Raw genomic sequence first — 57,671 nt, forward strand, 5'->3', positions numbered from 1 at the left:
TGAGATTGTGGTCCTTTTTTGTATATTACGTTCCAGAACCTTATATGTAATCTCTAATCTGTCTTTTTCCAAGCGGGTTATTTTTTTATAAAAGAGTCGACTTTTTCTCTGGAAACGCTTAATTATAAAGGATGTCCTCCCTGCGAGTACACTTGTTTGTACAGGGAAATACTAAAAGTTATGGCTGCTGAGGAAGGCTTGACACCCCTATACCGCTTTGCTAAGATGGCAATAATATATTTTCAGAGAGCCTTGATTTGTCCATGTCGGACAGACAACAAGACCAATACAGACTAAACAATTTGAAGGAGGATCATCTTGGTGTGGGAAGATAAATTTGGTAAGGAAGGCCTTACCTTTGACGATGTTTTGCTGGTACCCCGCAAGTCGGTGGTTCTGCCGAAAGAAGTAAGTGTAGCGACCCGTTTGAGTGATAACGTAAAACTGAATATTCCTTTAATGAGCGCTGGTATGGATACTGTTACTGAGGCAGTTTTGGCAATTGCTATGGCTCGTGAAGGCGGTATCGGTATTATTCATAAGAATATGTCGATTGAACAGCAAGCAGTAGAGGTTGATAGAGTAAAACGTTCAGAGAGCGGTGTTATCACCAATCCATTTTCATTGACTCCAGATCACTTGGTATCCGATGCTGAAGCTGTTATGGGTAAATATCGTATTTCTGGCGTACCTGTTGTAAACGAAGAAAATAAGCTGGTGGGTATTATTACTAACCGAGATCTTCGTTTTATTCACGATTTTAATCTTAAAATTAGTGAAGTTATGACGAAGGAAAATCTGGTAACTGCACCTGTAGGTACGACCTTGCAGGAAGCGGAAGGCATTTTGCAAAAGCATAAAATTGAAAAGCTTCCTTTGGTCGATGATGAAAATTATCTCAAAGGGCTTATCACTATTAAAGATATTGAGAAGGCTATTCAATTTCCAAACGCAGCGAAGGATGCACAAGGGCGTCTTCTGGTCGGTGCGGCTGTAGGTATTTCCAAAGATACGTTTGATCGGACTGAAGCACTCGTAAATGCAGGTGTAGATCTGATTGTTGTGGATTCTGCTCACGGTCATCATATTAATATTATTGAAGCGGTTCGCAAATTGCGTGATGCTTATCCTGATCTGACAATTGTAGCAGGTAATGTAGCTACTGGTGACGGAACGCGTGAACTGATTGAAGCCGGGGCTTCGGTTGTAAAAGTCGGCATTGGTCCAGGCTCAATCTGTACAACACGCGTGATCGCCGGAATCGGTGTTCCGCAAGTAACAGCTATTTATGATTGTGCGACAGTAGCACGGGAATATAATATTCCGATTATTGCAGACGGTGGCATTAAATATTCCGGTGAAATTACGAAGGCCATTGCGGCGGGAGCTTCTGCGGTAATGCTGGGTAGTCTTTTTGCTGGTACGGAAGAAAGTCCAGGCGAATCCGAGATTTATCAAGGACGTCGTTTTAAAGTATATCGTGGTATGGGTTCCATGGCTGCGATGAAGCAGGGAAGTAAGGATCGTTATTTCCAAGATGATGATAAGAAATTGGTACCGGAAGGCATTGAAGGACGTGTCGCTTATAAAGGGCCACTTTCTGATACAGTTCATCAGCTGTTGGGTGGTCTTCGTTCTGGTATGGGATATTGCGGTACTGCTAATATTGAGGAGCTTCGCAATGATACGAGCTTTATCCGTATTACGGGTGCAGGTCTACGTGAAAGCCATCCGCATGATGTGCAAATTACGAAAGAAGCACCAAACTATTCATTATAAAGTTCAACTGTAACAGACTTGACGACAGGCAGGGCGTATTTCGCTCTGCCTGTCTTTTTTTAGAGATACCCCTGTGATAGAATAGACAAGTATCGTTGATGATTGGCTCCAACTGAGGAAACAAAACGGAAATTTAATACATTAATTATATTAGCCTAGTAAAGGCTTTATCCACCGTTTCGTTATATATAGCGGATCGGGTTGAGGTACGAGAGGAGTTTGTATTCATTTGAAAGCGAACAATCATAAACAAAATAAGAAACGCAGCATGATGAAAAAGAGCGTAACAGCATTCATGGTGCTTAATATGATGTATATGTCAGCGTTACCAGTTGTGGGCAATTTTGATCCGACTGTAGCTACGTTTGCCGCCGGAGCGACAACAGAGGCGGTCAATATTACGGGGACAGGCTCTATTAAGCCACCTAGTCTGGCGCTGCGCTCGGCTATCTTGATTGAGCCTTCCACAGGGCAAGTATTGCTGTCTATGAACCCGGATGAGCCGCTCCCACCAGCAAGTATGACCAAAATGATGACAGAGTACCTCGTAGCGGAGCAGGTCAAGCAAGGGAAACTCAAATGGACGGATAAGGTTACGGTTCAAGAGAATGCTGCTAAGAGCATCGGATCACGTATTTTTCTAGCTCAAGGTGATCAACATACGGTAGAAGAGCTGTATATTGCCATGGCGGTAGGCTCTGCTAATGATGCAACGGTAGCTCTTGCCGAGCGTGTGTCTGGAACCGAGCAGGACTTTGTAAAATTGATGAATGAAACTGCTCAGAAAATGGGTATGAAAAATACGTATTTTATTAACTCTACAGGGTTAGACCGTGGCGATATGCCCAAAGGGTTTCAACCAGATGCTGATCGTGAAACCGTAATGACAGCGAGAGATGCGGCTATACTAGCTGGGAACATTATTAAGGATCACCCAGACTATACACGGTTTACGACGATTCAATCGTACAAGTTCCGCCCGACGGACAAGGCGCCGATTATTAACTACAACTGGATGTTGGAAGCAAACAAGAATATAACCAACTTTAAAAAATTTGCTTATCCTGGTCTGGATGGAATGAAAACAGGTCATACGGCTAATGCAGGCAACTGCTTTACTGGAACAGCCGAACGCAACGGAATGCGTCTCATTAGTGTAGTTATGGGGGCTGACTCGAATGCACACCGTTTTACAGAGACTGCTAAAGTATTAAACTATGGTTTTGATAATTTTGAAGTGAAGCAGGTTGTGGCTCCAAAGACGGTAGTTAAGGGGGCCGAAAATGTGCCTGTATCCAAAGGCACAGAAACAGAAGTATCTGTCGTGACTAAGGATGCGGTAAGCTTTGTCGTACCTAAAGGCGCAGCCAACCCTAAAGTGACGTTTACAACCAATATTACACCGGAAAGCTCACTCGTAGCGCCTTTGAAGCAAGGGGCAAAAGTCGGAACGATTAGTTATACGTACAAAACGGATGGTGTGGAAAAAGGTCAGGTGAAAACCGTTGACCTGGTAACTACAACGGCTGTAGAAGAGGCTGGCTGGTTCCGTATGCTTTTCCGGGCAATTGGTAACTTCTTCGGTGATTTGTTTCAGGGCATTAAAAACCTGTTCTAATCGTCTGATTACCAAACAGATAGAGCCGAGGATTCTTGCTCTGACTTACGTATTTTGCTGATTGAAATGATTGTGTATTTGGCGTCTGTGCGGTAAAATATTAAGTTAGAATCTAAACCTAACCCTTACAGGAGGAAACGAGATGGAAACGGGAACTTCACGTGTAAAAAGAGGTATGGCAGAGATGCAAAAAGGCGGCGTAATCATGGATGTCATGAACGCTGAACAGGCTAAAATTGCAGAGGCGGCAGGAGCTACAGCGGTAATGGCTCTTGAACGGGTGCCTTCAGATATCCGTGCAGCTGGTGGAGTTGCCCGTATGGCTGACCCAACGATTGTGGAAGAGGTCATGAAGGTGGTCTCTATTCCCGTTATGGCTAAGGCTCGTATCGGCCATTTTGTGGAGGCGAAGGTGCTGGAATCTCTGGGTGTTGACTATCTCGACGAGAGCGAAGTGCTGACGCCTGCGGATGAAGTTTTCCATATCGATAAGCGAGAGTTTACCGTTCCATTCGTTTGCGGAGCCAAGGATCTGGGAGAAGCATTGCGTCGCATCGGCGAAGGAGCATCCATGATTCGTACAAAGGGTGAGCCTGGAACCGGAAATATTGTCGAAGCTGTTCGCCATATGCGTTTTATCAATGGCCAAATTCGCAAGGTGCAAAACCTTTCGAAGGACGAGCTGTATGCAGAAGCGAAAAACCTTGGCGTTGCTTACGAATTGTTGCTGGAAGTGCATGAGCACGGCAAGCTGCCAGTGGTCAACTTTGCTGCGGGCGGTGTAGCAACACCTGCCGATGCGGCATTGATGATGCATTTGGGCGCTGATGGTGTCTTCGTCGGTTCTGGTATTTTCAAATCCGATAGCCCTGAGAAATTTGCACGTGCCATCGTGGAAGCGACTACTCATTATACGGACTACAAGCTGATTGCAGAAGTGTCCAAGAATCTGGGCGCTCCAATGAAGGGCATTGAAATTTCCAAGCTGGCACCGCATGAACGCATGCAGGATCGTGGTTGGTAAGAAGGAAGGGACAGGCATGAAAATAGGAGTTCTGTCGCTGCAAGGTGCTGTGGCTGAGCATATACGAAGCGTTGAACGTGCGGGTGCAGAGTGTGTGGCGGTGAAAAAGATCGAGCAGCTTGATGAGCTGTCCGGTCTTATCATTCCCGGCGGTGAAAGTACGACGATTGGCAAGCTGATGCGCAAGTATGACTTTATTGATGCTATACGCCAGTTTTCCGATCAAGGCAAGCCTATTTTCGGCACTTGTGCGGGGTTGATTGTGCTGGCCAAAACGGTTCAAGGACAGGAAGAAGCGCATCTGGGACTGATGGATATTACGGTGTCACGTAATGCTTTTGGTCGCCAGCGGGAAAGCTTTGAAACAGACTTGGACATTAAAGGGATTGAGGAACTGGTTCGTGCTGTGTTTATACGCGCGCCATTAATACAGTCTGTTGGAACGGGAGTAGACGTGCTGTCTGAGTATAACGGCGAGATTGTGGCGGCCCGTCAGGGTCATTTGCTGGCTTCATCCTTCCATCCGGAATTAACGGACGATTACCGATTGCATCAGTATTTTGTGGATATGGTCCGCGAATAGAGGAAAGTCAGGTTTGTAGTGTAGGAGGGATTACCTGTGTTAGATATAAAGATTTTACGTAATGAGCTTGGTCGGGTTGAAAAAGCTTTGCAAAATAGGGGCAAATCTCTGGATCTGATAAATGGCTTTACGGATCTGGATGTGCGTCGTCGTGAGTTGCTCCAGGAAAGTGAAGCGCTCAAAAATCGCCGAAATGTCGTATCCGGTGAAGTAGCCAAGTTGAAGAAGAATAAAGAAAATGCGGATGACCTTATTGCTGAGATGCGTCAGGTTTCCGACCGTATTAAAGAATTGGATGAGCAAGTGCGCGAGCTGGAGGTCCAGATCGACGAGCTGGTGATGTCCATTCCGAATATCCCTAATGAGTCGGTGCCTGTAGGTGCTTCGGAGGAGGATAATGTAGAGATTCGTCGCTGGTCGGAGCCACGCGAGTTTTCTTTTACGCCAAAAGCACATTGGGAGCTGGCACAGGAGCTGGAAATTCTCGATTTTGAGGCGGCAGCAAAGGTGACGGGTTCCCGTTTTACGTTCTACAAAGGACTGGGGGCACGTCTGGAGCGTGCGCTGATTAACTTTATGATGGATCTGCATAGCAGTGAGCATGGTTATGAGGAAATGCTGCCTCCATACATTGTGAATCGGGATAGCCTGTATGGCACGGGACAGCTTCCGAAGTTTGAAGAGGATTTGTTCAAGCTGCGTGATACCGAGTATTATCTCATTCCTACGGCTGAAGTTCCGGTAACGAACTATCACCGCGAAGAGATTATGAACGCGGATCAGCTTCCAAAAAATTATGTGGCATACAGCTCTTGCTTCCGCTCTGAGGCAGGATCGGCAGGAAGGGATACACGTGGCTTGATCCGTCAGCATCAGTTCAATAAGGTAGAGATGCTTAAGCTTGTCCACCCGGACACCTCCTATGAGGAACTGGAGAAAATGACGAACAATGCAGAGCGTGTTTTGCAACTGCTCGGACTTCCATATCGTGTGCTGGCACTGTGCACCGGGGATATGGGCTTCACGTCTGCCAAAACGTATGATCTGGAAGTGTGGCTGCCTGAAAGTGGCATGTACCGTGAGATTTCTTCTTGTTCCAATACAGAGGACTTCCAGGCGCGTCGTGCTAACATCCGGTTTCGACCGGAGCCGAAAGCAAAGCCTGAATTTGTACATACACTGAACGGTTCAGGATTGGCTGTAGGACGCACAGTGGCTGCTATTTTGGAGAATTATCAGCAGGAGGACGGAAGCGTTGTAATTCCGGAAGTGCTGCGTTCATACATGCGAGGCGCAGAAGTTATTGCTCCCAAACAGTAAGCATTGCATTCGTTTAAAGTCTGTGGTAAAATAATTTTGTTGCGCCTGAGTTTATTTTAAATGGGGAGCAACTTTATCCAATTACCACCTGGAGAGGTACCGAAGCGGTCATAACGGGGCGGTCTTGAAAACCGTTAGAGTGCAAGCTCACATGGGTTCGAATCCCATCCTCTCCGCCATTATTATAAATGAGCCAAGCCATTCGAATACGATAGCTGATTCATTAGCCTTTATGTGCTGATGATTAGAGATCGTAAAGAATGGCTTTTTTGTTGTATAAAAAGCCTGTTTTTTTCACACGTTATCATATGTGGAGGTGCTGGCATGAATCGAGAAATGACAGTAGATCAGCAAAAGCTGGTAGAAGCCTGGCAGGAACAATTGCCGAGACTTTTGAATTCAGGGGATAAATCACAGGTACAAGCAGATGAAGCAGACAACCGGACTATAAGAATCCATATCGAGGTAGAGGGCCGACAAATGTACTCTTTTGATTTTGCATGTGCTTATGTAGATTCTAGGGAAGTGCAGGTTAGCTTGGTCGATGTAGAACGGGACGGACAGTCTGTGGATGAACGAACAGATATCATTCAGCAGCTGGTGTCTGATTACACTCGACATATTCACCAGTGTGCTCAGACGTTACAGTCATTGACGCATTCGTAGTCATGAAGGAATGAGGGGGAAGCTACATGACAAAAGCCAAAAACGGACTGGATAAAAACCTGTCTAACATTGTGGATGATTTGGAGCAGCGTCCGGGTAACAGTCATCAGGCACAGCAAGTGCAGCAGGATCGTAATGACCGCCGTCATCAGGATGCACTTAACCATGATAAAACAGAAGACCTGCACCATCAATAGTCCTGCTTTAAATGGTAATAAACGGATTTACTTAGGTATTTAAAAATAGTCTGAGAACGGAGGATGCATAAATGAGCAAGCCTAAAGCCGTTCCTGTTCCCGAGGCACAGGACGCCGGTGAAGGAAACGAAAAGCGTGAGCGTAATCATCAACAGGAGCCACTATCTGGTTCCAAAAAGGTGAAGCAGCGGAATCACGTAGACCATCACAACAGAGAAGGATCATAAGCAGTTAGACTTTTTGCCTAAAAATATAGTGAAGTACAGGACACCCTGGTTAAAGAACCAGGGTGTCCTTGTGCTTATTGTAAGAAAATTTTCCAATAAGTGTTTCATTGAATGTGAGTATGCGGTAAAATAGGGGGTGTCTATTTTTTTGTTAGTATTATAAAAGGGGTTAATTACGAGAGGAGAGAATCTACACAATGAGTAAAAAGTTATCCGTCTTGGTACTCACTATGGTGTTGCTTTTGACGGTAGCCCTAGTAGGTTGTAGCAAGAAGTTAGAACCGAAGGAAGCTGTTACGAACGGTACGGCTAATGCAATGAAATTGACTTCTTATGAATCCAAAAGTCAATTTACGGTTAAAGATCTGACAATCACATCTGCTTCCGTCCCAAGCGAGCAAAGTGCAATGGTGACGAGCATGCTGAAAAATGCGGACATTACGCTGGATGGTGTATACCAAAAAGAACCTTTACAATCTGAAATGACGCTGGGCATTCATTTGAAAGGTGATCTTTCCACCAGCTTCACGATTCCAATGGTTATGACCAAGGATAAATTGTACGTTAAAATTCCGAACATTCCATTTTACCCGCTTCCACAGGACGTTGTAGGCAAATTCCTGATCATTGATCCGCAGGAGCTGGCTAAACAGTCCGGACAAGAATTTAACCCTGCATCAATGGATCAGGAAAAATCGCAGAAATTTGCGAATGAAATCATTGCTGCTATTTTGGGTGAGTATGATCAAGCAACGTATTTCTTTGATATTGCTCCTAAGGATGCTAAATTGCCACAAGGCCTTAAAGCTAAGCAAGTCGTACAATTTAAAGTGACAAACGACAACGTGAAGCAAGCTGTCGATACTTTTGTTACTAAGGCCATTCCTAAAGCGATTGATGTGATGTCAAAAGACGAGTACATCAGCTTGTTCCAATTGAAGAAAGAATATCTTACCGCAGCAAAACTTGCAGTAGAAACAAACACCAGTGATTTCAAGAAAAAGCTGGATGAGTTGAAAAGCTATTTGACAGTGAAGCAGTTTGACATTAACACAGCCTTGAACAAGGATGATATTCCTGTGTATCAAGACCTGAATGCAAATGTAGAGATCAATGATCCGTCCACAAAAGATAACGTAAAATTGTCTGTGACTGGCTACACGCAATACAGCAAAATCAATGAAAAAGCAACATTTAAAGTGGGTATTCCAACAGGAGACCAAGTCCTGACGATCGAACAAGTTCAACAAAAAATGCAAACCGTTGCTCCTTAAATAAAGGAATGACGTGATTGTAAAGGCATTATTTATATCATATGATGTAATGCGAAAAGAACCGCTTGGCTTAGAGCCAGGCGGTTTTTTGTCATATATGGCTCTGAGCAGATGCTGTAGCAGTCCAGGTCTGCCATACGTTATCCTCTGCTAAAAGCCCGAATATCCGATGATCCTGCCATGTCCCTTGAATTTGTACCAGCTTGCGAGCAATACCTTCAGGCTGAAAGCCGCACTTTTGCAGTACACGCTGTGAGCGCTCGTTATGTAGCAGGGTACCGGCCTGAAGACGGTGAAGCGATAGGGCGCGGAAGGCGAATTGTATGGCCAGCTTCAAAGCTGCGGTCATATGTCCTTTGCCTTGTTCGTGCTGATCCATCATGTAGCCGATATCGGCGAATTGTCCCACGCCGCGCACAAGATTAGAAATAGAGATATACCCGACGAGACACTCGTCCTCCAAGAGAAAGATACCGAACGAATATCCCCGATCCTCCTCTGCTTGACGCAATTTCTGACGGATATATTCCTGCTGTTCTTCCAGCGTGAAAAATGAGTCGCCGTGAAGTGGCTCGTACGGCGCATGAGACTCCCTATTTGTAAGCCTAAGGGCAAGTAGAGCTTCACTATCGGCCAGGCTAAATGGTCGCAACAAGATACCTTGAGGCGTGTTATACAAGCTCATAGGCATGGGCTGATCTCCTTCCATGGGAAATTAGCAATGAGACGTAAATAACGGCTGCACCACGGGTTGTGTATAAGTAAGCGATCTAGCTCCCATCCTCAGGATGAAGACGGTGGGGAAAACAACTTGGCAGCGGCTCTTTTTTGCCGGAGCTGACGGAAAAAATCCGTCAGCAGCGAGGCGCATTCCTCTTGAAGAATGCCGCTGATCACCTCAGTACAATGATTGAATCGAGGCTCCTGTAGGAGATTCATCAGCGTGCCCGCACAGCCTGCTTTCGGATCGGTGGTGCCGTAGATTAAATAGGGAACCCGTGATTGTACAATGGCTCCGGCGCACATGGGACACGGCTCCAGAGTGACATACAGCCTGCAATCCAGCAGGCGCCAGGCCCCCAGATGCTCGCTGGCCTGACGAATGGCAACCATTTCGGCATGTGCGGTCGGGTCAGCGTTCGTCTCACGCAAGTTGTAACCGCGTCCTATGATTTCATTATCTTTTACGATGACAGCTCCGATGGGCACTTCACCCAACGCTTCTGCCTTATACGCTTCTTGAATAGCTTCTTTCATCCAATAAGCGTGATCTATCGTGGTCACTGGTAAAAATACTCCTTTCAAATGCGAATTATCCAACGAACAAATATTCCGTTGTTAACATGATGTGAATAATTTTGTGGATAACACGTCACTTATCCACAGGTTTATCCACAGTTCATAATAAAAGCTGTGTATTTGTGGACGACTTGTGGATGATTATCTTATTATATTGTAGGCAAACGTTCGCATATTGACAACTGTATACAAGCTGTGTGTATTTATGTTTATCCGGGAAATGTAAATGCTGGTATCACAGGCGGTATTACGGTATCATTGAGTTAGCAATTGCCAGTAATCGCCAGCATACGGCAAGAGGTGAGAAATCAGTGTGTCGATAAAAATCAAAATTACGATCATTTTGTCGGGGTCCGTTCTGTTCATCCTTTTGTTAAATATTGCACTCAACTATTACACGACCCACGAAAATTTAAGAAGTGACAGCGAAACGAAAATGGTTCTGACGGCCAAGACTATTGGAGGTGCCATTGAACAAGCTCAACAAAGCTGGGAGGCTGTCGACAAGCAGCTTGGATATAATTTGTGGCTTTCTGCCACACTGGCTGCCAGCAAGCTAGATTCTGATATCAATCATATTACGCAGGAACAACTCGAACAGATGACCAAGCGCAGCGGGGATATTGATATTTCCTTGATGGTGCGTGATGGAAAGGGGTATAAGGTCGCCAAATCGTCGAATCCAAAAGGAATCATTTCTGACGATCCGCTGACGAGCTATTGGAAAAATGCAGTTGATCAATTATATGAGCAAGGACAGGCTGGATTGGTGCATGGTCAACATCTGGAACATTTTTGGACTGGAGCATTTGACTATACAGGCTCAGATGCCACCCATATTAACAAGTGGGGATTTTATTATGACCAGAAGCGCAACTATATGATCCGAATCTCCTTTCAGGACAGTGAAGTGCAAAATTTTATACCGATTCTCAACCCCGATGAAATCGTAAAGCAAACCCAACAAGTGGATTACCGCATCATGGAGATAACAGGAATTAACCCCACAACCTTTGGTGGCGCTACGATGGACAACCATGGAAACGACCGAAAATATTATTACATGTACAATAAGCCTATCCGATTCGGCACTTATCAACTAGCGAGGGTGCAGGAGGATCGTTTGGCTGTTTCCAAGGCGATTTTCTCCGGGGAGAGTATTGTACAGGACTGCTATATTAAAGGCCAACGGGTACTCGTCAGTTACATACCATTTTATCCGGCTAACCGTGATGCCTATGTCATTCGAATTGTTATGAATTATGATATGATCTCTTCCGTTATTTATAAGCAATTAATCAGTCTGGTTGCCATTTCTATTGTTTTACTAGAGGTTGTGATCATTGGCAGTTATGTGCTGGCAAGCCTGTTTGTCCGTCCAATTCAGTCGATATTGGGAAAAGTGAACGAGATGGCCGACGGCCATTTTGACACACGGCTACAGGTTAAGGGTGGTCATGAACTTGCACAACTAGGTGAGCGCATCAATGCGATGGCCTATAATCTCGGAATGTATACACGGAGACTCGAACAGATGTATGAGGAAAACCGTTCTGTAAAAGAGCATTTAGAGTCTGTCATTAATCAGACCGCTGATGCGATTCATGTGACCGATCAGGAGGAGCGTATCATCCGGGTCAATCATGCCTTTGAAGCCCTGTACGGCTGGACCAAAAAGGAATTGGTCGGACGTAAGCTCCAGTTTGTACCGCCACAGCAAGAGGAAGAGTACGAATTTCAGAAGGAAAGATTGCTTCAGGGAGAGAGTATGGTGTCTATTGAGTCCATTCGAATGCGTAAGGATGGAAGTACGATAGAGATTAGTATGAGTACATCGCCCATTCTGGATGAAGAAGGCCAAATTCTGGGATTTATCAGCGTCTCGCGGGATATTACAGGCCGCAACCGGATGGAGGAATTGCTGCGCAGATCAGAGAAGCTGACGACGGTAGGACAACTGGCGGCAGGGGTGGCGCACGAAATTCGTAATCCGCTGACCACGCTGCGCGGGTTTCTCCAGTTACAGCAGCAAAATAAAGCGCTGAATCTGAAGCATAACGATATTATGCTGTCTGAGCTGGATCGTATTAATCTGATCGTCAGCGAATTTTTAATATTGGCGAAGCCACAGGCGGTTCATTTTCAGAAAAAAGATGTGCGCTATATTGTGAGTGACGTTATTTCCTTGCTCGATAGTCAGGCGCATCTGCTAGGCATTGTGTTCGATCTACAGGTAACGGAGGAGCTTGCCCTCGTATACGCCGAAGAAAACCAGTTAAAGCAGGTATTCATTAATTTGCTTAAAAATAGTATGGAGGCCATGAGCAAGGGGGGTACGATAACGATTCATTTGTTCTTGGAGGGAGAAAGCGTTAAAATCTTCATACGGGACCAAGGGACGGGCATTCCAGCAGAGATGCTGTCCAAGCTGGGGGAACCTTTTTTCACAAACAAGGAAACAGGTACAGGACTCGGACTTATGGTCAGCCAGCGTATTATACAGAGTCATAAAGGCACACTGGATATTGAAAGCATAGAGGGAGAGGGAACGACAGCCCTTGTGCAGCTTCCAACTGCTGAGCCTGAGGAACTGGATGGGCAGCAGAAGGAAGCGTGACAGTAGAAATGGAGGGTACACAGGTTGCGCATTAACAAGTTTATCAGCGAAACCGGTTTTTGCTCGCGCCGGGAGGCGGACAAGCTGGTAGAGAGCGGACGCGTGACGATTAACGGCGAGGTGGCGGTGCTGGGCAGTCAGGCGGAGGAGGGCGACGATGTCCGTGTGAACGGCAAGCCACTCCGCGAGAAGTCCGGTCACGTATATATTGTTTTGAACAAGCCGGTGGGTATTACAAGCACGACAGAGAGCCACATTCAAGGGAATGTTGCCGATTTTGTGGGGCACCCGCAGCGGATTTTTCCAATCGGGCGTCTGGATAAAGATTCGGAGGGTCTTATTTTACTTACCAATGACGGAGATATTGTGAATAAGATTTTACGGGCGGAAGGCAAGCATGAGAAGGAATATATCGTAACGGTGGATCGACCCGTCACACCATCTTTTATACAGGGGATGTCCACAGGTGTAAAAATACTCGGCCAGCGGACGCTCCCCTGCGAAGTGACGCGTGTATCTGAGTACGTATTCCGCATCATATTGACGGAAGGGAAAAACCGTCAGATCCGGCGCATGTGTGCTGCCTTCAGCTATGAGGTGAAGAAGCTGCAACGTCTGCGGATTATGAATATTCGATTGGGGTCGCTTCAGAGAGGCGCCTGGCGTGACCTGACAGAGACGGAGAAGCAGGAGCTAGGTGAGATGCTGAATTATACACTCAGCTAAACCTGAGGGCTTCTCATGGCTGATAGATAGCAGGGCAATGGATAGGACAAGAGGCAGAGTGGAATAGCACAATGAAAAGGCACCAGCTGCATAAAAAATGCGGCGGTGCCTTTGTCTATATAACATATACATAATCAACCTTCATTCGAGCTTGAGGTAGGACTGATAACTTGTGTGCCGTTCTGATACTTACGTAGTACGGAAATTTCGACACGGCGGTTTTTGGAGCGTCCTTGACCATCCTGATTGCTTGCTAGTGGACGATACTCACCATAACCGATGGATACAAATTTGGTTGGATCAAGCTGCGGATTGAGTAGCAAAATGCGCAAGAAATTCAGAGATCGTTTGGCACTCAAATCAAAGTTGGACGGAAACTGACTATTGGAAATCGGCACATTATCTGTATGGCCTGATACGATGACATCATAGCCAGGAAATTGCTGGAGCATGCTGGAGATGGACTTGGCCAGCTTTCGTGCTTCCGGTTTTACCTCAGCCTGACCCGATGAAAACAGGGCGTTATCGCTAATGGTGATCATGAGCTGGGATTGGTTCAGCTTTGTATTGAGCAGCGGAGTCAGACCATTATTTTCAATATACTGATCCATTTGCTTTTTGAGCTTTTTCAAATCCTCTTCTTCCCGCTGGGCGAGTTGCTTTTGCAGTTCAGCCGTAGAAGTGGCTTTAGACTTTATAGGTTGTGTTACCTGTTCTTTATTTTTGCCCATATCTGCGGATTGTGACGATGGATTGGCGGCAGAGTGATCCAGTATGCCGGTGCCGCCACTAAAAGCCGCACTCATGGATTGAGCCATAGTTTCAAATTTTTTGGCGTCGATCGCACTCATCCCGAATAAGACGATGAAAAGAGCTAGCAGAAGGGTCATCAAGTCGGAATATGGCAACAGCCAGCTTTCGTCGGCATGCTCCTCGTGCGGTTCATGTCTTTTTTTACTCACCGGAATCCCCATCCTTCTTGATCAGGGTAGCCCGTTCGGTTGGAGTCAGGAATATCGTCAGCTTCTGGCTGATCGCAATGGTGGATATACCTGATTGAATTGAGAGCAGGCCTTCGACCATCATCAATTTAAGCTCCACTTCTTTTTTGGATAACCGTTTCAGCTTATTGGACATTGGATGCCACAGGACATAACCTGTAAAAATACCAAGCAACGTCGCAATAAAGGCTGCCGCGATGGCATGAGACAGCTTGGCCATGTCACTAAGATCGGCCAGAGCGGCAATCAGACCTACGACGGCACCGAGTACCCCGAGTGTTGGAGCGTACATACCAGCCTGAGAGAAAATCAGCGCGCCGGAGCGGTGTCGATCCTCGGTAGCGTTAATGTCCTCCATTAGAACATCCCGCACGAATTCCTGATCATTACCATCAATAATCATACGCATACCACCACGCATAAAGGGATCGTCGATCTCCTCTACCTTGGATTCCAGCGCAAGCAGACCTTCGCGACGGGTAATGGATGCCCATTCGGTAAACGTGCCGATGAGCTCTTTACGGTCCAAAAGCTTTTGTTCGGTGAAAATAACCTTGAACAGTTTTGGAATCCGTTTGATTTCTTCCATCGGGAAGGCCATAAAAATACTTGCTGCCGTTCCGACAAAAATAATCATGTAAGCAGCGGGGTTGTTGACCAAGTTGATTACTGGCGCGCCTTTGAGAATCATCCCGACGACCAATGACACAATCCCGAGTACAAGTCCGATAATGGTTGAAATTTGCATGATACACCTCATCCATGAGAATAGATTTTGAATCCTTTCATGCCGCTGGGGTCGTCCTTGCCCCAGGCACGTCATTACAAGACGGATTATAGTATTTATCGACAAAACTCTCTTTTTTGTTAAGTACGAATTTCCGGTATAATAAGGTGATTATGTAATGAATGGCGGAAGAATTGGAGGAAATGGCATGGGAGTGAAGCACGGACGGGAGTATGAACAAATTTTGAACGATTTGACAGAGGCTGTGGGACGCATTCCAGATAGCTATGAATTTTTCGAAATGGAAGCAGAAGATTGGGACAGGCTGGACCCGGCAGGGCGTCAGGAAGTCAATGAAGCGCTGGCTGAAGACCTGTTTTATGCGCTGGGTACAGAGCCCGTTATCGCTGTGGGCAGCGGTGTTGTCATCTATGAACCGGAGCAGCACCGTATCTATGTGCTCATTGGAGATGAGGAGTTGACGTCGGTACCTTTGATTTGAGCAGGCCGTTTAATGGATTTATCAACGGGGCCGTGGTAATATGGACACCAATATATCGTAGTTTTGGTCGCATTCAAGCGGCTGAAAGGCTTCCGTATAAACAGGGAGGAGTCGTATCATGCCTTTTACACAAGAAGAGATTGAAGCACATCTAGAGAAGCTGGAGGGCTGGGAACTGGAGGAAGGACGATGGATTGTCCGGAAATATAATTTTTTCAGTTTTATGAAAGGGATTGCATTCGTGGATGAAGTTGCTGCTATATCGGAAGCATTTAATCATCATCCATTTATTACGATTGATTATAAGACCGTGACCCTGCGTTTAACCTCCTGGGATGACGGTGGCATTATGGCCGTGGATATTAAGGAAGCCCAACAATATAATGAAGCTTTTGAGAAAATGCGTAGCAGTCATTGAACTAATCGTGGCCTACCGTATGATAAAAGCGCCTTCGATATACAACAATGCAGTTGTATGCCGAAGGCGCTTTTATCATAGAACACGAGGCTGGTGGTCGGGAAGATACACCATACAATGAAACGGCTTCTTGCCATCGGGAGTCTGACGTTCATAGGTATCCGTAAGCTCAAATCCGGCAGCCTTGTAAGCCCGGATGGCGCGCCCATTCCAGGTCAGCACCTCCAGATCAATTTCATTTTCAGGGTTGCGTCGTCTGGCTTCCTCGGCAATGGCACGGACAAATTCGGCGCCTCTGCCATGCCCGCACAATCCGGGATGCATTCCCAGACCTAGCCGGGTCACGCCAAGCATCGGGAAATATTGAGCAAATCCGGTTAGTATGTTCTCGTCATCCAGTACAGCTACATATTGCTCCTCGCGGAGCGTGGGGCTTCCAAATTCGACCTCAAGCACCTTCATTTGTTCCCAGGGTAGCCAGCCGTATATATTGTAGGGTGGATCATAGCGCCACTCACATATCGCAGCCGCCTGCTGCTCGTCCATCGGCACGATTCGGTAGTTAGATATTGAGGCCGGCATGTTTTCCCATCCTCCTTTTACAATACTTAAACTATTAACAACAGATTGTAGACAAGTTGCAGGGGATTGGCAAGCGTGTTTATTTCATGCTCAAGTCGGGTATACATTCAATAAGAAGGCTTTACTGCTCATATGCTCCCTCGCCGTGACGGTAAAATCGACGATGTTCGCAAAAACTGAAACCTTTTGAGGTGTCAGTTCGTCAGTAAAATTAACGTTTCTGATGTTGCGGACATAAAAAGCCGCAATTCGATTCCGGCCAGAATCAAATTGCGGCTCAGGTTAGCTTGCTGTTCGTTAGTTATTCTACGTTGTCGTCATCAGGAGTTTCAGAAGCTACAGCGTGGTAAGCATCTGTACTCATAATTCTTTTGGCACCGACATATCGGTTAGCGTAATAATTTTCGTTCAGTGAGCTAACAACTACACCACGTGAAGATGAGGAGTGGGCAAATTTCCCTTCACCCATGAAGATACCTACATGGGAAATGCCTCTACCTGTGGTGTTGAAGAACACCAGGTCTCCAGGTCTCATTTCATCGCGGGATACGGAAGATCCCATTTTGAATTGTGATCCGGATTGATGCGGCAGTTTAATTCCCAATTTTTGATATACATACATTGTGAAGCCGGAGCAATCGAATCCGTCGAGTGTAGTGCCTCCGCTTCTATAGCTCGTTCCTTTGGTATCTTGGATCACCTGGTCCATCTTGGAGTCTGCAAATGCACTGCCGCCACCGAATGTAAAAGATGTAAAGGCAATGGCAAGACCCATGACTGCGATTGTTAGTTTCTTCTTCAAAAAAAAATACCCCTTCCAATGCCTGCGAGGTTAGCTTAAGGATTCGGTAGAAGGTTCCCCTATGATCACTCTGTTGCGAGATCAATTCACCCAAACTGGTTCCCCCGCTTCCTAGGTGCCAGGAATTAGGCTTAACTTAAGATGTGCACCTTGGAGAGCAGTATTCACGATAACGATATTTTTAAGGTAAAGGTTACAATAAAGATTACAAAGTTGTTACTATCAGTTCACTGCGATTATTGTAACAAAGTTGGCTGGCTTTGGCAAATGTTTCATCGCAAAAAGTTACAAAAAAATCTGCTCCCTTTATCGAGGGAACAGATTTTGCTAAGAGTATTCAGTTAGGTGCCGTTTACATGAATAGAAATGGATATAGATAGTCTCCTTCCGACAGCCAAAAATTGCTCAGGAGGAACGGAGTGGGGGTTCAACCTCTGCCGGAGATATCAGTATGCCATAGGCGGTACTGTGAACTGATGTGCCATAGCCTGACCAGACTGGTAACAAAATGATACGTTTGCTGGAGAATGAGTGCCAGCATGCCAGTCCAAATCATCGCCACCATGCCGAATAGGCCAAGGACAAGCAACACACCTGCGCCGAGCAGAAGCGAAATACCGATAGCCGCGAGGATTTGGCGAAAGAAGGCGAGCAGCGACGACAGTATGGCGTGACCACCTACGGTGCCTAGCTGCATGTACAGGATGCACTGGCGGATGAACCAGCCATAAGCGATCCAACCGATGGCATAGGGCAGCACATGCAGCAGATAGGCGGGAGATTGCAGCGCCCCGGCTACGATAGGGTAGAGCCTCGGTACCATCCAGAAAGCAGGGAGCAGCAAGAGCCCAAGCTCGATGACGTAATAGATCAGCGATGATAAACCATGACGTTTCATTCCACGGAAAAAAGACAGACTTTGTGGCTCGGTCGCATGGGTGTGCAGACTTTGGTATATTCCCGCCCGGATGAAGGGGGTAATCAGTATACGCAGCACCGTTGCCCCCAGTAGTATCCACAGATACATATGAACCTCCCGGTTGTCTGTCAGGGCAATCTGGCTCTCCATCCAAAATAAGGTCTGCCCCAGTTCATTTTGCCCCTGATCAGGGTAGCGCAGTAGTAGGGGAGTAACGGCGGATTGTACCACCCGATAGAGAAAAACGCCCCATAGCAGTCGATACAAAAATAGAATGATGACAATATAAAATTGTATGCGCACAAGCGCCCAGCCTTCTTTTATAACGGTACGCATCTATAGACACCTCACCATGACAGACTTCCAAGCAGTGTCTCCAGCAGCTTGGTTACACTTATGCTCCAGCGGGTCTGTGTTTTCTCGTTCAGTTCGGCCTTCAGGTTGTTGTTGATATGCTTGTTCTCCAGCGCAATCGTGTACAGTGGATCAATAATCACATGGGAGACTGGAGATGCACTGTTGAGTCGATAGGTGGTGCTTTTGCCCATGCCGTCCCAAGCCTTGAATATCGTTGTACCGTCCTTGAAGGTAATTTGAACAGGGACCTTGGGATAATCTGCCCCTTTTTTGCTGAGTGTAATGGTTGCTTCGTATCCGTTGTCCAGCTTACGGTTCGTAATGCGATCCACTGAAAAATCCGCCATCTGGCCGTCGTATACATATTGTTCAAAATAGTGGCTCCATGAACGTCCGGTGACTCTTTCGACGATACGCTGAAAATCCTGTGAGGATGGATGCTTGAATCGGTAGGTCTGGACGTAGGTACGCATAATTCGGTCCATTTTTTTCGCGCCGACCTGGCGCTCAATGCCACGCAGCACCAGCTTGCCCCGAGAATAGGCATTTTGTGCATATTTAGCAGCTGAGCCGTACTTCCAAGACTCACGGTTTAACGGCTGCGGGGAAGATACCTGTCCAGACTGTAACGGCAAGTTGGGGATCAATCCGTATTCTTGCTCCATGAGCCGTTCCTCTGCATAAGAGGTAAAGCCTTCATCCAGCCATGGCTCCTCGAATTCGTTGTTTGCCACCATTCCATAGAAATATTGATGCCCAATCTCATGAACAACTGTCCGCTCCAGATTATAGCCTGGATTCAGGTTATCCGCCGCTGCAGCCGTAATGAGTGTGGGATACTCCATGCCGCCCGCGCCGCTGCCTGCTTTGGGTGGTACAACGATGGACAGGGTCGAATATGGATAAGGCCCGTACCACTTGCTGTAATAGGAAAGAGCGGCCTTGGCTGCGCTCATATAGCGTCCCTTGAGCTCCTTGTGCGATGGATCGAGATACAGCTTGATTTTGACACCCGGCACCTCGGCAGAGGAAAATGGTTCTTCTACGGCTACAAAATTGGGTGAAGCGGACCATGCAAAGTCGTGTACGTCATCGGCGTAAAATTGATATATTTTTTGTCCATTTTGCCGGACGGCTCCACGGGTGGGGAATCCAGTTGCGGCCACGATGTATGTTTCAGGCACTCGAATCCGCACACTGTAAATTCCAAAATCGGCGTAAAATTCGGAGTTTGCATGATACTGATGCAGATTCCAGCCTTCCTCGGCGCGTCCACGCTGTCCTGCGGTTTCGTAGACGCTAAGTTTGGGAAACCACTGACCTGCCATGACAAAATCATCTGTTGCGCCCATACGTGCGAAGATGGCGGGGAGCTTTACCTCAAACTTCATATATAATGTAATACTTTCACCACCTCGGACTGGTTTGGGGAGACGTATCTTCATGAGCGAGCGGTCGTTCACATTACCGTCATCCGGCTGCACGTATTGGGTCCGGTGCAGGAGGGATAAGCCGTCTTCCGTTTTAAGTTCAGTTAGTGTCATGGAGCCAAAGCCGTTCTTGGGCATGGTGTCACTGCGTAGCTTGCCCCCGGATTCCTTCATGAAGGTGGTTTCCATGGAAGAGAAGGCATTGGGGTACAGGTGCAGATATAGATCATTCACGGTTTTTGTGCCCGGATGCTTCCATGTAAGCGTCTCGGTGCCCCGCAAAACCTGTCCTTCCTCCAGGGACACGTCAATGTGGTATTCCGCCACACGCTTGCTGAGAACTTCCGAAGCGGGCTGCGGAGGACTTTGGGGTACGTCAGGCAGGATGTTTGCCCCCAGGGGCTTGCCCATGTTTGGCGCAAGAGCAGACTCCGACTGGGAATCGTACGGCGGTTTGCCCAAGGATTGCGAATCGGACTTAGATTCAGGCTGCCAGGCAAACCATAACGTCCCTGCGAGGAGACCGAGGGCTAGTGTAGACAGTAAAACGATTTTGGTGCGTGCTGGGGTCATACAATGGATACCTCCCGTTGACAAGCATCTACAGCATGTATATGTTTGCTTTCGGGAGATTATTAGTTAAAATATTTATAGTGTAGAATGAGTGTCAATACGGAAAATGGAGGCTTAGTGACGCATGAGTGAAAATCAGCCGGACGGCAAAAAACAGATTGCACTGAACATTGTCAGTGGCAAGAGTAAACATAAGGGCTTCGGCGCAGGGTCAATCGACCTGAACAGCATGTCCCCGGTCATTATTGACCGCGGCGAGGCCAAAATTGATGTTGGTGCCATGCATGCCAAAAGTAAAGTAGAACGCGGGATTAAGTTTTCTACCAATAAAGAGGATGTACCAAACGGACGCCAGGTGTGGCTGGTATGGGTAGCCGTAGACCGCACACCCGAAGGACGTGTGTACGGTGGCGCGACTGCCTGTGAGATGCTGATTGACGACGAAGCCAAACGCGGCTGGAAAATCCTCGCCGATCATGTCAACCGCATGGACAACGCGCTCAAGCGCCGTTTCATGCTGGACGATCTCGGCAGTGAGGATAAAGCAGCACTCAAAAGCCTGCTGATTTCTCATAATGAGGAATGGTGGGACGCTTCGCCTGAGGAATTGAAGCAGGCGCTGGAAGGGTAAGAGAAAGATCAACCACAGAAGTAGAGGAATAAGTAAAATATTTGAAGAGAAAACTGTATTTGTGTTATAAAACGAGCTATACTGAGGTAAGAATAGTAAAGGAGCCGTGCGCTAACACAACTCCAGTATACAACGACTGCTTAAAGAGCAGTTGGCAGTAAGGTTCAGAAGTAGATCGATACCTTGTAGGGGGCGGTCTACTTCCTTTTCACGTAGGTAAGCAATGCCAGAATGAACATGCCAAACATAATCATGCCAAACATAATCATCATGGAAAATGATCAGTCATGTGGAAATATTGGAAGGCTCGTCTGCTTCTCCTGATGCACCTGTATTGAGAGTCTATTTGAAAATAGGGCTAAGCATATTGGCTCAGCAGATCATGGAGTTTATTTTTTATTTGTTCACGTACTACTTGAGGTTGCTTTACGTTTGCTTCCATACCAAGCCCAAGAAAAAAGTGTACCGCCCATGTTGTAAATGATGAACTCATTGTTGTACGAATCGTGCCTGAGCCATTTTCATGCAATTCGATGGATGGTGCCAACCACAAGTCTGACTGACATCGTCGCACACCCTCGGATGTTAAATCTACCTCCAATTCTGCTATTTCACTTTCATCCATGCGCATAACCCATTGCTCAATATGATCCTCGTTCATATCGATTTGCTTACTTTGGTCCCCTTCATCAGAGAAATCCTTCACTCGATCCACACGGAACACTCGATAATCCTCTGCAAGAAAACAATAAGCCTGGCAATACCATAATCCGTTCATTGTATAAATACCAAGTGGCTGGATCATCCTTTCTCGACGCGAGGCTGCTTCATAAACAATTGTAATGACGCGTTGTTCCAGCGCACTCTCCAGTAGCTCACTGAGAAAAGGCACTTCTATGTCATGCGGAGGTATCCAGAAGACAAGCCGCTGCTGCATTTGTTCGATCTTTTGCTTAAGTTCACTAGATAGATAATGAAAGAACTTGTGCAGTGCGGAATCCACTTCGTTTTTAAAGGGGAGCGATTTGTAATTCCGTAATGATTGGCAGGCAAAAAATAATGCCATGGTTTCGTGTTCTGTGAAGCTGATTGGCGGTAGTACCTTCTCGCGCAGTACGCGGTAGCCACCCCCAGGCCCTGTCTGAGAGTATAGAGGCACACCTAGTTCACTTAGTTCCATCAGATCACGAATCATGGTTCGACGTGAAACGCCGCATTCGTCCGCTAACTCCTGTATGGTGAATTTTTTGCGTTCATTTACTAACATGATGAGCTGAACAAGTCGTTGTGCTTTGTGCATGCTTTGCTCCTTTATTAAAGCAAATAAATATTAGTGACAGTAGTTGGCACTATTATCACGTATGCTTAACCTCGAAGTCAAGGTTCACACATCTGAAATCACAGCGAGTCAAACTTATTTTGCGTTGAATGACTGTGATAGAAGGTGTGAGGATGCTTTTTGAATGAAGAGGATGAGGGGAGTTTGAAGATGAAGAACGAGCAATACGTAATGGAGTTAGTACTATTCAAGTTAAAAGAGGGGACGGATAAGGACTCTTTTCATAAAGCTGCCACTGAATTGAGTGATGTGCTACAAACCCAATTGCCGGGATTTAAAGAGCGTCAATTGCTACATACCTCTGACGAAACACAATGGACAGACATTGTATATTGGTCTGATATGCAGATGGCAGTGGCGGCGATGGAAAAGCTCAAATCTGTGCCTGCTTTCCAAACGTTTGCCTCTATGATTGATTCCAAAGACATTCATTTACTACATCTGGTTCCAGTGAATCTGGAAGCGTAAAGAAAAGAGAATGGAGCATGTGAATAATATGAACAGCGTATCTGTAATAGGTTTGGGCTCTATGGGCGTTGCAATCGCTCAATCGTTACTTCAAAGTGGTTATAGAGTTACGGTATGGAATCGGACAAGTGAGAAGGCTGAGCTGATTGTGAAGACAGGAGCGATTTTGGCACCTGATGCTGCTACAGCAATAAGCGCGAGCGCAGTGTCCATTATCTGTGTATCTGATTATGCAGCGTCGTATAGTATTTTGGACACGGATGAAGTGAAAGCGGCTCTGGCAGGACGGATTCTTATCCAGTTAAGTACAGGAAGCCCGCAACAGGCCCGAGATCATGAGGTATGGACTCAATCATACCAGGCTGAATATATAGAAGGAGCGATTGTAGCTTCTCCTACCCAGATGGGACAACCGGAAGCAACCATATTTTCATCTGGTTCTCCTTCTGCATTTCATAAGTGTGAGTCGTTACTTAAAAGCGTAGCTGGAAATGTACTTTATCTGGGAGAGCAGGTTAGCGCAGCTTCGACGACGGACCTGGCATTTCTTTCATATCTGTTTGGCTCGTATCTCGGCTTTTTCCATGCTGCACGTATTCTTGAATCAGATGATCTTCGTGTGGATGCCTTTGGGGCCATGATTGCCCAGATATCTCCCGTTATTGGCGGGGTAATGAAGTATGAGAGCGAGTTCATTCAGAGTGGAGTTTACGATAAGCCACAAAGTTCTGTAAATATGAGTATGGTTACCGTAGATCTTCTCATGGAACAGGCTCGTGAAGCAGGGATAAATAATGAATTTCCTGTATTTGCCCAAGGTCTCTTCAAAAAGGCCTTGGATGCAGGATACGGTGAAGAAGAAGTATGTGCGCTAATCAAGGTGATGCGTTAGGCATGTTGGGAGCAATCAGTAAAATTTTTTGAAGAAAAAAGATGCATTTACGTTATAAACTGAGCTATAAAGGTACGGAATAGCCGAATGTGGCGACGGCATGGGGATTCGCCCAGTCCACGGGCTGATGTCTCGCATAGGATACATCAGCCTAGAACACAAGGAGTGAAACACATGTCTTTAATGCCTCAGGTCCCTTTCGGAACGCAGCCGGGAGCTCCGGGTCCATTCACACCGTCAGGTCCCTCGCTTCCACAATTTCCTGGCACACAGGGTTCGTTCCCGTCACCGGTAGGACCACCACCCGGGGGAGGGTCTTTTTCGCCCCCACCGCAGGGACCTTTTGGCCCACAAGCAGGGCCAGGACCGCTTGGCCCTATAGGACCGGGACCCCAAGCTCAAGCGCCTACAGCCCCGCCACCGCAATTTATGCCACCAAAGCCACTGGTCACGGGCTATGCTATTGACCCTTTAGCCATCTCCGGGTGTTTGTTCCGCAATACGTTTGTATGGCTGACGAATGGCGAACGCTTCTGGCTGTATCCCATCTTTGTAGGCAGAACATCCGTAGCGGGATTTCGGTGGAATGGTCGTTTTTGGACTTATTATGGTGTAGACACCAACCGTATCGAGTCGTTTAGCTGCTTCTGGTAAGCTGCGGATAATCGTGGCAAGAGAGATACAGGGGACATATGAGCAAATAAAATGAATTGAAAAAAGACTGAGAGAAGCGCTTATAGCGTTCCTTCAGTCTTTTTTTTGGCTGTTACTCCATCCACCATCGCTTGAAATTGCTCCACCATGATTTCTTTTCTGCCTGCCGCTCCGCTTGGTCAGTCTGTGTCGCTGTCGGTGGGTTATTCTGTCCAGACAGCGTTTCCTTCGGCTCCGTGCCGCTGACGAATACCTCCAGCCGTTTATCCGGACTGTCCGGCGCAGCCAGCTTGCCACTGGCTGGATCAATATAGGCGCTGACGACACCGTCAGGGATGGGAAAGATTTTGGGCGGCACATTCTCCAGCGCTTTCTCCGTATATTGCGCAAAAATCGGTGCCGCCCGCCGGGCATCCTGCTTGCTGATGGCCTTGCCCTTGTCATAGCCAACCCAGACGGCGGTGGACAGCTCGGGCGTGAAGCCAACCATCCACGCATCGGTGTTGGTCGTGCCGCTCTTCCCGGCAACCGGGCGCTTGATCAGCTTCGCGACCCGGTTGCCGGTGCCACCTTCCTCGAACACGCCTTCCATAAGGCGTGTGAGGACGTAAGCAGAGGCGGGCTTCACTACCTGCACCGGAGCGGTCTGCGGTGCTTCATAGAGCGACCGCCCGGCCGCATCGGTGATGCGCAGCACCGCCACCGGGGCGACATTGTGCCCGCCGCTGCCGATAACCGAGAAGGCCGAGGCCATCTCGAACGGGCTGACAGGCGATACGCCCAGCGCGAGAGAAGGCACGGGCTTCATCTCGCTCGTAATGCCCATTTTACGGGCGAGGTCCATGACCTTGTCTGTCCCCACCTTCAAAATGGTGCTTACAGCATAAATATTATCGGACGCCGCAATCGCACGCCGCAGATCAATTTCGCCCAAATATTTGTCTCCAAAATTTTTGGGCTTGTAGGTTTTACGGTTGTTGTCGTAGTGGAACATCGTCGGTCGGCTTTCGAACTTGGACGTACTTGTCAATTCGCCAGAATCCAGTGCGCTCAAATACATAATCGGCTTAAAGGACGAGCCGGGCTGCCGGGTTGTGGCAAGCGCATGATTATACTGATTGCCGACATAGTTGGTCCCGCCAACCATGGCCTTCACATGTCCGTTGCGCGGGTCAATGGAGATCAACGCCGTTTCCAGTCCGTTGCTGTTCTTCATGCCCTCGTCTACAGCCGCCTCGGCTGCTTGCTGCATGTGCATGTCCAGCGTGGTATATATGCTCAGGCCGCCATGCTCCAGCACACTTTCACTAATTCCCAGCTGATTCATTGCAAGCTGGCGGATGTAGTCGCGAAACCAGGGGGCTGTTTCTACCGTCCGGCGCTGGCTCTCGGGCCGCAGGGCAAGCATTTCCTCATAGGCCTTGGTAGCTTGGGCAGGAGTAATTTTGCCAGTGAGCGCCAAGGAATCCAACACGATTTTTTGTCGATCCTTTGCGTTTTTCATATGATTATACGGCGAATAATAGGTCGGTCCCTTCGGAATACCTGCCAGCAGGGCGCTTTCAGCCAAATCCAGATCTTTTGCGGATTTACCGAAATACATCTGCGAAGCCGCTTCAATGCCGTAGGCACCGTGACCATAATAGATTTCATTCAAATACATTTGCAGCAGCTCTTTCTTGGTGTACTTCATTTCAAGCTGTGCGGTATAGATGGCCTCCTTGGCCTTGCGTGTCCATGTTTTCTCATGAGATAGATACAAATTGCGTGCAAGCTGCTGAGTCAGCGTGCTGGCTCCTTGCGACATATCCCAATGGGTCAGATTGACAAGCACGGCCCTGCCCAAGCCTTTGAAATCGAAGCCGAAATGATCGTAAAACTTCCGGTCCTCCACAGCCAACGTAGCTGCAATCAGATCGGGTGAAATGTGATCCAGCTGGACAGGGATGGATTCCTTGCCTCCGGCAGAGAAGGTGGCAATGACTTGGCCCTGGCTATCAAGCAGACGCGAATTCCGGTCCGTATCCGCGAGCGGGAGACTGGTGGTATATAAATAGGCGAGCAGAATGCAGGCAGCGATGACCGTCAGAATGGTGAGTGACAGCAGTCCCTGAAACCATCGAAGCCAGAGCGGCTTGCGTTTGGGGAATTGCCCGGTTGTAGCGGCCATCCTGCCACCTCCTTCCATGGTTGATGTTCTCAGTATTGTCAATCCGAAAGCGTCTATTCATCAGATACGTATACGTGTACATTTTATACGAAATCAAGTCTAAAAAGAGTTTTTCAGGCTATCCGAGTATCGCCTATAAGCAAAAAGTGTTTGTATTCATGGACGTGAAAGCATTTGGACACCGAATTTCCTATAAAGATAAAAGAAGGAAATATAAGGTTGTGCGTAGAATATACAAAAAACCAGACATTTTACAGAATTGTAATATCAACGAGGGAGGAATTTTTTTGATCAGACGCTCTTTTTATTACCTGTGGGGGTCTCAGACGATCTCCAACGTAGCAGATATCATCTACATGTTGAGTGTAGTGGTATTGGTGTTCAGCTCAAGTAATTCTTTAATGACGACGATTTTGATTCCGCTCTTCCGATTGTCTGCCCAAGTGCTTAGCGGGCTCGTTGCACCGATAGTCCTCGGCCGATTTCGACTGACGCGTATTTTGCTGTTTTCCCAATTTGGGCAGTTTGTCATCTTCACGCTGTTGCTGCTTTATTTGTGGATCACGCCTGATCAGAGGTCTTTTCTGTTCATTTTCGTGATGGTGTTTGGTATGTCATTTCTGGATGGCTGGACCAATCCGGCACGTAATGCGCTTGTACCCCGATTGGCAAACGGCGAAGGACTGATGCGTGCCAACGGCATGGTGGCGGTCAGTGATCAAGTGGTTAAATGTGCAGGCTGGGCGTTGAGCGGAATTATTGTGGCATGGCTCGGTTCCCTGAATACACTTGTGATCGCATCCTGTTGTTATTTGGTGGCTGTAACTGTTACTTCATTCATTCGTGATCCGCTGGATCAAAAGGAATTAAGCCCCGAATCCTCAGAGCTTGCCATGAGTGGGTTAGAAACAGCGAAAGTAAAGGAAAAAGGCTCTCACTGGAAGGAGCTTGGGGAAGGCTGGCAGATCATTTGGCATAACCGCCGCATTCGTTCTTTGATGATCGTGGATAGTGTGGACACCATTGGAGGAACCTCCTGGCTTGGCGTATTTATTCTGGCGTATGTTACGCAGGTGCTGCATCAGGATGCAAGCTGGTGGGGCTTTATGAATGCCTCCTTTTTCTCGGGTACGATTCTGGGCGGGCTGCTCGTCGTCGGCTTGGTCAAGCGGCTGCAAAAGAACAGCTTTCTGTACATGCTCGGAGCGTTGCTCGTATATGTGCTGATTACGGTGGTGTTTGCGCTCAATACGATCCCGGTCGCTGCGCTTGTTCTTTTTGCTATATCTGGCTTACCGGTTCAAATGGCAGGAATTATTCGCCGTACCTTGCTGCAAACGAGTGCCCCGGCCGCTCAGCTCCCTAAAGTAATGGCGGGTATTGATGTGCTTACGAATCTCGCTTTCGGCCTATCCTTGTTATTCCTGGGCTGGTATGCAGACCGTTTCGGCATGGTGCAGGTATATTTATTGGCTGCGGCTATGACAACCATTGCCGTTCTGATCGGCTGGTTCTATCGCCGTGATTTTCAGGAAAGTGAGCAAATAGATCATCCAACCGCTACGGGCGCAGGGATCTGAAGCTGAGGCATTCGTGGGACGGGTCAACGGTTATGGATGGACTACATAATAATTTCACAATTTTCTAATGTAGAGTAAGAACATAAGCCAAACCTGTCATGTAGAAGGCTTGGCTTATATGTCTGTTAACATGTGGTGACAATCTACAATAACCCTTTGAGCTGAGATACATGGCTTTGTGACACGCCCAGCCATTTTGCATATTCATTCTGTGATGACTGGTAAGTCCGCTTTTCTGTACACGTATGTTCCTTAACAACAGGAATCGGCTTTGGACTGACGCCTATATTGCCCTTCAATTCGACGGTACAGTTCTTACATAAAAGCGAACCCCTGAAATACGTTAGATTTTCAGCTGAGTTACACAGCTTACAGGAAGCGCCAACATATTTATGCATACCTAAGAAGCCTGTTTCATGATCGGCAAAAAATTCTATTGAATCACCAATATCCAAGTTCATGGTGGTACGGATTTCTTTTGGGATAACGATACGGTGTGAGGTTATTTTTAGCATTGGATTTGAAAGTGAATTTGATCATATGTATACACTTATTGCATATGAGAGAGAGTCTCTATAAGCGCTTAATCCTTCGGTTGATTGACAGAATTTACAGGATTGACCGATGTATCTTTTTAAAATAATGGTGCCCTTCTCTGTGTCTATAAAAAATTCAATGGAATCCAGAGGTTCAAAATCGCATGTATATAATATTTCTTTGGGGATGGTGAAGCGCCCCAAATGGTCTAATATTCTCGTCATGGCAATGTGTTTCACGTCAAAATCTCCTATTTTCAAGATGAAAAGAAATAAAATAGCACTATTCTTTATTGTTCCAAATGGTGGTATTATTATGGAAAGGAAAATAAATCATTATATTATATGTTTTCCAACTATAGGATTTGTTGAAATGAGAATCATACTACAGTTCATGTTGAAAGGGTGGTTTATACATGGAAATCACACCTGGGATAAGAGCAGAATTAGAAAAATACTTGGAACAAAAAGGGTTGAGCAAGACCGCGTTTGGACATATCTCGGGACTGAATCCGGGCACCGTCAGTGGTATTGTGACGGGCAATAAGTCCATTTCGGTGAATCAAATGGATCTGATTACGCTAGGAATGGAGTTACCACCGGATCATTTTTATGAGCGTTATATTGAAGAGTACATTATAGATGAACCGCTGAACTGGCGAAAAATTAGTCCGTACTTGTACCGATGTGTGGAGCTTCATCGGCTGGATTGTTTAAAAAGAGTCGTCTATCTATTGCTAGACCATGCTGCCTATCCGTCTTTGCTCTATGGAGTAGCCGAAAATATTTTCAAAGACGGGTATAATGAAGCCTCTGCTTTTCTGTATACAAAGGTGGCTGAGAGTGAGAAGCATCAGCATTCAGAACGACTTGCTGTGTGCCAGTATCGCTTGTTTAAGCTCACGATTGGGAAAGACCAAGCGGTTAACCTTGGAGCCGCCGCTAAATTTGAATCGTTTATCAATCGTTTGGATGAAATAGATCAGCTTGATGCATTAAAGGACTTGGCGAATGTATACAGATCCATGGGCTATTGGGACAAGACATATACATTTGCTAAGGAAATGAGACGGCTAGGGAAAATACAATATGACATGGTTCACAACTCTGGACGTAAGGAACAAGGGCTACGAAAGAAACTAAGTAGACCACTTTTTGTATATATAGCCTACGGTGATCTGCTGTGCGCAAATGCATGTGATGCCAAAGGAAATTTTGAACAAGGTTTAGAGCATATTCTTGCTTATACTGATTTAAGCTGGGTAAAGGAGCAGGATTCAGACACACTCCACTGGATGGGCTTATTTCAGCAGTGGGGAAAAATGAATAGGTACGTGAACAGGCTTATGTCAGGAGATGTTAGCGTGCTGCCGGATTACGTAGAGTATATGGCGGGCGAGCAGCAAATCTTTGCCGAACTCTTGAACGTTATCGAAGCCGCTAATCGGTACGATATGGATGTGGATCATATCCTCCAGCGCTTTGAGACTCAAATTGCAGCCTATCAGGAGCCATCGTCTGCTGATCTGTATACACAGCAGGTTTTACCAGAACAGTACGTGCGGTTTTGGTATAAGATGGCTAACTATAGTCTGAACAAGGGTAGATACTCTTATGGCTTCGAGTGCCTTTTAGTCGCTTGGGAAAATGCTCTTACAATGAATAATCAACTGATTATTTCAAATTGTGCACGATTATTTGAGCGCTTTAGTGTGAATGCTGTCCTTGAAACAGGTAGAAAACTTCGAAAAATGTGGAAAGAAATTGATCAAAAAGACGGCTTTGTTCTTGGCGTTAACTAGCTTTTTACTGGTGTTTGCACTACCAATCCAAGCTAATCATCAAGCTCATGGCACAGTCAACTTCAGATTCACATTGGTAGTGCATAAATCAAGGCACAATTCATTACCATTGACCAGCTTAAAAGGCTGGTCTTTTTTTGTTTGATTTTTCAAATTTTTGGTTGAAAAAAATAATAATTCGAATTTGCTCATTCCATCCTAAAATGAAATACATTAGGAGGGAATGTCAATGGATACAGATGAGACGTTACAACAACAAATGGAAAATGCCCGGCAACAGCTTCATGATCTGTTTGAACTGTATGGTTTCGGACATGCGTGTGTTCTTGAGCATCTATGCTATTGGATGAACTTATTAATCAGTACAACCGTATGTTTCAGATCCAAAAAACTTACAAAAATATGCATCTGGTGTAAACAGATCATATCCCTTTCAGTTCGCGTATACATGGAGTACAAACGAAGGAATCTCTATAAGGCATCAAACTATGATTAGAGCCACATAACCTACATTGTTTTTTTACTAATTGAATTAGGATGATGCCTTGTTCTTGTAAAGAAAATTCCAAATCATCGTGTTTTTCAATGCCCAAATCTTTCCTTATGTCCATCGGTAAAACGATTCTTCCGACAAAATCCAGCTTCCTTACCCATCCTACTCTATGCAAAACTAATCCCTCCCATCACATAACGAATATTATTGTATCACGATATCTATAAAATGACTTATTTGAAATAAAAATACATTATCATGTCATAAAATGTAATAAACTCGGTGCAACGACTATTACATGGGAAACGATTATATCCAACGTATGTAATTTTATTTTAAAGGGGACATGCAGATATGGTTTACGTTACGGTTCAATTCAGTAGCTTGCCTTTTATATGGAATTTATAATGTAAATGTGTATAACTACCTGTAAAAAAAATTATTGATCATGATACTATAATAGTTTCTATACATACTGGCTGATTAATAAAGCGTGCAGGAAAAAAATCAAAGAAAGTGGGCTTATGAGTATGAAAAACATTAAAAAAGCTTCATTATTATCTGTTTTGTCTTTAGCTGTTGCCATTCCATTGACTGCTTCTGCCGCAGCCACTACGGAAGTTACACCAGCTACAACTGATTCAGTAGCAGTTTCCCAATCTGCAAACACATCAACCGATGTGAATGCGCCAAAATTGGGGGGGCATGTTATTACTCCTCAAGCTACGAATAAGGTACTAAATAAGTCACTTGCTAATACAGACATGTCGGAGCGTTTTTACATTGATCCGGGATATGGATATGCTAGAGTGTATGTGTCAAATGACGGGAGTGCCCCAATTAATATAACAGTAACTCAGGGATCAGCTAGTGGTCCAGTTAAGATGAGTGGAACAATAAAGCCAGGTAAAGTATTTAATGAAATTAACGGAAGCGCTTGGTCTACTGGTAATTTCTATCTTAACCTTACTTCACCCGGAGGCGTTATGAAGGGCGGGCTTTCAGTTCGCATTGGAAACTCAAGAGGAGAATTGCAATAAACATATCATAAAGTTTGCACTGAAGTATCGCTTACACCTCCTAATCTTTCGATCACGGATGGGAATTGGTATAAGTATCACCTATCAATGAGTTTTAAACAATGGATTGGGAGGCATTCGGATGAAAAAAGAAAAAATGATGCTTGCTCTCTTGTTTATTCTTGTCGTTACGGGCTGCAATGATGCCACACAGGAGCCAGATAGCGGCAAACCTTATGCTCCTGCTCCAAGTGTACAAGTGGATGATAGCAAGAAAGATGCATCTCTTAGCTATGCACAGTATCGAGATTTATTCACGGATATGTCCGAAAGGCTTCAATTGGCATCCTTTAATTTTCTGGAAAGTACCCAAGGGAATCATATTGTCGCCATTGAAAAGGATTGGTCATTTGGTGCTAGGTCGATGTTAACCCGTGATGGTAAGCCAACAGACGAGGAAACGCAAGAGAGAATCATTTATAAGAAAAAAGATGACACATTGCTGCTTATTGATCTGATCTATCTGAACGATACCTTAAGTAATGACTTGGTATTTTGGCCTACACATGAAACGGAAGCATATAAAAAAGAAGCTGTACTGCAATCTTTTGATGAAGCCATGCTCACTTACAAAAATGTAATCGTTAAAATGACACTCATTTCAAAAGGGCAAAAAGCTGACTTGCATGATATGCAGTCAGTCCTAAAGTCTGTAACAACTTTCATGAAAAAATATTAATCTTATTTAACGAAGTACCCTCTGACCAGCTTCCTTACCCACCCTGCTCCATGCAAAACTAATCCCTCCCATCACATAATGAATATTATTGTATCAAGATATCTATAAAATGACTTATTTTAAATAAAAATACATTATAAATGTCATAAAATGTAATACATTCAGTGTAACGACTGTTACATAGGAAACGATTATATTCAACGTATGTAATTTTATTTTAAAGGGGGACATGCAGATATGGTTTACGTTATCATCTCAATAGTATCTTCCGTGCTACTATTTTTTCTGATTTATAGAATTATTAAATATAAGATAAGGAAATATAACCGTGAACATTTTGGACTATCATTAAATATGCTTCTTATTCTAGTAGGAAGAATATATATCAATACAGGAGAATCTAATTTAAAACCCTTGCTAATAGGTTATACATTCTTGTTTTCTGTTTTGTTATTAATTTTTTTATTTGGTATGGTTGGTAAAAAAAATAGTAAGCACTGAACGGAAATTGACCATTTTACTGACCGTCGTTGGACATCGAGGCATCCATGCCCTAGTGATATAACACACTTTTTTGTTGAGCCTAGTCACAGAACCTTTGCACGGTTCAATTCAGTAGCTTGCCTTTTATATGGAATGGAAATCCATTTTGTTGTTGAATAGTTACAATAAAATACTTATAATGTAAATGTGTATAACTACCTGTAAAAAACTTTATTGATCATGAATGCTCTAATAGTTTCTATACATACTGGTTTGATTGATAAAGCGTGCAGGAAAAAAATCAAAGAAAGTGGGCTTATGAGTATGAAAAACATTAAAAAAGCTTCATTATTATCTGTTTTGTCTTTAGCTGTTGCCATTCCATTGACTGCTTCTGCCGCAGCCACTACGGAAGTTACACCAGCTACAACTGATTCAGTAGCAGTTTCCCAATCTGCAAACACATCAACCGATGTGAATGCGCCAAAATTGGGGGGGCATGTTATTACTCCTCAAGACACTAATTCGGTGCTTAATAAAAGTCTTGCTAATACAGAGATGTCAGAGCGTTTCTATATTGATCCAGGCTACGGGTATGCTAAGGTATGGCTACGCAATGATGGTAGCCAACCGATTAAGTTAACAGTAACTCAGGGTTCAGCTTCAGGTACGCAGAAGATGAGTGCAACTATAGGTAAAGGTGAAACTTGGTCTCAGATTAACTCTAGTGCTTGGTCTACTGGTAACTTCTATGTTAACCTTACTTCAGGTAACGCCGCCATGAAAGGCTCTCTCTCAGTTCGTATAGGTAATTCACGAGGAGAATTGTAATTAACTCATAGTTGCTTATGAGTGTTTATTAGGTCGGCCAATGGGTCGGCCTTTTTCTATTAGGGAGGGACGAACCTTGTTCCACGATGAAGAGACAGATAAGGTAAAACGTCCTGTAAACGGACAGTGTCTATTTGCAATAAGCTGGAGTCGGAATTTTATACCACACTCGGCGCTTCATTTTGTAGCGAGTGCTGGGAAGTCATGAAATCTGGGTATGAGGACAAATTGGGTGAAAGGATCGTTTGGGACAAGTGATATGGAGAAAGTGAGATCGACAAACTGAAACGAAGAAATATGATTCTTAGCGATCTGTCCAGAAGGATAGATGATGAATATAGGGATGTAATAAAAGGTACGTTTATGTATAGAAGGCATGATAGTTTAATGGTCAAGGCACCCTAACCGGTGCTTTATTATTTGTTCAGGAAACTTTTCCTTAGCTTCACGAATCTATAAGCAAGCGGGAGGGGGAACGAAAAAATCGTTCTCCTGTTGCTGTGGCACAACAAGACGGTATTCTAAATCTGCATGATTAGATAATAAATCACTGTAACAGAAATCCCTATTTTTTGGTTATAATGATATATATAATTATTCTTTTGGAAGTGGAGGTGTGGAACTGAAATAAAGGATGATATATCAGTTAGCGTTATATCGTGTCGGATAAGAATTTTTATGAAAGGGGTTTTATTGAAGAAGATGTTATTTTGGCATATTTAGATGGTAAATATGGATTCTCTGAATTGGGTGATTCTAGAATGAATTTTGATAGTTTAATCTTCATGCTAGCTAATGGAATCCAGATGATAGACGAAAACGAGCGAGTAAAAGGCATCATTGACATTTTGAATCAGCATTGGGGTGTTTCATATGAAACCATAGCGCTGTATGCCAAGCTGGATACGAATGATGTACAGCAATTTATGAAAGATCCAGAGTCGATCTCCATAGACAAGAAATATAGTTTATCTGTTATAAGTCTGTTCTTGCACTATTTGTTTAAACCAACTCAATAGTAGAAAAGAAGCTTACAGTCATTACCGGCCCTTCTTTAGGGATTAATGTAAGTGGTATTTCAACAGTTTCCCCTTCAGCCAATTCGTATTCTCATGAATTCTTTAATGCAAATAAATACAAATTTTAATTCAGTTAATCCATTTTCTATACATATTTTTAATAGTATATTGAGGTAAATAAAGTGATTATTCACTTTGATAAATCCGAAATTGCTTTGTCGGTATTATTTTATGGTTTCGTAAGGATTGCAAAACCATCGAAATATGGGAGTTTAAAACAGATGTTGTGCCGTAGTTAGTTTTATGAAAGGAAGGTATAGGGGTGAGTATTTATTACGCTTCAAGCAAAGAGGATATCACTAAGGATGCACTCCAAGAGTTATTTCTTTCGGTAGAATGGGAGTCTGGCAAGTATCCAAACGAGCTTTTACAAGCAATCGGAGGGTCTCATTCAATTGTTACCGCTTGGGAAGGAGGAAAGCTTGTCGGTTTAATAAATGCTTTGTCAGATGGTGTTTTAACGGTATATTTTCATTATATGCTTATTAATCCGAGTTATCAGAGTATAGGTATAGGTAAGGAAATGATGAATATAATGCTTGATAGATATAAAGGGTGTAAAACAAAAGTATTAATTTCTTATCCTCATGCAGTGGATTTCTATAATAAATTTGGCTTTAATACAGAGGATGGAGCTACACCAATGTTTATCTCAGAGTTGATATGATTGAACTAACGGGACACGTTACAGCGGCAGTCTAATACTTTATTTTCACCGAACAGTTGGACATCGAGGCATCCATGCCCTAGTGGTATAACACACGCTTTTTTGTTGAGGCTAGTCAGAACCCTTGCACGGTTCAATTCAGTAGCTTGCTTTTTATATGGAATGGAAATCCATTTTATTGTTGAATAGTTACAATAAAAGACTTATAATGTAAATGTGTATAACTACCTGTGAAAAAAAATTATTGATCATGATACTCTAATAGTTTCTATACATACTGGCTGATTGATAAAGCGTGCAGGAAAAAAATCAAAGAAAGTGGGCTTATGAGTATGAAAAATATTAAAAAGGCTTCATTATTATCTGTTTTGTCTTTAGCTGTTGCCATTCCATTGACTGCTTCTGCCGCAGCCACTACGGAAGTTACACCAGCTACAACTGATTCAGCAGCAGTTTCCCAATCTGCAAACACATCGACTGATGTGAATACACCAACAGCAGGGAATCATGTTATTACTCCAAATGCAACTACACCACGAATTGAAAATCGCCCAATAAGCGGGACTACTTATTTAGCCGATTTCGACATTAAAGCCAATTATGGCTATGTAAGAGTGTATTTGAAAAATACAGGGTCTCAAAGAATTTCCTTTACTATTAATCAGGGAAGTCCAGGCGGCAGACAAAAGGCCTCCGGTTCAGTAGGACCCGGTGAAACATACAACGAAATAGTAAATGGAAATTCTGGTCCGTGGGCAGTAGGTACGTTCTATGTCAATTTAACATCTGGATCTTCTAACATGTCTGGACAACTCGGAGTTCGTATTAGTACTGATTTGAATTTTTAAAAATTATTGTTATAGAAAATCGAGCCAATGAGGCTCGCTTTTTTTGTTGAGGATAGGCGCATTCTTTTGCGATACAAATTGGGTGAAAGGATCGTCTGGAAGAAGTGATATTGAGAAAGTGAGCAAAAGCCAGCTACTATGGATTAATTGCCCATTTTCCGGTATTGTCCGATTTTTGTTCTTTACGGCCATTTTCGATAATCAGTAAAATGGTCTTGTCATATCTCCTTAGTAACTAAGTACAAATGCTTTTATGCAACAGCGAAGAGTTTTGCATCCCGCTTGGGGAATAGAAAGTGAGATCGACAAACTGAAACGGAGAAATATGATCATTAGCGATCTGTCCAGAAGGATAGATGATGAATATAGGGATGTAATAAAAGATTCGTTTTGTATAGAAGGCATGATAGTTTAATGGTCAAGGCACCCTAACCGATGCTTTTTTATTTGTTCAGGAAACTTTTCCTTAGCTTCCAATCCATACAAAAGCGGAGATATAACCGCAGTATATGCGAACGAAAGAGTGTTATATTGTATCCATAAAATAACGTAAATTCGAGGTCGCTGAAAAGAGGCCTTTTTGCATTGGAGGAAAGTGATATGCAAATTAAATCTTCACGGAGACCCCCGTCTGTTCTGGCTAGGTCACCACGTCAACCCACTTTATGTAATGGATGTGTTTGGGGGGATTGGACTGGTACTAAACAATTAGGCGATCGGCACGAGGTATGCAGGGGGGGAGAGTAGCCCCCGCCCAAGTTATTCATGGCACGCGTAGGCGGCAAGGTAACAGATATCCGGCGGAAACGTCATACAGACCCAGTCAGAACCCTTGCACGGTTCAATTCAGTAGCTTGCCTTTTATATGGAATGGAAATCCATTTTTTGTTGAATAATTACAATAAAAGACTTATAATGTAAATGTGTATAACTACCTGTGAAAAAAATTTATTGATCATGATACTCTAATAGTTTCTATACATACTGGCTGATTGATAAAGCGTGCAGGAAAAAAATCAAAGAAAGTGGGCTTATGAGTATGAAAAATATTAAAAAGGCTTCATTATTATCTGTTTTGTCTTTAGCTGTTGCCATTCCATTGACTGCTTCTGCCGCAGCCACTACGGATGTTACACCAGCTACAACTGATTCAGCAGCAGTTTCCCAATCTGCAAACACATCAACCGATGTGTTTGCGCCAAAATTGGGGGGTCATATTATTACTCCTCAAGCCACTGATTCTGTGCTTGATGTACGACTTAGGGGTACAGAAATGTCAAAGCCTTTCACCATTCGTGCAGGGTATGGATACGTTAAAGTATGGGTACGTAATAATGGCAGTCAAAAAATTAAGTTAACAGTAACTCAAGGCTCAGGTGCAGGAACGGTTAAGCTTAGTGGAACTATAAATCCCGGTGAAGATTGGTCTTCTCCTATTAACTCAAGTGCTTGGTCTACCGGAGATTTTTATGTTAACCTCACAAGTGGTAGTGCTGATATGTCGGGTCAAGTTTCAGTTCGTACAGGTACTACAAGAGGCGAATTGCAATAATAATATCAAAACCGCTTACGAGTGTTGATTAGGTCGGCCAATGTGCCGGCCTTTTTTTGTTTTAGTGCTGGGCATTTGTTATTGTGGTTTATACAGGAGGGATCAAGATGAAACTATTTGAAGAAATTGTGAACATTCAAGAAGAAAAAGATGTGGAAATAAGCAACAAAAATAATATTGGCGATAGACCTATCATAAGAAAAGTTAAAACAAATGAGCCTATGGAGGAGGACTTATCAGTAATTGCTCAATTTTTTCTATTACCATTTGAAACTGGCGATCCAGATGCTGTATTACATATCCCAGTTTTTGATGATGATATTAAAGAGCAAGTATTGCAAGAAATCGGACCACATTTTGATGAGTGTAAAATTGTTGAGTATAAAGATCATTCTCAAATTATGCTAACTAGATTAAAGCCACTTTCGAGAAAAATTCTTGAAAAGCTAATCGGCACGGGTGAAATTAATCCAATTGCATATACTTTGTATAGAAATAAATCTGTGACGATTAATTACTCGGAAGTGAAAGAATACAAAGTTAATATTGAGTTGATCCAGAGGTCATCTGAAAAATCAATCATTAAGTTGTGGACATTTTTAAACAATACTTTTATACGAGATTCAGGAGAATTAATTTTATTACCGCACCAATGGTCTTTGGATGAAACATTTAAGGATAATCTAGCGATAAGATACTTTGCTAGCGTTTGTAAATCAATGAGGGTAACTGTTAACCCTGTTGACAAAACTATTATATATATATCCATTAGTTAGTCTCAATAAATTATGAGCGTTTCTTGATCGGAAAATGATCGCTTGATGACCCGCCACTAGACTTTAGCTGTGGTAAATATTTATCATGGAAAATCAATTAAGGAACGCACCGAAGCTTTCGAGCCTTGGTGATCAGGTTGGTTATTGAATGATTTCCGAAAAGCTTCAATTGGCACTCTTTAATTTTCTGGGAAGTACCCGTGATGGTAAGCCAACAGACGAGGAAACGCAAGAGAGAATCATCTATAAGAAAAAAGATGACACGTTACTGCTTATTACATCACAAAAAAAAGCCGATTGCTCTTTTGCAATCGGCTTATCCCCTCAGCCCCCTATGCTAGGCCGTAGTGAACTGGCTGTTATAGAGCGAGGCATAATGCCCCTCGCTGGCAAGCAGACCCTCATGGGTTCCGCTTTCGACCACATCGCCGTTTTTCATGTATAAAATCAGATCCGCTTCGCGGATGGTCGATAGTCTGTGGGCGATCACAAAGCTGGTGCGTCCGGCAATCATTTTCATAAACGCCTTCTGAATACGCGCTTCTGTCAGGGTGTCTATACTGCTGGTCGCTTCATCCAGAATCAGCATAGGTGGATCGACGAGGATGACCCGCGCGATGGTGAGTAGCTGCTTTTGACCTTGCGACAGGCTGTCGCCTGAACCGCTGATGACCGTATCGTAGCCATGAGGCAGCCGCTTGATGAAGCTATGTGCATTGGCAGCCGTCGCAGCCGCGATCACTTCTTCTTCCGTCGCTTCCGGCTTTCCGTAAGCGATATTGTCTCGAATCGTACTGCTGAACAGCCATGTATCCTGAAGTACCATACCAAAATTAGTTCGCAGGCTGTCCCGGCTCATGTCATTGATATTCACCCCGTCGATGGATATCGAGCCGCTATCTACATCATAAAAGCGCATGAGCAGGTTAACGAGCGTGGTTTTACCAGCTCCGGTCTGCCCGACAATCGCAACACGGGTACCCGGCTTAACCTCCAGACTAAAGTCCGTAATGAGCGTACGTTCCGGGTTATAGGAGAATTTCACATGATCAAAAAGAATTGTGCCTCTGCTGCGCTCCAAATGTACGGCGTTTGATTTTTCCGGCTGCTCAGACGGTGAGTCCAAAATAGCGAATATGCGCTGGGCAGAAGCTGTAGCCGCTTGGAACTGAGTCAGTACCCCTGTGATTTCATTAAAGGGTTTGGCGAACAGGTTCGTATAGATCAGAAAGCTTGACAATCCGCCTACCGAAATTACACCCAAAATGATGGATATACAGCCGATCATCGCCGTGACCGAGAAGGTCATGTTGTTCACCAGACGGGTGGAGGGATTGGACAATGATCCATAAAACTGTGATTTTACCCCGGCTTGATACAATTGGTCATTTTTGGCGGCAAATTCCTCCAAAGAACGGTTTTCATAATGAAAGGCTGTAACCACCCGCTGTCCGCCGATCATTTCCTCCACATAACCATTCAGGCTCCCTAAAATTTGGGCCTGTTCGCGGAACATACGTTGGGATCGTGTGGTAATAAACCGTGCCACGCCATACGTAACCGGGGCTGACACCAGCACGACCAGCATCATCATCGGACTGATATACAGCATAAGCACAATCGAGCCTATAATCGTTATAATCCCGGTAATCAAAGTAGAAAAGCCTTGAAGTAGCCCATCCGACACGGCATCCATATCGTTCACAAAACGGCTGATGCTGTCACCTTGCGGGTGATTGTCATGAAAGCTTAACGGCAGGACATTAAAATGTTCAAATAACTCTCGCCGCATATCATTGACCGTCTGATAAGCAATACGGTTTGTCAAATAGGTGAGCAGCCAGCTAAACAAGCTGCCAACGGCGTACACGATGCCCAATCCGGCAAGAATATGCGCGATCCCCCTAAAATCCACCACTCCCTTATCCACCATATGGTCGATGGCCTGACCGATCATATAGGGACCGATCAGACTGGCAAGCACGCTGAGAATGGCGCTAATGATGACCCAAAACGTTGTTTTTTTATATTGACCTACATAGGCTAACAATCTTCTCCAGGTTTCCTTGGCGCTCATTGGTCTACCTCCTGCGTTGAGAGCTGGGAACGATTAATTTCCTGATATACATCGGAGCTGCTCATCAACTGTTCGTGTGTGCCGACACCGACAATCCGCCCTTCATCAAACACAATAATTTTATCGGCATGCTGTACGCTGCTGACACGTTGCGAGACAAGCAGGACGGTCATGCTGCTGCTATTTTCCCGTAACGATGTACGCAAGGCGGCATCGGTTGCAAAATCGAGTGCACTTGAGGAATCGTCCAAAATGAGGATTTGCGGATTCCCTACAATAGCTCTGGCAATGGTTAGACGTTGCTTTTGACCTCCCGACAGATTAAGGCCCCCCCTGGCAATCGGAGCATTGTATTTTTCGGGCAGATTGGAAATGAATTCATCCGCTTGCGCAATGGCTGCGGCTCGGGCGACTTCCTCATCGGTGGCGTGTTCATGACCCCAACGAATATTATCCGCTATGGTGCCGGTAAACAGCAGCGCCTTCTGTGGAACAATCCCGATTTTCTGCCGCAATGGCTCAAGCTTATATTGGCGAACGTCGATGCCATCGACCTGAACACGCCCCTCCACCGCATCATAGAACCGGGGAATGAGATTCACAAATGTAGATTTCCCCGAACCCGTCCCTCCGATGATACCGACCGTTTCACCGGGGAAGATGTCTACGGTAATATCGCTCAGCGCCAATTGTCCGGTTTGGTTGTATCCGAAGGAGACGTGATCAAAAGCGATAACTGGTGCGGTTTGTTGTGAGAAATTATGATCTTTACCTGGCTGACCTTCAGATGTAGCAACATCGGAGATCGAAGCTTGTGTATCCAGAACCTCCTGAATCCGTGCAGCCGAGGTTGAAGCCTTGGTGAACAGAATAATTAAGTTGGTAACAACGATCAGAGCAAGCAAGATTTGCGTGATATAATTAATAAAAGCAATTATCTCCCCTTGTGTAAGAGATCCATATTGAATATGAATGCCGCCGACCCACAAAATCGCAATAATGGCTCCGTTAACCACTAACAAGGTGGCCGGGCTGAGCAAAGCGGAAATACGTCCGACACGGATGGCGGTTTGGGTCAGGTCATCCGATGCTGTATTGAACTTGACTCGTTCGGTTCCTCTTTTGGCAAAGGCACGTATGACCCTTACTCCTGTAAGATTTTCGCTTAGCACAAGAGCGATGTTGTCCAGCTTTTTCTGATACTGGCGGTACAGCGGCGAAGCCTTGGTGATCACCAGATACAGAATCAAAGCCAGAATTGGCGTAGCCCCCAACAGTATCAAGGCGAGGCGGAAGTCCAGAATCATCGACATGATAATAGCGCCAATACAAATAAAAGGAGCGCGAATGACCAGACGAATCAGCATCGCCACAGCCGTCTGGAGCTGATTCACATCGTTCGTGATCCGATTGATGAGTGAGGGTGTACCAAACTTATCCAGATCGACATAAGAGAACGATGAAATGTGCTTAAACATCGTATTGCGCAGCGTGGTTCCGAATCCTTGAGAGGCCCGGGCTGCGTAGAACTGGCACACCATTGAGCTGCCAAAGCCCAGCACGGTCATAAGCAACATCAACAGACCCATCTGCCAAACATAATGGGTATCTCCTTTGCCGACGCCATGATTGATCATTAGGGCTACCATGGTAGGCAGCAATAATTCCAAAATCGCCTCAATCAGTTTAAACAGAGGTCCAAGAATACTTTCCTTCTTATAAGGCTTCAAAAAAACAGCAAATTTCAGCAAATAAACCATCACCTAACCTGAATAATGTATAAAGCCCGTTGACCCAATCTGATAACTGAATATGATTATGGCATATCCCCAACCATATGAATAATATTTAATATATATTAGAGGTATAGGTTTTACATATATCAGTACCGGAGGTTCATGATGGAATTGAGACATCTCAAGTATTTTTTGGCGATTGCAGAGGCGGGACAAATCACAGCGGCAGCTAAAAAGCTGAAAATCGCACAGCCTCCCCTCAGTCAGCAGCTTATGCAGCTGGAGGAGGAGCTTGGTGTAAAGCTCATGCATCGAGGCCCGCGAAGCATTCATCTGACAGAGGCCGGAATCATTTTGCAGAACAGGGCCAAGCAGATATTGGAGCTGACGGATGCCACGACGAGGGAAATAAACGATTTTGCTATGGGTATTAATGGAACGCTCACGATAGGAACCGTCTCTTCTTCTGGCGCAGCCCTGATGAAAGACAGGCTTTCCGAATTTCACAAAACCTATGCGGGCGTAAAATTTGAAATTCATGAGGGAAATACGTTCATGATCCTCGATCTGTTGAACAAGGGGATTGTAGAGGTCGGTATCGTCAGAACGCCGTTCAACACCACCGATCTGGGGTGCAGATATGCAGCCTCCGAGCCGATGGTCGCGGTGATGACAGAAGAGCATGACTGGAACCCTGACCAGAAGACGATTCCACTGTCCGACTTGAAAAACAGACCGCTCATCGTATACCGTCGCTTTGAGCAATTGATCCACGATGCCTGCATGAAGCATGGCTTTGAGCCAAATTTCTTTTGCAAAAACGATGATGCCCGCACTACGCTTCACTGGGCTAATGAAGGACTGGGTATCGGTATGATTTCGCGATCCGCGCTGTCTTTGGGCAGCAATAACCAGTTAATGGTGAAGGAAATTATGTGTGAAGAATTGCATACTCGTGTGGCGGCTGTTTGGCTCAAGGATAAATACATGTCTTCTCTGGCTTCCCGATTTATCGAAAGCTTTAGCCAAGCACCTCATGGAGTCACTCCACAGTAGCTGTTTTTTTTGTGGATGAAAGCATCTTTTTGTAAAATCTCATTTGAATTGCAAACGGGAACTGGATATAGTAGTACAGTAGGATAGCGATAGAATGGAGTCTGAACACATGCCACATAATGCAAAGGTCCAAATCCGTCTTCATAGTCATCATGACGGAGAAGATGTGGTACAGGAGCTTCCCGGAGAAGCCATCATGCGTGGGAAGCATCTATATGTAAGGTACGATGAACCCCAAGAGGGACCTGAGGGCGGAACGACACGGAACACAATCAAAATTGGACCGGATGAGTTGAAGCTGATTCGTCATGGCGAGGTGCAATCGGAGCAGTCATTTGCGCTGGGACGAAGATTGCCGGGATTTTACCGATCGCCTTATGTAAGCTTGAACATGTCTGCGCATACGCAGAAGCTCGATATTCGAATGGACGGATTTACCGGACATGTGAGCTGGACTTATGATCTGTACGTATTTGAGGATTTCTCGGGGCATTTTGCCATCAGTTTGCATATACAGGAGGAGCAACAATCATGACAAGCAATCCACTGGAACTTATAAATCAAAAGGTGACCTCAGCTATCGAGGCAGCGGTACTGGCTGCCGGAATCGTGAGCCGCGAAGAGCTGCCGACGATTACGCTGGAGGTGCCGAAGGACAAGTCGCACGGTGATTTGGCTACGAATGCTGCGATGCAGCTCACCCGCATTGCGAAGAAAAACCCGCGTCAAATTGCAGAAGATTTGATCGCAAATATGGACTTGGCTGCCGCTTCGATTGAAAGCGCGGAAATTGCCGGACCGGGCTTTATTAACTTCCGTCTGAACAAAAGCTACCTTTATGCTGTCATTAAACAAGTGCAGGAGCAGGGAGCGGATTACGGACGTATACAGGAAGGTGCAGGCAAAAAGGTACAAATCGAGTTCGTCAGTGCGAACCCGACAGGTAGCCTGCACTTGGGCCATGCGCGCGGTGCGGCAGTAGGGGATGCCCTCTGCAACGTGCTTGATTTTGCCGGATACAAGGTAACTCGTGAATACTACATTAATGATGCGGGCAACCAGATTTACAACATGAGCCGCTCGATTGAGGCGCGTTACTTGCAGGAGCTGGGACAGCCTGCCGAGATGCCAGAGGATGGGTATCATGGTGAGGACATCATTGGCTTTGCCAAGGAGTTGGTGGCCGAGAAGGGCGATTCCCTGCTGTCTTTGACACCAGGCGACCGCGCAGCTTATTTCCGTGACTACGGTCTGGAAAAGGAACTGAACAAGATCAAGCGCGATCTGGAGCTGTTCCGTGTACCTTTTGACTCCTGGTTTAGCGAAACATCGCTGTATGAGAACGGTGAAGTGCTTAAAGCACTGAATGAGCTGCGTGACCGTGAGGAGATTTACGAGAAGGACGGAGCCACATGGCTGAACACAACCAAGTACGGCGACGATAAAGACCGTGTCTTGATCAAAAATGACGGTACATACACGTACCTGACCCCGGATATCGCTTACCATCGTGACAAATATGCCCGTGGGTATGATACAATCATCAACATTTGGGGAGCGGATCACCACGGCTACATTCCTCGGATGAAAGCAGCTATGGAAGCACTGGGCAATGACCCGGATAAGCTCAAAGTGCTGATTGCCCAAATGGTCAGCCTGTTCCAAAACGGGGAAAAGGTAAAAATGTCCAAACGTACCGGCAAGGCCGTGACGATGGAAGACCTGATGGAAGAAGTGGGTGTGGACGCGATCCGTTACTTCTTCACGATGCGCAGCATGGATTCACATTTGGATTTTGACATGGATTTGGCGATTTCCACTTCCAATGAAAATCCGGTATTCTACGTGCAGTATGCCCACGCGCGGGCGTGCAGCGTATACCGTCAAGCTGAGGAGCAGGGCATTGCCGTACTGCCGTTGGCAGAGGTTGATCTGTCCAAACTGACGGCTGAGCATGAATACGACCTGTTGCGCAAAATCGGCGAGCTGCCGGAGGAAATATCGGTAGCGGCTGCGAGCTTTGCGCCGCACCGTATGATTCGTTACGTCTACGAGCTGGCATCGCTGTTCCACAGCTACTATAAAGCAGAGCGTGTGATCACTGAGGATGCCGCTCAAACGCAGGCCCGCTTGGCACTGTTTGGCGCGGTGCGTACTACGATTGCCAACGTCCTCAAGCTGGTAGGCGTGTCTGCACCAGAACGCATGTAAGCAATCCACTTTAATGATAAAGGGAACCGTCCGTACCATCCCCAGCAGGGTGGCACGTGCGGTTCCTTTTTTGTTTGAGTAGCTTAGTAGCGTTCCAGCACTAAATTCGTTTTCAGGGAATCGGCGGGAACCAGCCATCCTTTGGATTGCAGCAGATTAATCAGCTTGGTGCGATTGCTGGAGGCAACGCTGTAGTCCGAGGTTTTGAAGGAGATTTCAATGATGGTATCTGTACCTGATTCGTTCGCACTGCGGATAGGCCAGACTTCAACGTCGGTATCCAATCCTTGGAAGGTTCCTCCATATTTGCTGACCTGTACAGGACCGCGTACTCTGGAGTCTGCCAGGGCTTGTTTGCCCCAATTGCTGGTTTTCCAGTTTTGCAGCTTGCCCGGAAGATTGTCCAATAGTTGCTTTAACGCCTGATCCGGGGAGGGAAGAGTTAATCCTTTGGAAGCGCTCGTTTTTTTGTCATTGGAAAAGCTCAGCGTCTGCTTGCTATAACCCCAATCCACCTCGGCATCGTAGTTATCGTCGGATGCGCTGAAGCCTTCTTTACTAGCTTGGGTGAGAGCTGCGTTGATATCTCCGTTCGTGACTGTGTACCGCTTCTTGTAGGTTAATTCATAATTCTTTTTATCTTCTTTTTTGCGAAATCTGACATTCCAGCCCTCGTTGTTCAATTGCAGCTGATCCGTGTCAAAATATTCGACGCTCAATCGTTGCGCAGCTTCGCTAATTTGAAACTCGTTGGCTACACTGCTTTTCAAAGAGCCGTCCGCATTGAGGACCTGAGCTGTATCCAGCAGCAGCTTTACCTCATAGCTTGGTGTGGCATTGGGGGCAGCCTGTGCAGGCTCGGCACCCTTTAATCCCGTTACAAGCAGCACTGCACTTAGGGTGAATACCGACACAGCCTTTGTGATCCGAAGAACCGTTTTCATCCAATCCTCTCCTTCGTCCGAATGGGGTACACGCTACACTTTACGGGTGTAATGTCAGTCGTATGTCAAGACAAGCTGGTACTTTGGTTAAAAAATAACATAATTTCTATATGACAGGTAAGATTTATTCTTGGTTCCCAGATAAATATTCAGCAAACTGGCGTATTAGCGCCGAGCGGTGGCGGTCCTTATTGCTAACCATATAAATGTACCGCTCCACACGTTGGCCCGGAATGGGCCGTATGACCAGCATCCTGCGTTCGATCTCGGACTGCACAGCTACGAGGGAGACGAAAGAGACGTGTTCTCCCAGCATGACCGCCTGTTTGATAGCCTCCAGCGAATCCAGCTCCAAATAGGAGGGGAGGCGGCGTCCGCCATGCTCCAGCCATTTGTCGGTCATTTGGCGTGTGCTGGAATCCTTGCCGTGCAGCACGAAAGAGGAAGAAGCGATTCGCTCAGATGTTAAATCGGTTTCGCTTGCGAGCGGGTGATCCGGTGCGCAGATCAGTACCAGTTCATCCTCGCCCAAGGATTCCGATACCAGCGTGGGCACTTGAAACGGCTCTGTAGAAATAACGCCAAGGTCGATTTCGTGACGGGCAAGCATGTCCTTGATCACCGGAGCAGTTTTCACGGACATAGCAATATGAATCCCCGGATGTTCCCGGGCAAAACGGTGCAGCACCGCAGGAAGCACATAGGTAGCTGGTACATAGCTTGCGCCGATTCGAATGCTCCCTCGCTGGAGTGTGTCGAACTCGCATACAACCCGCTCCGCCTCGGCGGCGAGCGCATTAATCTTGCCGGCATAGTGTAGCAGCGCGTGCCCGGCATCCGTCAGGATGATTTTGCCCATACGCGTGTCGAACAGCTTCACCCCCAAATCCCGCTCCAGATTTCTCATATGAAAGGTAATGGTCGGTTGTTTCAGACCGAGAAGCTCGGCTACTGTGGTAATTTTATGATGCTTGTTCAGCAACTCTACAATATGCAGCTTCAGAAGACTTAAATTCACTTGGAATGCCCCGCTTTCAGGTTGATCGGAAATTCATGCCCGCTCCATGTGCGGCGGTACCAATCCCCTCTATATAGATTAAATCTATGAGTGTTAACACAATTCATTGAAATAATTAATTTTGTTTTAACTTTCCAATAACATAGGCTGCGAATTCAAGCTTTACACTGGGGTCAGTCATAAGAACAGGCAGGTAATGCGATGAATCAGGATCTATATATTCACGGGTTGAGTAAAACCTTCGGCCATATGACCGCATTGCACGAGACGAATCTGGTTGTACGGCGGGGACAATTCACAACACTGCTCGGTCCATCCGGTTGTGGAAAAACAACGCTTTTGCGTATGATCGCAGGGCTGGAGACGCCGGATACCGGCACGATCACGATGGGAGAGGAAGTTCTTTTTTCGGCTGAACGCAAAAAGGATATTCCCGCGCATCTTCGTCATTTCGGCATGGTGTTTCAGGATTTCGCGCTGTGGCCGCATATGACGGTGTTTGAAAATGTGGCCTTCGGCCTGCGTGCGGGCAAGCAGGGAAAAGGACCCGGTTCCGGTAGCGGGCGTGGCAAGGAGCTGCGAACAGCAGTATTGGAGGCGCTGGACAAAGTCAGACTGTCGGGGATGGAGGATCGGTATCCTCATCAGCTGTCTGGTGGCCAGCAGCAGCGGGTCGCTTTTGCCCGCGCGGTCGCCATTCGGCCGAGGCTTGTCTTGTTTGACGAGCCGCTCAGTGCGCTGGACGCGGTGCTTCGCGAAGAGATGCGCATCGAAATGCTGTCGCTGGTGCGCGATCTGGGGCTGACTGCCCTGTACGTCACCCATGATCAGATCGAGGCCATGTCAATGTCCGATGAAGTGGTCGTCATGAGAAGTGGACATATTTTGCAGACCGGAACACCGGAGATGATCTACGGTCGCCCATCTCATCCAGAGGTGGCTAGGTTCATTGGCAAATCGAACTGGCTGGAGCCGGAACGAACACTATTCCGTCCCGAGCATGTCCGCTGGGAACAGAATCAAGTGGATCAGCGCTCTTTTACAGTGGAGATTCGTCATATCAGCTATGTTGGGGACCGTTATGAAATCCGCATACTGGCGGCGAGCGGCGAGCTATGGACTGCATATCATTCCACCCGCTTGCCTATCGGGGAACAAAAGCAAATTTGGGTATCACCGCAACACATCCACCAACTCGATTCATAGGGAAAAGGGGTATAACACAAGATGATGAACAAGCACGTTTTTCGTACAGGTTGGAAAAAGGGCGCGATGCTCGCATTAACATTGACCTTTGGACTGGCTGTCGCAGGCTGTGGAACGGCTACACCATCCAAGGATGGAGCGCAAGCCACCGGATCAGCAGGACAAGCCGGAGCGGCATCGACCGATCAGAAGCTGGTTGTCTACAGCGCAGGCCCGGACGGGCTGGCAAAAAAGCTGGTAGCGGGGTATGAGGCGCAAAGCGGAGTGAAGGTCGAGCTGTTCCAGGGAACGACAGGTAAAATTTTGGCCCGCATGGAAGCCGAGAAGGCGAATCCGGTAGCAGACGTGGTGGTGCTGGCATCTCTTCCGTCTGTACAAGGCTTGAAAAAAGACGGCCTCACGCTGCCCTACCCGGATGCCCAAAACGCGGACAAGCTGAATCCAGCTTGGTCCGACAAGGAAGGCAACTACTTCAGCACCAGTGCTTCCGCATTAGGTATCGCGTACAACACGAAGCTGGTGAAGACACCGCCGACTTCATGGGCCGATCTCACGAAGCCGGAGTACAAGGACCAAATTAATATTCCTGATCCGTCCCTGTCTGGCTCGGCGCTGGATTTTATGACAGGCTACCTGAGTGCCCAAGGGGATGGGGGCTGGACGTTGTTCGAGCAGTACAAGGCTAACGGCGTAGCGATGGCTGGAGCCAATCAGGAAGCGCTGGACCCGGTCATTACCGGAGCCAAAAGCATGGTCGCTGCTGCGGTTGATTACATGACCTACAAGGCCAAAGCCAAAGGAGAGCCGATCGACATTGTTTATCCGAAGGAAGGAACGGTCATCAGCCCGCGCCCTGCGGCGATTCTCAAATCGACACAGCATGAGCAGAACGCCAAGGCATTCATTGACTATCTGCTGTCGGATGAGGCGCAGAAGCTGGTAGCGGACGCTTCCTTGCTTCCGGGCCGCACGGATGTCAAAGCAGATAAGCGCGCTAATCTGGATGAGATTCCGTTGCTGAAAACCAATTGGGAATGGATGGGCGAGCACGGGCCTGACGTGACGGAGAAGTTCACGCAAATGTTCAAGTAGCGGATGGGGGTCTTATCCGTCAAACAGATCAGAGCGTGGTGTCTGACGCTCGCTCTGATCGCGCTTGCTTTACTGATCGTGCTGCCGTTACTACAAATTTTCATCCAAAGTGTGTATGTAGATGGACGATTACAATGGTCTGCGCCTTTCCAGACGTTGGCTGCATCCCGATTTGCGGGTGTACTGTTCGGCTCGATCTGGCTGGGCATTTGTGTTATTGCCGGAACGACGGTGCTTGCACTTCCGCTCGCGTGGGTCATGTCCAACACGCGTCTCGCTAGCTGGCGCTGGCTGGACGTGGTGCTATTGATTCCGTTTATGACCCCGCCCTATATCGGGTCCATGGGCTGGATTTTGTTTATGCAAAAGAATGGGTATCTGGAGCAGTTGTTTCCGAGCCTGCATTTTTTGACCCCGTTCTTTTTCAGCTTTGGCTGCATGGTGATGATCATGAGTCTGCATCTTTTTCCGTTCCTGTACCTGCTGCTTCGCGGTGCGCTGGTCAGGATTGGCGGCAGTCTGGAAGAGGCCGGAGCCGTTATGGGCGGAGGATTTCTGTACAGGTTCCGCCGGATCATTTTACCACTGCTGCTATCGGCTTACGGAATGGGCGCACTGCTTATTTTCGTCAAAACGATTGCCGAGTTTGGAACCCCCGCCACCTTTGGACGACGTATCGGGTATGAGGTCATGACATCGGAAATTCACAAATACATTTCCAGTTGGCCGATTGATTTTGGCAAGGCCACGTCAATGGCCTCGGTGCTTTTAACCGCCTGTCTACTCGTGTGGTATGTACAATCGGTAATCAACCGTAAGTACACATACAGGCTGATAGGTGGTAAAGGCTCTCGTCCTTCCCGTCTTCGTGTATCCGGCTGGACTACGGGACTGAGTATCGCATTCATTCTATTGTTGCTAATGGTGTCCATTGGTATCCCTTATTTTTCAATTATCGCCGCTTCCACCATGAAGCTGCGAGGGATCGGCTTGGCTTGGGATAACTTTACGCTCGATTATTACAAGGAACTACTGTCTTGGGGCTCAGAGAGCATGGAGGCGCTGCTGAACAGCGTATTTCTCTCTTTGGGTGCATCGACGATTGCCGCCCTGCTGGGCACATGGTTTGCGCTCGTTATTGGCGGCTCACGTACGAAGCTCCAGCGGACAGTGGATGCATTCAGCTTGCTTCCGAACACGGTTCCGGGGATTGTTATGGTAGTCGGCCTTATTTTATGGTGGAACTCGCCGTGGATGCCGATTCCGTTGTATAACACGTACGGTATGGTCATTCTGACGTATGTTATCTTGTTTGTTCCCTATACAGTCCAGTATGTCAAAAGCGCTTTTACGCAGGTAGATACTGCTCTTTTTCAGGCAGGACAGGTGTTTGGCGGCGCCCCGTCTTATGTATTCCGACGGATTGTGCTGCCGCTGATTTTACCGGGGATGCTGGCAGGCTGGATGATGACCTTTACCATTGCTTCGCGCGAACTGGTCGGCTCGTTGCTGATTTTGCCGCCATCCGTCCAGACGTCTGCAACCTACATATTTGCCCAGTTCGAACAGGGGCAGGTGTCGCTTGGTATGGCAATGGCGGTCATATCGGTCGGTTTGACTACGCTGCTGCTGATCTTAATGGAAAGCTTAAACTCGCAAAGAAAGTGGAAATGATGATGACCAAGCTTCGAATTTGGGGCGGAGCGGGCGAACATGGCCGTTCCTGCTATGTTTTTGAAGGAAAGCAGCATCGCATCATGCTGGATTGTGGTGTGAAAAAGGAAGGAACCGGGCAGTATCCGGTTTTTCCGCCGCAGGAGGCGGAGAGGCTGACTGCTGTATTGCTGTCTCATGCACATGAAGATCATTCAATGGCGCTTCCCTTACTGTACAAAAATGGATACCGGGGAGAGGTCTGGACGACAAAGGCCACTGCGGAACAGTTAGGTTCCTATTTTCGCTCCTGGCATACTTATGTAGAATCAAGAGGCGGCAAATTGCCATACGACGAACGAGATATCGAATCTATTGCTTACCGTTATCTGGAGGATGAAGCGCCGTTAGGGGTGTGGCAGGAGGCTTCTTCAGATGTACGGATCATGTGGGGACGCAGTGGGCATTTGGCTGGCGCAGTGTGGTACGTGGTAGAAATGGAAGGGAAGCGGTTATTCTTTTCGGGAGACTACAGCCGCGAATCCGAGCTGCTCGCTGCCGACGTACCGGAACCTAATCTAGCCGATATTTCCATTATGGATAATGCCTATGGCATGGATATAGACCCGCAGCCTGTGAAGCTGGAGCGGCTGCGGGCCGGTATGGAACAGATATTGTCTTCTGGTGGTCATGTGCTGCTTCCAGTACCCGCTTTTGGCCGGGGACAGGATTTGATCGTGTGGGCCAGCGAGCAGTTCCCTGAACAAGCCATGATTGTAGAGCCGGATATATGGCAGGGATTACAGCGTTTGAGCCGTTTGAAAGAATGGCTGCTCCCAAAAGCACCTGTGCGGATAGAACAAGTGCTGCACAGTGACAGGATCTTTGTACCTCGTGATGCTGAGGAGCGAGTACGGCTGCTGGAACAGAATGCTGCGGCTGTGATCGTAACCGGGGATGGCATGATGGATTCGCCACGGGCGCGGTGGTATTATCAGTATTTATCAGATCATCCGCCGAGTGCGGGGGGTGGCGAAGCTAGTGGAAAAAGTAATCTTAACGGTGTTATTTTGACGGGACATGCTTCAAGCGGTTCTTTTGGTAAACATCTGCTGAATTGTACGAACCATAAAACACGTCCGAAAACAGACCAGAATGACTGTTGTATCGTTAGGTATTTGATTTACAAGGTGCATCAGGGGGTATCGGATGTGAGGCAAATGTTGAAGGAGTTGCCTAGTAAACAGGTTGTGCTCGTTCATGCGCCCAAGCCGCAGACCGATCTTGTGCGTGACGAGCTGATAAGAGAAGGCTGGACCGAACAAGTAAGCTCTGTAAAAGCCATTCACTCTTTGGGGCCCGGCGCAACGTTAAACGTTTAGAGGTAATTCATTTTACTTCATCCATTATTTCGTTCCCTCCTGCATCAGTCGGAAGGCATCGACTTCTCCAAGTTTCGTGGATATAGAGTTGCGCCCGGTGCTTTTACGAAGGCGCAGCGGTGTAGCGGTACGCTTGAGCAGTGCTTTGATTTCTCCAGGCTCCATTTCCGGTCTCAGTGAAAGGAGCAGGGCAATACTTCCAGTCACATGGGAAGTAGCCATAGACGTGCCGCTCATTTCATGATGCTTGCCGTGTATCCATGAGGAAATGATCTTTTCACCCGGCGCGTACACGTCTACAAATTGTCCCCGGTTACTGAAAGGCGCGATGCGTCTATATTTATCAGTAGCTCCGACCGAAATGGTCTGGGAATAACGGGCGGGGTAGTCAATACTCCGACGCTTACCCTCGTTTCCTGAGGAAGCTACGATCACGATACCGTTTTGGTACGCCTTGTTTACCATATCAAGCAGTGCTTTACTGCGTGATTTCATGCCGAAGCTCATATTGATGATATCGACACGATTCAAAACACACCAGTCAATGCCAAGAATAATATCCGAGACGTAGGCGGCCCCGTTATGGTCAAACGCTTTTATAGGATGAATCAGCGCCTGTGGTGCTACACCAACCATACCTTCGTCATAGTTGGATGCCGCGATGGTACCGGCAATATGAGTGCCGTGACCGTTATCGTCATAGGGCAGCATGGTCCGATTAAGCAGATTGATGCCTCTGGCAAGAGAATGCCGCAGATCAGGATGTTGAAAATCCGCTCCTGTGTCGATCACACCAATCCTGATTCGGTTTCCTGTAGAAGAGGGCCAAGCCTTGTAGGCGCGTACCTGTTTGACCCCCCACGGCATGGGCAGGTTTTTCTCCGTCCTCGGCATGTGGGCCGCTCCTCCATGTACCCTCATGCGCGTATCTTCTTCAACGGTAACCCCGTTGTGATATTTGCCCAGCCTGTCTCTCCCTGGAAGCGGGGCGATTAGAGCGCGAATCAGACGCGCCGGTTGTACTTGCCGTAATCCCGAAAGCTCGGGCTTCAGCTTCCTGATATAGGACAGGCATTCCCGGTATTGGTGAGGCTTATCGAACGTAATGATATGTTTGTGCTGTCCACCGCCGGACGGCTCCAAAATGCCCTCGTGCAAACGCTGCAAAAAACCCGGATAGTCCATTTGAGACAGTCCCCCTCCGATGAGCCATGCTGAGGTATTGTATGAGCAAGCGTCAGCAGCGGCATGGGAAACCTGCCCCTTTTTTATTGAAATAGGCCTGCTTGTCGTGTCAAAGTGATCGTGGACACATACGATACATGGAGGGCATAAGCTCTTGTGCAACAACTTTGGGGACTTCCTCCGGAGCGGGTACAGTCGAAAGACGGGGGGGACCCCGTCTTTTTAACGTACTCCGCCTTGTTCCAGGCATACTACTGCAAATTGTACGGATACCCATGTTTAACTTGCAATTTGCTTCCAAATAGGTTTTACTTAGTTTTGATAATGGATATGTTAGTATTGCATGTATCGTGTATGCTCTGAAACATGTTCTTGTGAATTACGTGTGAGAGGAAGTGTCCCTAGGTGAGTACCCCACTCAACTTGAAGATTGACCCGGAGAAAATCCACGAGACTCCAATGGTGGATTTGGCATTTATGGTATTGAAAGCGGCCAACACTCCATATTATTACCGTGACCTGATGAATGAAGTCGCCAAATTGCGCGGCATGTCCGACGAAGACATTAATGACGTTATCGCTCAGCTATATACTGAAATCAACATTGACGGGCGTTTCGCCTGTGTCGGTACGAATCTGTGGGGCTTGAAACGTTGGTATCCAGTGGATAAATCCGAAGATACTCTGACAGGCGCCAAACGTCCTCGTATCATTAATGACGAAGACGATGACGACGAAGAGGACTATCATGAGGAAGAAGAAACTTACAGCGCCGATGACGACTTCGATGCAGACAGTGAAGACGAGGATGGCGAAGAAGAGCTGTTCGACGGCGAAGATGATGATAGTGATGAAGAAGTAGTTATAGACGATGAAGACCTCAGTGATGAGGAAGGCACTGAAGATGAAAATGACGACGAGTCGACGGAAGAAGACGATGATTCGCTTCGTTAAGATCAGGCTGCAAGGGGAGATGTGTTCTCCCCTTTTTCATGACCATTTTCTTGAAACTCCTTCTGTTTGAAGCTTTTTAGTGGATTCCCTCCAATCTTGTTCAATGGGCAAATTAACACAGATAACTTCCTTGACAGAGGATTGGACACGGGGTAAACTATTGCTTGGGCTTATGATTGATTGACTTATATGTTTGCTTTTTGTATAAAAGTGCCCCGTACTACGGGAGTGCTTTTTTGTTTTTTATAGGGTGTTTCCACTCATGAAAGAGGGCTAAGGGCGGCGGGCATGGAAAATGATTCCGCTGCCTTCTTCATGGATGATAATCCGTGTAATCGGGTTACGATAACATCATAATGTCGCCTGAATTTTGGACTTTATTTAGGAGGGTTTTAAACAGTGACAAAGTATATTTTTGTGACAGGCGGGGTTGTGTCTTCCTTGGGCAAAGGGATTACGGCAGCTTCACTGGGAAGGCTTCTGAAGAACAGGGGACTGAAGGTAACGATTCAAAAATTTGACCCTTACCTCAATGTTGATCCGGGGACCATGAGCCCTTACCAGCACGGTGAAGTGTTTGTAACGGATGACGGTGCGGAAACGGATCTCGACTTGGGACACTATGAGCGCTTTATTGATATTAATCTGTCCAAGAACAGCAATGTCACGACAGGCAAGGTATACTCCAGCGTAATCAGTAAAGAGCGTCGCGGGGAGTATTTGGGCGGTACGGTGCAGGTTATTCCTCATATTACGAACGAAATCAAGGAGCGCGTATATCGTGCAGGCCGTGAAGCGGGCTCGGACGTAATTATCACAGAAATCGGCGGTACCGTGGGCGATATCGAGAGCTTGCCATTTTTGGAAGCGATCCGTCAGCTCAAAAGTGAGGTTGGGCGCGAGAATGTAATGTACATTCACGTAACCCTCATTCCTTATATTAAGGCTGCTGGTGAGGTTAAAACCAAACCAACTCAGCACAGTGTAAAAGAACTACGCAGCATCGGCATTCAACCGAATGTCATTGTTTGCCGTACAGAGCATGAACTTTCCTCCGATATGAAGGCCAAAATCGCGCTGTTCTGCGATATTGATGCTAACGCAGTAGTAGAATGCCGCGATGCGTCGACTTTGTACGAGGTTCCATTGAACCTGCGTGAAGAAGGCTTGGACGAGATCGTAGTCAATCACCTCAAGCTGACAACACCTGCACCGGATATGACGGAGTGGGAAGGGCTTGTTGAACGGATCAGAAAGCTGGATAAAACGGTTGAAATCGCCATTGTTGGTAAATACGTTGCACTGCATGATGCTTATTTAAGTGTGGTCGAATCCCTTTCGCACGCCGGATTTGACGCCAATGCGGATGTGAAAATCCGTTGGGTGAACGCAGAAGAAGTAACGGACGAGAACGTGGCAGACATGCTGGGCGGCATTGGTGGTATTCTCGTACCAGGCGGCTTCGGCGATCGCGGAATTGAAGGTAAAATCAGCACCATCCGTTATGCTCGCGAACAGAAAATCCCGTTCTTTGGTATTTGCCTTGGTATGCAGGTATCTGTCATTGAGATTGCCCGTTCCCTGGCTGGTCTGGATGGAGCCAACAGCTCGGAGATCAATCCAGCTACGGATTATCCAGTCATCGACTTGCTGCCTGATCAAAAAGACATCGAAGATATGGGTGGCACCATGCGTCTCGGATTGTATCCATGCAAGCTGACGGAAGGCTCGCTGGCTTCGGCTTGCTACAACGATGAGCTGGTATATGAAAGACACCGTCATCGGTATGAATTCAATAACGAATATCGTGAAGTTATTGAAAAGGCAGGTCTTCGCATTTCCGGTACTTCACCGGACGGACGTTTGGTGGAAATTGTGGAGCTGCCTGAGCATCCTTGGTTCCTGGCGGTACAATTCCATCCGGAATTCACTTCCCGTCCGAACCGTCCACAGCCGT

54 protein-coding genes, 1 tRNA gene and 1 riboswitch (1 of these 56 running past the window's edge) are annotated in these 57,671 nt (G+C 46.3%); of the genes, 37 read left to right on the top strand and 18 right to left on the bottom strand.

Going from position 1 to position 57,671, the window contains the following annotated elements; all coding sequences use genetic code 11:
* The first annotated feature begins 321 nt into the window (after positions 1 to 321).
* The 10 genes from guaB to ACIFQM_RS00050 all read left to right on the top strand — a co-directional run bounded on the left by guaB (position 322) and on the right by ACIFQM_RS00050 (position 8,688).
* Positions 322 to 1,779: an IMP dehydrogenase gene (guaB, locus tag ACIFQM_RS00005; RefSeq protein ID WP_283654087.1), complete on the top strand. Its 1,458-nt coding sequence runs from the start codon at positions 322 to 324 to the stop codon at positions 1,777 to 1,779.
* 229 nt (positions 1,780 to 2,008) lie between these two features.
* Positions 2,009 to 3,397, top strand: coding sequence for a D-alanyl-D-alanine carboxypeptidase family protein (locus tag ACIFQM_RS00010; protein WP_430042561.1), 1,389 nt, complete (start codon positions 2,009 to 2,011; stop codon positions 3,395 to 3,397).
* A gap of 142 nt (positions 3,398 to 3,539) precedes the next feature.
* On the top strand, positions 3,540 to 4,421 hold the full coding sequence (pdxS, locus tag ACIFQM_RS00015) for a pyridoxal 5'-phosphate synthase lyase subunit PdxS (protein ID WP_014279080.1): 882 nt from the start codon (positions 3,540 to 3,542) through the stop codon (positions 4,419 to 4,421).
* A 16-nt stretch (positions 4,422 to 4,437) separates the two neighbouring features.
* Positions 4,438 to 5,004 (top strand): pyridoxal 5'-phosphate synthase glutaminase subunit PdxT, encoded by a 567-nt coding sequence (gene pdxT, locus ACIFQM_RS00020; protein WP_430042558.1) that lies wholly within the window; start codon positions 4,438 to 4,440, stop codon positions 5,002 to 5,004.
* A gap of 36 nt (positions 5,005 to 5,040) precedes the next feature.
* Positions 5,041 to 6,324 carry a serine--tRNA ligase gene (gene serS / locus ACIFQM_RS00025; RefSeq protein WP_430042556.1) on the top strand — a complete coding sequence of 428 codons (1,284 nt, stop codon included), beginning with the start codon at positions 5,041 to 5,043 and terminating at the stop codon, positions 6,322 to 6,324.
* 90 nt (positions 6,325 to 6,414) lie between these two features.
* A tRNA-Ser gene (locus ACIFQM_RS00030) sits at positions 6,415 to 6,503 on the top strand.
* Positions 6,504 to 6,648: 145 nt separating this feature from the next.
* Positions 6,649 to 6,990, top strand: a complete 342-nt coding sequence (locus ACIFQM_RS00035) for a hypothetical protein (RefSeq protein WP_430042555.1) — start codon at positions 6,649 to 6,651, stop codon at positions 6,988 to 6,990.
* Between the two features lie 26 nt (positions 6,991 to 7,016).
* Complete coding sequence (locus ACIFQM_RS00040; protein ID WP_430042553.1) at positions 7,017 to 7,187, top strand: hypothetical protein; 171 nt, start codon at positions 7,017 to 7,019, stop codon at positions 7,185 to 7,187.
* 71 nt (positions 7,188 to 7,258) lie between these two features.
* Complete coding sequence (locus ACIFQM_RS00045; protein ID WP_430042551.1) at positions 7,259 to 7,414, top strand: small acid-soluble spore protein P; 156 nt, start codon at positions 7,259 to 7,261, stop codon at positions 7,412 to 7,414.
* Positions 7,415 to 7,611: 197 nt separating this feature from the next.
* Entirely contained in the window at positions 7,612 to 8,688 is a 1,077-nt protein-coding gene (locus tag ACIFQM_RS00050; RefSeq protein ID WP_430042548.1) for a hypothetical protein, read from the top strand.
* A gap of 91 nt (positions 8,689 to 8,779) precedes the next feature.
* On the opposite strand, the gene ACIFQM_RS00055 is transcribed toward ACIFQM_RS00050, so the two are convergent.
* Both ACIFQM_RS00055 and tadA read right to left on the bottom strand, forming a co-directional pair.
* Positions 8,780 to 9,379, bottom strand: a complete 600-nt coding sequence (locus tag ACIFQM_RS00055; protein WP_430042546.1) for a GNAT family N-acetyltransferase — start codon at positions 9,377 to 9,379, stop codon at positions 8,780 to 8,782.
* A gap of 92 nt (positions 9,380 to 9,471) precedes the next feature.
* The gene (gene tadA, locus ACIFQM_RS00060; RefSeq protein ID WP_044646834.1) at positions 9,472 to 9,972 is read right to left on the bottom strand and encodes a tRNA adenosine(34) deaminase TadA; all 501 of its coding nucleotides are present in this window, start codon (positions 9,970 to 9,972) and stop codon (positions 9,472 to 9,474) included.
* Positions 9,973 to 10,300: 328 nt separating this feature from the next.
* Between tadA and ACIFQM_RS00065 the strand changes: the two genes are divergently transcribed.
* Entirely contained in the window at positions 10,301 to 12,604 is a 2,304-nt protein-coding gene (locus tag ACIFQM_RS00065) for a PAS domain S-box protein (RefSeq protein WP_430064732.1), read from the top strand.
* 24 nt (positions 12,605 to 12,628) lie between these two features.
* Positions 12,629 to 13,330 carry a 23S rRNA pseudouridine(2604) synthase RluF gene (gene rluF / locus ACIFQM_RS00070; protein ID WP_430042542.1) on the top strand — a complete coding sequence of 234 codons (702 nt, stop codon included), beginning with the start codon at positions 12,629 to 12,631 and terminating at the stop codon, positions 13,328 to 13,330.
* A gap of 134 nt (positions 13,331 to 13,464) precedes the next feature.
* On the opposite strand, the gene motB is transcribed toward rluF, so the two are convergent.
* Positions 13,465 to 14,292, bottom strand: a complete 828-nt coding sequence (gene motB / locus ACIFQM_RS00075) for a flagellar motor protein MotB (RefSeq protein WP_044646837.1) — start codon at positions 14,290 to 14,292, stop codon at positions 13,465 to 13,467.
* Positions 14,285 to 15,079 (bottom strand): flagellar motor stator protein MotA, encoded by a 795-nt coding sequence (gene motA / locus ACIFQM_RS00080; protein ID WP_430042540.1) that lies wholly within the window; start codon positions 15,077 to 15,079, stop codon positions 14,285 to 14,287. The genes motB and motA overlap by 8 nt, the downstream gene beginning before the upstream one ends.
* Before the next feature lie 187 nt (positions 15,080 to 15,266).
* Here motA and ACIFQM_RS00085 point away from each other — a divergent pair, with 187 nt between their 5' ends.
* Together ACIFQM_RS00085 and ACIFQM_RS00090 are read left to right on the top strand one after the other, a co-directional pair.
* Entirely contained in the window at positions 15,267 to 15,560 is a 294-nt protein-coding gene (locus ACIFQM_RS00085; protein ID WP_404521617.1) for a hypothetical protein, read from the top strand.
* Between the two features lie 118 nt (positions 15,561 to 15,678).
* Entirely contained in the window at positions 15,679 to 15,978 is a 300-nt protein-coding gene (locus ACIFQM_RS00090) for a 4a-hydroxytetrahydrobiopterin dehydratase (RefSeq protein ID WP_430042539.1), read from the top strand.
* 75 nt (positions 15,979 to 16,053) lie between these two features.
* On the opposite strand, the gene ACIFQM_RS00095 is transcribed toward ACIFQM_RS00090, so the two are convergent.
* From ACIFQM_RS00095 to ACIFQM_RS00110, 4 genes are all read right to left on the bottom strand, one after another.
* Positions 16,054 to 16,560, bottom strand: coding sequence for a GNAT family N-acetyltransferase (locus ACIFQM_RS00095; RefSeq protein WP_430042537.1), 507 nt, complete (start codon positions 16,558 to 16,560; stop codon positions 16,054 to 16,056).
* Positions 16,561 to 16,861: 301 nt separating this feature from the next.
* Complete coding sequence (locus ACIFQM_RS00100; RefSeq protein ID WP_137061038.1) at positions 16,862 to 17,362, bottom strand: C40 family peptidase; 501 nt, start codon at positions 17,360 to 17,362, stop codon at positions 16,862 to 16,864.
* A gap of 4 nt (positions 17,363 to 17,366) precedes the next feature.
* Positions 17,367 to 17,504: riboswitch (cyclic di-AMP (ydaO/yuaA leader) on the bottom strand.
* A gap of 285 nt (positions 17,505 to 17,789) precedes the next feature.
* Positions 17,790 to 18,617, bottom strand: coding sequence for a hypothetical protein (locus tag ACIFQM_RS00105; RefSeq protein WP_430042536.1), 828 nt, complete (start codon positions 18,615 to 18,617; stop codon positions 17,790 to 17,792).
* Between the two features lie 11 nt (positions 18,618 to 18,628).
* Entirely contained in the window at positions 18,629 to 20,641 is a 2,013-nt protein-coding gene (locus ACIFQM_RS00110; protein WP_430042534.1) for a M1 family metallopeptidase, read from the bottom strand.
* A 124-nt stretch (positions 20,642 to 20,765) separates the two neighbouring features.
* On the opposite strand from ACIFQM_RS00110, the gene ACIFQM_RS00115 reads away from it, so the two are divergent.
* Complete coding sequence (locus ACIFQM_RS00115) at positions 20,766 to 21,272, top strand: YwhD family protein (RefSeq protein ID WP_430042533.1); 507 nt, start codon at positions 20,766 to 20,768, stop codon at positions 21,270 to 21,272.
* Positions 21,273 to 21,469: 197 nt separating this feature from the next.
* Here the strand turns inward: ACIFQM_RS00115 and ACIFQM_RS00120 are convergent, their stop codons facing one another.
* Entirely contained in the window at positions 21,470 to 21,544 is a 75-nt protein-coding gene (locus ACIFQM_RS00120; RefSeq protein WP_430047074.1) for a putative holin-like toxin, read from the bottom strand.
* Positions 21,545 to 21,630: 86 nt separating this feature from the next.
* Complete coding sequence (locus ACIFQM_RS00125; RefSeq protein ID WP_430042531.1) at positions 21,631 to 22,572, bottom strand: helix-turn-helix transcriptional regulator; 942 nt, start codon at positions 22,570 to 22,572, stop codon at positions 21,631 to 21,633.
* Between the two features lie 189 nt (positions 22,573 to 22,761).
* On the opposite strand from ACIFQM_RS00125, the gene ACIFQM_RS00130 reads away from it, so the two are divergent.
* From ACIFQM_RS00130 to ACIFQM_RS00140, 3 genes are all read left to right on the top strand, one after another.
* Complete coding sequence (locus ACIFQM_RS00130) at positions 22,762 to 23,079, top strand: hypothetical protein (protein ID WP_430042530.1); 318 nt, start codon at positions 22,762 to 22,764, stop codon at positions 23,077 to 23,079.
* Positions 23,080 to 23,107: 28 nt separating this feature from the next.
* Positions 23,108 to 23,971 carry an NAD(P)-dependent oxidoreductase gene (locus tag ACIFQM_RS00135; protein WP_430042528.1) on the top strand — a complete coding sequence of 288 codons (864 nt, stop codon included), beginning with the start codon at positions 23,108 to 23,110 and terminating at the stop codon, positions 23,969 to 23,971.
* Positions 23,972 to 24,145: 174 nt separating this feature from the next.
* Positions 24,146 to 24,625: a transporter gene (locus ACIFQM_RS00140; RefSeq protein WP_430042525.1), complete on the top strand. Its 480-nt coding sequence runs from the start codon at positions 24,146 to 24,148 to the stop codon at positions 24,623 to 24,625.
* A gap of 112 nt (positions 24,626 to 24,737) precedes the next feature.
* On the opposite strand, the gene ACIFQM_RS00145 is transcribed toward ACIFQM_RS00140, so the two are convergent.
* Entirely contained in the window at positions 24,738 to 26,795 is a 2,058-nt protein-coding gene (locus ACIFQM_RS00145) for a transglycosylase domain-containing protein (protein WP_430042523.1), read from the bottom strand.
* A gap of 287 nt (positions 26,796 to 27,082) precedes the next feature.
* Between ACIFQM_RS00145 and ACIFQM_RS00150 the strand changes: the two genes are divergently transcribed.
* Entirely contained in the window at positions 27,083 to 28,375 is a 1,293-nt protein-coding gene (locus ACIFQM_RS00150; protein ID WP_430042520.1) for an MFS transporter, read from the top strand.
* Positions 28,376 to 28,518: 143 nt separating this feature from the next.
* Here the strand turns inward: ACIFQM_RS00150 and ACIFQM_RS00155 are convergent, their stop codons facing one another.
* Entirely contained in the window at positions 28,519 to 28,890 is a 372-nt protein-coding gene (locus ACIFQM_RS00155) for an AbrB/MazE/SpoVT family DNA-binding domain-containing protein (protein WP_430042518.1), read from the bottom strand.
* A gap of 437 nt (positions 28,891 to 29,327) precedes the next feature.
* On the opposite strand from ACIFQM_RS00155, the gene ACIFQM_RS00160 reads away from it, so the two are divergent.
* A complete protein-coding gene (locus ACIFQM_RS00160) occupies positions 29,328 to 30,713 on the top strand; it encodes a helix-turn-helix domain-containing protein (RefSeq protein WP_430042517.1) in 1,386 nt (461 codons plus the stop codon).
* Between the two features lie 422 nt (positions 30,714 to 31,135).
* Here the strand turns inward: ACIFQM_RS00160 and ACIFQM_RS00165 are convergent, their stop codons facing one another.
* A complete protein-coding gene (locus ACIFQM_RS00165) occupies positions 31,136 to 31,381 on the bottom strand; it encodes an AbrB/MazE/SpoVT family DNA-binding domain-containing protein (RefSeq protein WP_430042513.1) in 246 nt (81 codons plus the stop codon).
* Between the two features lie 355 nt (positions 31,382 to 31,736).
* Here ACIFQM_RS00165 and ACIFQM_RS00170 point away from each other — a divergent pair, with 355 nt between their 5' ends.
* From ACIFQM_RS00170 to ACIFQM_RS00205, 8 genes are all read left to right on the top strand, one after another.
* A complete protein-coding gene (locus tag ACIFQM_RS00170) occupies positions 31,737 to 32,246 on the top strand; it encodes a hypothetical protein (RefSeq protein ID WP_430047068.1) in 510 nt (169 codons plus the stop codon).
* Positions 32,247 to 32,367: 121 nt separating this feature from the next.
* A complete protein-coding gene (locus tag ACIFQM_RS00175; protein WP_430047070.1) occupies positions 32,368 to 32,964 on the top strand; it encodes a hypothetical protein in 597 nt (198 codons plus the stop codon).
* Between the two features lie 807 nt (positions 32,965 to 33,771).
* On the top strand, positions 33,772 to 34,278 hold the full coding sequence (locus ACIFQM_RS00180) for a hypothetical protein (protein ID WP_430047072.1): 507 nt from the start codon (positions 33,772 to 33,774) through the stop codon (positions 34,276 to 34,278).
* A gap of 659 nt (positions 34,279 to 34,937) precedes the next feature.
* Positions 34,938 to 35,297, top strand: a complete 360-nt coding sequence (locus ACIFQM_RS00185) for an HTH domain-containing protein (protein WP_430042508.1) — start codon at positions 34,938 to 34,940, stop codon at positions 35,295 to 35,297.
* 322 nt (positions 35,298 to 35,619) lie between these two features.
* Positions 35,620 to 36,024 (top strand): GNAT family N-acetyltransferase, encoded by a 405-nt coding sequence (locus ACIFQM_RS00190; RefSeq protein ID WP_038573410.1) that lies wholly within the window; start codon positions 35,620 to 35,622, stop codon positions 36,022 to 36,024.
* A gap of 332 nt (positions 36,025 to 36,356) precedes the next feature.
* Positions 36,357 to 36,872: a hypothetical protein gene (locus ACIFQM_RS00195; protein ID WP_430064734.1), complete on the top strand. Its 516-nt coding sequence runs from the start codon at positions 36,357 to 36,359 to the stop codon at positions 36,870 to 36,872.
* A gap of 1,039 nt (positions 36,873 to 37,911) precedes the next feature.
* A complete protein-coding gene (locus ACIFQM_RS00200; RefSeq protein WP_430064736.1) occupies positions 37,912 to 38,424 on the top strand; it encodes a hypothetical protein in 513 nt (170 codons plus the stop codon).
* A 107-nt stretch (positions 38,425 to 38,531) separates the two neighbouring features.
* On the top strand, positions 38,532 to 39,200 hold the full coding sequence (locus ACIFQM_RS00205; protein ID WP_430064738.1) for a hypothetical protein: 669 nt from the start codon (positions 38,532 to 38,534) through the stop codon (positions 39,198 to 39,200).
* Between the two features lie 337 nt (positions 39,201 to 39,537).
* Here ACIFQM_RS00205 and ACIFQM_RS00210 read toward each other — a convergent pair whose 3' ends face one another.
* Both ACIFQM_RS00210 and ACIFQM_RS00215 read right to left on the bottom strand, forming a co-directional pair.
* Entirely contained in the window at positions 39,538 to 41,277 is a 1,740-nt protein-coding gene (locus ACIFQM_RS00210; RefSeq protein WP_430043995.1) for an ABC transporter ATP-binding protein, read from the bottom strand.
* Complete coding sequence (locus ACIFQM_RS00215) at positions 41,274 to 43,028, bottom strand: ABC transporter ATP-binding protein (protein WP_430043997.1); 1,755 nt, start codon at positions 43,026 to 43,028, stop codon at positions 41,274 to 41,276. Before ACIFQM_RS00215 ends, ACIFQM_RS00210 begins: the two co-directional genes overlap by 4 nt.
* 150 nt (positions 43,029 to 43,178) lie before the next feature.
* Between ACIFQM_RS00215 and ACIFQM_RS00220 the strand changes: the two genes are divergently transcribed.
* The 3 genes from ACIFQM_RS00220 (at position 43,179) to argS (ending at position 46,280) form a co-directional block, all read left to right on the top strand.
* The gene (locus tag ACIFQM_RS00220; protein ID WP_430043999.1) at positions 43,179 to 44,069 is read left to right on the top strand and encodes a LysR family transcriptional regulator; all 891 of its coding nucleotides are present in this window, start codon (positions 43,179 to 43,181) and stop codon (positions 44,067 to 44,069) included.
* Between the two features lie 94 nt (positions 44,070 to 44,163).
* On the top strand, positions 44,164 to 44,604 hold the full coding sequence (locus ACIFQM_RS00225) for a DUF1934 domain-containing protein (protein WP_430044001.1): 441 nt from the start codon (positions 44,164 to 44,166) through the stop codon (positions 44,602 to 44,604).
* Positions 44,601 to 46,280: an arginine--tRNA ligase gene (gene argS / locus ACIFQM_RS00230; RefSeq protein WP_430044003.1), complete on the top strand. Its 1,680-nt coding sequence runs from the start codon at positions 44,601 to 44,603 to the stop codon at positions 46,278 to 46,280. The genes ACIFQM_RS00225 and argS overlap by 4 nt, the downstream gene beginning before the upstream one ends.
* Before the next feature lie 83 nt (positions 46,281 to 46,363).
* Here argS and ACIFQM_RS00235 read toward each other — a convergent pair whose 3' ends face one another.
* Positions 46,364 to 47,224, bottom strand: coding sequence for a hypothetical protein (locus ACIFQM_RS00235; RefSeq protein WP_430044005.1), 861 nt, complete (start codon positions 47,222 to 47,224; stop codon positions 46,364 to 46,366).
* A 124-nt stretch (positions 47,225 to 47,348) separates the two neighbouring features.
* Positions 47,349 to 48,242 carry a LysR family transcriptional regulator gene (locus tag ACIFQM_RS00240; RefSeq protein ID WP_430064740.1) on the bottom strand — a complete coding sequence of 298 codons (894 nt, stop codon included), beginning with the start codon at positions 48,240 to 48,242 and terminating at the stop codon, positions 47,349 to 47,351.
* A 201-nt stretch (positions 48,243 to 48,443) separates the two neighbouring features.
* Here ACIFQM_RS00240 and ACIFQM_RS00245 point away from each other — a divergent pair, with 201 nt between their 5' ends.
* The 4 genes from ACIFQM_RS00245 to ACIFQM_RS00260 are packed head-to-tail and all read left to right on the top strand — an operon-like array spanning position 48,444 to position 53,575.
* Positions 48,444 to 49,448: an ABC transporter ATP-binding protein gene (locus tag ACIFQM_RS00245; protein WP_430044010.1), complete on the top strand. Its 1,005-nt coding sequence runs from the start codon at positions 48,444 to 48,446 to the stop codon at positions 49,446 to 49,448.
* A gap of 21 nt (positions 49,449 to 49,469) precedes the next feature.
* Complete coding sequence (locus tag ACIFQM_RS00250; RefSeq protein ID WP_430044012.1) at positions 49,470 to 50,540, top strand: ABC transporter substrate-binding protein; 1,071 nt, start codon at positions 49,470 to 49,472, stop codon at positions 50,538 to 50,540.
* Positions 50,541 to 50,543: 3 nt separating this feature from the next.
* On the top strand, positions 50,544 to 52,214 hold the full coding sequence (locus ACIFQM_RS00255) for an ABC transporter permease (RefSeq protein WP_430044014.1): 1,671 nt from the start codon (positions 50,544 to 50,546) through the stop codon (positions 52,212 to 52,214).
* Positions 52,211 to 53,575, top strand: a complete 1,365-nt coding sequence (locus tag ACIFQM_RS00260; protein WP_430064742.1) for an MBL fold metallo-hydrolase — start codon at positions 52,211 to 52,213, stop codon at positions 53,573 to 53,575. Before ACIFQM_RS00255 ends, ACIFQM_RS00260 begins: the two co-directional genes overlap by 4 nt.
* Before the next feature lie 24 nt (positions 53,576 to 53,599).
* Here ACIFQM_RS00260 and ACIFQM_RS00265 read toward each other — a convergent pair whose 3' ends face one another.
* Positions 53,600 to 54,760, bottom strand: coding sequence for a S8 family peptidase (locus ACIFQM_RS00265; protein WP_430064744.1), 1,161 nt, complete (start codon positions 54,758 to 54,760; stop codon positions 53,600 to 53,602).
* 405 nt (positions 54,761 to 55,165) lie between these two features.
* Between ACIFQM_RS00265 and rpoE the strand changes: the two genes are divergently transcribed.
* Positions 55,166 to 55,714: a DNA-directed RNA polymerase subunit delta gene (rpoE, locus tag ACIFQM_RS00270; protein ID WP_430044020.1), complete on the top strand. Its 549-nt coding sequence runs from the start codon at positions 55,166 to 55,168 to the stop codon at positions 55,712 to 55,714.
* A 399-nt stretch (positions 55,715 to 56,113) separates the two neighbouring features.
* Positions 56,114 to 57,671, top strand: partial view of a CTP synthase gene (locus ACIFQM_RS00275; RefSeq protein ID WP_014279132.1) — the 5' portion only. The gene runs 44 nt beyond the window's last position; only the first 1,558 of its 1,602 coding nucleotides appear in the window; the start codon lies at positions 56,114 to 56,116; the stop codon falls past the right edge of the window.

This window comes from Paenibacillus sp. NRS-1782 (assembly GCF_050467685.1).
GTDB lineage: Bacteria > Bacillota > Bacilli > Paenibacillales > Paenibacillaceae > Paenibacillus > Paenibacillus terrae_A.

Bases quoted from the DNA above. Each gene is read 5' to 3' on its own strand.
- pdxS (WP_014279080.1), top strand. From the start codon at position 3,540: ATGGAAACGGGAACTTCACGTGTAAAAAGAGGTATGGCAGAGATGCAA.
- pdxT (WP_430042558.1), top strand. From the start codon at position 4,438: ATGAAAATAGGAGTTCTGTCGCTGCAAGGTGCTGTGGCTGAGCATATA.
- ACIFQM_RS00035 (WP_430042555.1), top strand. From the start codon at position 6,649: ATGAATCGAGAAATGACAGTAGATCAGCAAAAGCTGGTAGAAGCCTGG.
- ACIFQM_RS00040 (WP_430042553.1), top strand. From the start codon at position 7,017: ATGACAAAAGCCAAAAACGGACTGGATAAAAACCTGTCTAACATTGTG.
- ACIFQM_RS00045 (WP_430042551.1), top strand. From the start codon at position 7,259: ATGAGCAAGCCTAAAGCCGTTCCTGTTCCCGAGGCACAGGACGCCGGT.
- ACIFQM_RS00050 (WP_430042548.1), top strand. From the start codon at position 7,612: ATGAGTAAAAAGTTATCCGTCTTGGTACTCACTATGGTGTTGCTTTTG.
- ACIFQM_RS00055 (WP_430042546.1), bottom strand. From the start codon at position 9,379: ATGCCTATGAGCTTGTATAACACGCCTCAAGGTATCTTGTTGCGACCA.
- motA (WP_430042540.1), bottom strand. From the start codon at position 15,079: ATGCAAATTTCAACCATTATCGGACTTGTACTCGGGATTGTGTCATTG.
- ACIFQM_RS00085 (WP_404521617.1), top strand. From the start codon at position 15,267: ATGGGAGTGAAGCACGGACGGGAGTATGAACAAATTTTGAACGATTTG.
- ACIFQM_RS00090 (WP_430042539.1), top strand. From the start codon at position 15,679: ATGCCTTTTACACAAGAAGAGATTGAAGCACATCTAGAGAAGCTGGAG.
- ACIFQM_RS00095 (WP_430042537.1), bottom strand. From the start codon at position 16,560: ATGCCGGCCTCAATATCTAACTACCGAATCGTGCCGATGGACGAGCAG.
- ACIFQM_RS00105 (WP_430042536.1), bottom strand. From the start codon at position 18,617: ATGCGTACCGTTATAAAAGAAGGCTGGGCGCTTGTGCGCATACAATTT.
- ACIFQM_RS00110 (WP_430042534.1), bottom strand. From the start codon at position 20,641: ATGACCCCAGCACGCACCAAAATCGTTTTACTGTCTACACTAGCCCTC.
- ACIFQM_RS00115 (WP_430042533.1), top strand. From the start codon at position 20,766: ATGAGTGAAAATCAGCCGGACGGCAAAAAACAGATTGCACTGAACATT.
- ACIFQM_RS00125 (WP_430042531.1), bottom strand. From the start codon at position 22,572: ATGCACAAAGCACAACGACTTGTTCAGCTCATCATGTTAGTAAATGAA.
- ACIFQM_RS00130 (WP_430042530.1), top strand. From the start codon at position 22,762: ATGAAGAACGAGCAATACGTAATGGAGTTAGTACTATTCAAGTTAAAA.
- ACIFQM_RS00135 (WP_430042528.1), top strand. From the start codon at position 23,108: ATGAACAGCGTATCTGTAATAGGTTTGGGCTCTATGGGCGTTGCAATC.
- ACIFQM_RS00140 (WP_430042525.1), top strand. From the start codon at position 24,146: ATGTCTTTAATGCCTCAGGTCCCTTTCGGAACGCAGCCGGGAGCTCCG.
- ACIFQM_RS00145 (WP_430042523.1), bottom strand. From the start codon at position 26,795: ATGGCCGCTACAACCGGGCAATTCCCCAAACGCAAGCCGCTCTGGCTT.
- ACIFQM_RS00155 (WP_430042518.1), bottom strand. From the start codon at position 28,890: ATGCTAAAAATAACCTCACACCGTATCGTTATCCCAAAAGAAATCCGT.
- ACIFQM_RS00160 (WP_430042517.1), top strand. From the start codon at position 29,328: ATGGAAATCACACCTGGGATAAGAGCAGAATTAGAAAAATACTTGGAA.
- ACIFQM_RS00170 (WP_430047068.1), top strand. From the start codon at position 31,737: ATGAAAAACATTAAAAAAGCTTCATTATTATCTGTTTTGTCTTTAGCT.
- ACIFQM_RS00175 (WP_430047070.1), top strand. From the start codon at position 32,368: ATGAAAAAAGAAAAAATGATGCTTGCTCTCTTGTTTATTCTTGTCGTT.
- ACIFQM_RS00180 (WP_430047072.1), top strand. From the start codon at position 33,772: ATGAAAAACATTAAAAAAGCTTCATTATTATCTGTTTTGTCTTTAGCT.
- ACIFQM_RS00195 (WP_430064734.1), top strand. From the start codon at position 36,357: ATGAAAAATATTAAAAAGGCTTCATTATTATCTGTTTTGTCTTTAGCT.
- ACIFQM_RS00200 (WP_430064736.1), top strand. From the start codon at position 37,912: ATGAAAAATATTAAAAAGGCTTCATTATTATCTGTTTTGTCTTTAGCT.
- ACIFQM_RS00205 (WP_430064738.1), top strand. From the start codon at position 38,532: ATGAAACTATTTGAAGAAATTGTGAACATTCAAGAAGAAAAAGATGTG.
- ACIFQM_RS00210 (WP_430043995.1), bottom strand. From the start codon at position 41,277: ATGAGCGCCAAGGAAACCTGGAGAAGATTGTTAGCCTATGTAGGTCAA.
- ACIFQM_RS00220 (WP_430043999.1), top strand. From the start codon at position 43,179: ATGGAATTGAGACATCTCAAGTATTTTTTGGCGATTGCAGAGGCGGGA.
- ACIFQM_RS00225 (WP_430044001.1), top strand. From the start codon at position 44,164: ATGGAGTCTGAACACATGCCACATAATGCAAAGGTCCAAATCCGTCTT.
- argS (WP_430044003.1), top strand. From the start codon at position 44,601: ATGACAAGCAATCCACTGGAACTTATAAATCAAAAGGTGACCTCAGCT.
- ACIFQM_RS00235 (WP_430044005.1), bottom strand. From the start codon at position 47,224: ATGAAAACGGTTCTTCGGATCACAAAGGCTGTGTCGGTATTCACCCTA.
- ACIFQM_RS00245 (WP_430044010.1), top strand. From the start codon at position 48,444: ATGAATCAGGATCTATATATTCACGGGTTGAGTAAAACCTTCGGCCAT.
- ACIFQM_RS00250 (WP_430044012.1), top strand. From the start codon at position 49,470: ATGATGAACAAGCACGTTTTTCGTACAGGTTGGAAAAAGGGCGCGATG.
- ACIFQM_RS00255 (WP_430044014.1), top strand. From the start codon at position 50,544: ATGGGGGTCTTATCCGTCAAACAGATCAGAGCGTGGTGTCTGACGCTC.
- ACIFQM_RS00260 (WP_430064742.1), top strand. From the start codon at position 52,211: ATGATGATGACCAAGCTTCGAATTTGGGGCGGAGCGGGCGAACATGGC.
- ACIFQM_RS00265 (WP_430064744.1), bottom strand. From the start codon at position 54,760: ATGGACTATCCGGGTTTTTTGCAGCGTTTGCACGAGGGCATTTTGGAG.